General features: G+C 62.9%; 51 protein-coding genes and 3 pseudogenes. 33 read left to right on the top strand and 21 right to left on the bottom strand.

Going from position 1 to position 56,962, the window contains the following annotated elements; genetic code table 11:
- The first annotated feature begins 204 nt into the window (after positions 1-204).
- Positions 205-1,008 carry a YdcF family protein gene (locus MESS2_RS18530; RefSeq protein ID WP_008875933.1) on the top strand — a complete coding sequence of 268 codons (804 nt, stop codon included), beginning with the start codon at positions 205-207 and terminating at the stop codon, positions 1,006-1,008.
- Here the strand turns inward: MESS2_RS18530 and MESS2_RS18525 are convergent.
- Complete coding sequence (locus tag MESS2_RS18525; RefSeq protein WP_008875932.1) at positions 945-1,700, bottom strand: DUF599 domain-containing protein; 756 nt, start codon at positions 1,698-1,700, stop codon at positions 945-947. The genes MESS2_RS18530 and MESS2_RS18525 overlap by 64 nt on opposite strands.
- Positions 1,701-1,863: 163 nt before the next feature.
- Between MESS2_RS18525 and MESS2_RS18520 the strand changes: the two genes are divergently transcribed.
- The 4 genes from MESS2_RS18520 to MESS2_RS18505 all read left to right on the top strand — a co-directional run bounded on the left by MESS2_RS18520 (position 1,864) and on the right by MESS2_RS18505 (position 5,349).
- A complete protein-coding gene (locus tag MESS2_RS18520; protein WP_040593509.1) occupies positions 1,864-3,267 on the top strand; it encodes an L-serine ammonia-lyase in 1,404 nt (467 codons plus the stop codon).
- A 111-nt stretch (positions 3,268-3,378) separates the two neighbouring features.
- Positions 3,379-3,816 (top strand): DUF1489 family protein, encoded by a 438-nt coding sequence (locus MESS2_RS18515; protein ID WP_008875930.1) that lies wholly within the window; start codon positions 3,379-3,381, stop codon positions 3,814-3,816.
- Positions 3,817-3,919: 103 nt separating this feature from the next.
- Positions 3,920-4,651: a vWA domain-containing protein gene (locus MESS2_RS18510; RefSeq protein ID WP_008875929.1), complete on the top strand. Its 732-nt coding sequence runs from the start codon at positions 3,920-3,922 to the stop codon at positions 4,649-4,651.
- Positions 4,651-5,349, top strand: a complete 699-nt coding sequence (locus MESS2_RS18505) for a DnaJ domain-containing protein (protein WP_008875928.1) — start codon at positions 4,651-4,653, stop codon at positions 5,347-5,349. Before MESS2_RS18510 ends, MESS2_RS18505 begins: the two co-directional genes overlap by 1 nt.
- A gap of 45 nt (positions 5,350-5,394) precedes the next feature.
- On the opposite strand, the gene MESS2_RS18500 is transcribed toward MESS2_RS18505, so the two are convergent.
- Positions 5,395-6,780, bottom strand: coding sequence for a D-alanyl-D-alanine carboxypeptidase (locus tag MESS2_RS18500; RefSeq protein ID WP_008875927.1), 1,386 nt, complete (start codon positions 6,778-6,780; stop codon positions 5,395-5,397).
- A 307-nt stretch (positions 6,781-7,087) separates the two neighbouring features.
- Here MESS2_RS18500 and MESS2_RS18495 point away from each other — a divergent pair, with 307 nt between their 5' ends.
- The 4 genes from MESS2_RS18495 to MESS2_RS18480 all read left to right on the top strand — a co-directional run bounded on the left by MESS2_RS18495 (position 7,088) and on the right by MESS2_RS18480 (position 11,207).
- On the top strand, positions 7,088-7,417 hold the full coding sequence (locus MESS2_RS18495; protein ID WP_008875926.1) for a phasin family protein: 330 nt from the start codon (positions 7,088-7,090) through the stop codon (positions 7,415-7,417).
- A 273-nt stretch (positions 7,418-7,690) separates the two neighbouring features.
- Positions 7,691-8,017: an ATP-dependent Clp protease adapter ClpS gene (gene clpS / locus MESS2_RS18490; RefSeq protein ID WP_036241697.1), complete on the top strand. Its 327-nt coding sequence runs from the start codon at positions 7,691-7,693 to the stop codon at positions 8,015-8,017.
- 6 nt (positions 8,018-8,023) lie between these two features.
- Positions 8,024-10,492 carry an ATP-dependent Clp protease ATP-binding subunit ClpA gene (gene clpA / locus MESS2_RS18485; protein ID WP_008875924.1) on the top strand — a complete coding sequence of 823 codons (2,469 nt, stop codon included), beginning with the start codon at positions 8,024-8,026 and terminating at the stop codon, positions 10,490-10,492.
- Positions 10,493-10,550: 58 nt separating this feature from the next.
- Positions 10,551-11,207 (top strand): chloramphenicol phosphotransferase CPT family protein, encoded by a 657-nt coding sequence (locus tag MESS2_RS18480; protein WP_008875923.1) that lies wholly within the window; start codon positions 10,551-10,553, stop codon positions 11,205-11,207.
- On the opposite strand, the gene MESS2_RS18475 is transcribed toward MESS2_RS18480, so the two are convergent.
- The 4 genes from MESS2_RS18475 to MESS2_RS18460 all read right to left on the bottom strand — a co-directional run bounded on the left by MESS2_RS18475 (position 11,196) and on the right by MESS2_RS18460 (position 14,168).
- Complete coding sequence (locus MESS2_RS18475; protein ID WP_008875922.1) at positions 11,196-11,627, bottom strand: HIT family protein; 432 nt, start codon at positions 11,625-11,627, stop codon at positions 11,196-11,198. The genes MESS2_RS18480 and MESS2_RS18475 overlap by 12 nt on opposite strands.
- A gap of 84 nt (positions 11,628-11,711) precedes the next feature.
- Complete coding sequence (locus tag MESS2_RS18470) at positions 11,712-12,926, bottom strand: GNAT family N-acetyltransferase (RefSeq protein ID WP_008875921.1); 1,215 nt, start codon at positions 12,924-12,926, stop codon at positions 11,712-11,714.
- A 41-nt stretch (positions 12,927-12,967) separates the two neighbouring features.
- A complete protein-coding gene (locus MESS2_RS18465; protein ID WP_008875920.1) occupies positions 12,968-13,696 on the bottom strand; it encodes a glycerophosphodiester phosphodiesterase in 729 nt (242 codons plus the stop codon).
- Between the two features lie 7 nt (positions 13,697-13,703).
- Entirely contained in the window at positions 13,704-14,168 is a 465-nt protein-coding gene (locus MESS2_RS18460) for a RidA family protein (RefSeq protein WP_008875919.1), read from the bottom strand.
- 138 nt (positions 14,169-14,306) lie between these two features.
- Between MESS2_RS18460 and MESS2_RS18455 the strand changes: the two genes are divergently transcribed.
- The 5 genes from MESS2_RS18455 (at position 14,307) to tsf (ending at position 18,915) form a co-directional block, all read left to right on the top strand.
- Positions 14,307-15,134 (top strand): cell envelope integrity EipB family protein, encoded by an 828-nt coding sequence (locus MESS2_RS18455; RefSeq protein WP_008875918.1) that lies wholly within the window; start codon positions 14,307-14,309, stop codon positions 15,132-15,134.
- 110 nt (positions 15,135-15,244) lie between these two features.
- Positions 15,245-16,558 (top strand): lysophospholipid acyltransferase family protein, encoded by a 1,314-nt coding sequence (locus MESS2_RS18450; RefSeq protein WP_008875917.1) that lies wholly within the window; start codon positions 15,245-15,247, stop codon positions 16,556-16,558.
- 61 nt (positions 16,559-16,619) lie between these two features.
- Complete coding sequence (locus MESS2_RS18445; protein WP_008875916.1) at positions 16,620-16,895, top strand: DUF4031 domain-containing protein; 276 nt, start codon at positions 16,620-16,622, stop codon at positions 16,893-16,895.
- 199 nt (positions 16,896-17,094) lie between these two features.
- Entirely contained in the window at positions 17,095-17,880 is a 786-nt protein-coding gene (gene rpsB, locus MESS2_RS18440; protein ID WP_008875915.1) for a 30S ribosomal protein S2, read from the top strand.
- A 114-nt stretch (positions 17,881-17,994) separates the two neighbouring features.
- Positions 17,995-18,915 (top strand): translation elongation factor Ts, encoded by a 921-nt coding sequence (gene tsf / locus MESS2_RS18435; protein ID WP_008875914.1) that lies wholly within the window; start codon positions 17,995-17,997, stop codon positions 18,913-18,915.
- Positions 18,916-18,951: 36 nt separating this feature from the next.
- Here tsf and MESS2_RS18430 read toward each other — a convergent pair whose 3' ends face one another.
- Entirely contained in the window at positions 18,952-19,878 is a 927-nt protein-coding gene (locus MESS2_RS18430) for a LysR family transcriptional regulator (protein WP_008875913.1), read from the bottom strand.
- A 115-nt stretch (positions 19,879-19,993) separates the two neighbouring features.
- On the opposite strand from MESS2_RS18430, the gene MESS2_RS18425 reads away from it, so the two are divergent.
- From MESS2_RS18425 to lpxB, 12 genes and pseudogenes are all read left to right on the top strand, one after another.
- Positions 19,994-21,100: an aldo/keto reductase gene (locus MESS2_RS18425; protein ID WP_008875912.1), complete on the top strand. Its 1,107-nt coding sequence runs from the start codon at positions 19,994-19,996 to the stop codon at positions 21,098-21,100.
- Positions 21,101-21,220: 120 nt separating this feature from the next.
- The gene (gene pyrH / locus MESS2_RS18420) at positions 21,221-21,943 is read left to right on the top strand and encodes a UMP kinase (RefSeq protein ID WP_081609795.1); all 723 of its coding nucleotides are present in this window, start codon (positions 21,221-21,223) and stop codon (positions 21,941-21,943) included.
- Between the two features lie 122 nt (positions 21,944-22,065).
- Positions 22,066-22,620: a ribosome recycling factor gene (gene frr / locus MESS2_RS18415; RefSeq protein WP_006334575.1), complete on the top strand. Its 555-nt coding sequence runs from the start codon at positions 22,066-22,068 to the stop codon at positions 22,618-22,620.
- 17 nt (positions 22,621-22,637) lie between these two features.
- Positions 22,638-23,381, top strand: a pseudogene (locus tag MESS2_RS18410) (isoprenyl transferase); the annotation flags it as partial.
- Positions 23,378-24,193: a phosphatidate cytidylyltransferase gene (locus MESS2_RS18405; protein ID WP_008875910.1), complete on the top strand. Its 816-nt coding sequence runs from the start codon at positions 23,378-23,380 to the stop codon at positions 24,191-24,193. The pseudogene MESS2_RS18410 and the gene MESS2_RS18405, both read left to right, overlap by 4 nt.
- Before the next feature lie 117 nt (positions 24,194-24,310).
- Complete coding sequence (rseP, locus tag MESS2_RS18400) at positions 24,311-25,453, top strand: RIP metalloprotease RseP (RefSeq protein WP_008875909.1); 1,143 nt, start codon at positions 24,311-24,313, stop codon at positions 25,451-25,453.
- Positions 25,454-25,671: 218 nt separating this feature from the next.
- A complete protein-coding gene (bamA, locus tag MESS2_RS18395) occupies positions 25,672-28,035 on the top strand; it encodes an outer membrane protein assembly factor BamA (protein WP_008875908.1) in 2,364 nt (787 codons plus the stop codon).
- A gap of 167 nt (positions 28,036-28,202) precedes the next feature.
- Entirely contained in the window at positions 28,203-29,261 is a 1,059-nt protein-coding gene (lpxD, locus tag MESS2_RS18390; protein ID WP_008875907.1) for a UDP-3-O-(3-hydroxymyristoyl)glucosamine N-acyltransferase, read from the top strand.
- Positions 29,254-29,721, top strand: a complete 468-nt coding sequence (fabZ, locus tag MESS2_RS18385; protein ID WP_040593497.1) for a 3-hydroxyacyl-ACP dehydratase FabZ — start codon at positions 29,254-29,256, stop codon at positions 29,719-29,721. Before lpxD ends, fabZ begins: the two co-directional genes overlap by 8 nt.
- Before the next feature lie 13 nt (positions 29,722-29,734).
- A complete protein-coding gene (gene lpxA, locus MESS2_RS18380) occupies positions 29,735-30,568 on the top strand; it encodes an acyl-ACP--UDP-N-acetylglucosamine O-acyltransferase (RefSeq protein ID WP_040593505.1) in 834 nt (277 codons plus the stop codon).
- A 6-nt stretch (positions 30,569-30,574) separates the two neighbouring features.
- Positions 30,575-31,477 carry an LpxI family protein gene (locus MESS2_RS18375; RefSeq protein ID WP_008875904.1) on the top strand — a complete coding sequence of 301 codons (903 nt, stop codon included), beginning with the start codon at positions 30,575-30,577 and terminating at the stop codon, positions 31,475-31,477.
- Positions 31,467-32,660, top strand: a complete 1,194-nt coding sequence (gene lpxB, locus MESS2_RS18370; RefSeq protein WP_008875903.1) for a lipid-A-disaccharide synthase — start codon at positions 31,467-31,469, stop codon at positions 32,658-32,660. The genes MESS2_RS18375 and lpxB overlap by 11 nt, the downstream gene beginning before the upstream one ends.
- A 13-nt stretch (positions 32,661-32,673) precedes the next feature.
- Here the strand turns inward: lpxB and gltA are convergent, their stop codons facing one another.
- A complete protein-coding gene (gltA, locus tag MESS2_RS18365) occupies positions 32,674-34,002 on the bottom strand; it encodes a citrate synthase (protein WP_008875902.1) in 1,329 nt (442 codons plus the stop codon).
- Positions 34,003-34,188: 186 nt separating this feature from the next.
- Positions 34,189-35,613 carry a glutamate--tRNA ligase gene (gene gltX, locus MESS2_RS18360; protein WP_008875901.1) on the bottom strand — a complete coding sequence of 475 codons (1,425 nt, stop codon included), beginning with the start codon at positions 35,611-35,613 and terminating at the stop codon, positions 34,189-34,191.
- A gap of 104 nt (positions 35,614-35,717) precedes the next feature.
- On the opposite strand from gltX, the gene MESS2_RS18355 reads away from it, so the two are divergent.
- The gene (locus MESS2_RS18355; RefSeq protein WP_008875900.1) at positions 35,718-38,183 is read left to right on the top strand and encodes a ComEC/Rec2 family competence protein; all 2,466 of its coding nucleotides are present in this window, start codon (positions 35,718-35,720) and stop codon (positions 38,181-38,183) included.
- On the opposite strand, the gene lexA is transcribed toward MESS2_RS18355, so the two are convergent.
- The 6 genes from lexA to MESS2_RS18325 all read right to left on the bottom strand — a co-directional run bounded on the left by lexA (position 38,177) and on the right by MESS2_RS18325 (position 44,441).
- Entirely contained in the window at positions 38,177-38,929 is a 753-nt protein-coding gene (gene lexA / locus MESS2_RS18350; RefSeq protein ID WP_008875899.1) for a transcriptional repressor LexA, read from the bottom strand. The genes MESS2_RS18355 and lexA overlap by 7 nt on opposite strands.
- Before the next feature lie 105 nt (positions 38,930-39,034).
- Positions 39,035-40,240 (bottom strand): molybdopterin molybdotransferase MoeA, encoded by a 1,206-nt coding sequence (locus MESS2_RS18345; protein ID WP_008875898.1) that lies wholly within the window; start codon positions 40,238-40,240, stop codon positions 39,035-39,037.
- Positions 40,241-40,723, bottom strand: a complete 483-nt coding sequence (gene moaC / locus MESS2_RS18340; protein WP_008875897.1) for a cyclic pyranopterin monophosphate synthase MoaC — start codon at positions 40,721-40,723, stop codon at positions 40,241-40,243.
- Positions 40,724-40,725: 2 nt separating this feature from the next.
- Positions 40,726-41,538, bottom strand: a complete 813-nt coding sequence (trpC, locus tag MESS2_RS18335; protein WP_008875896.1) for an indole-3-glycerol phosphate synthase TrpC — start codon at positions 41,536-41,538, stop codon at positions 40,726-40,728.
- 3 nt (positions 41,539-41,541) lie between these two features.
- The gene (gene trpD, locus MESS2_RS18330; RefSeq protein ID WP_008875895.1) at positions 41,542-42,552 is read right to left on the bottom strand and encodes an anthranilate phosphoribosyltransferase; all 1,011 of its coding nucleotides are present in this window, start codon (positions 42,550-42,552) and stop codon (positions 41,542-41,544) included.
- Positions 42,549-44,441, bottom strand: a complete 1,893-nt coding sequence (locus tag MESS2_RS18325; RefSeq protein WP_008875894.1) for a SurA N-terminal domain-containing protein — start codon at positions 44,439-44,441, stop codon at positions 42,549-42,551. The genes trpD and MESS2_RS18325 overlap by 4 nt, the downstream gene beginning before the upstream one ends.
- Positions 44,442-44,585: 144 nt before the next feature.
- On the opposite strand from MESS2_RS18325, the gene tpiA reads away from it, so the two are divergent.
- The 5 genes from tpiA to MESS2_RS18300 all read left to right on the top strand — a co-directional run bounded on the left by tpiA (position 44,586) and on the right by MESS2_RS18300 (position 49,685).
- Complete coding sequence (tpiA, locus tag MESS2_RS18320) at positions 44,586-45,353, top strand: triose-phosphate isomerase (RefSeq protein WP_008875893.1); 768 nt, start codon at positions 44,586-44,588, stop codon at positions 45,351-45,353.
- A gap of 176 nt (positions 45,354-45,529) precedes the next feature.
- Positions 45,530-46,003 (top strand): preprotein translocase subunit SecG, encoded by a 474-nt coding sequence (secG, locus tag MESS2_RS18315; RefSeq protein ID WP_008875892.1) that lies wholly within the window; start codon positions 45,530-45,532, stop codon positions 46,001-46,003.
- Between the two features lie 215 nt (positions 46,004-46,218).
- Positions 46,219-47,358 (top strand): L,D-transpeptidase, encoded by a 1,140-nt coding sequence (locus MESS2_RS18310; protein WP_040593494.1) that lies wholly within the window; start codon positions 46,219-46,221, stop codon positions 47,356-47,358.
- A gap of 137 nt (positions 47,359-47,495) precedes the next feature.
- Positions 47,496-49,133: a CTP synthase gene (locus tag MESS2_RS18305; RefSeq protein ID WP_083918587.1), complete on the top strand. Its 1,638-nt coding sequence runs from the start codon at positions 47,496-47,498 to the stop codon at positions 49,131-49,133.
- Between the two features lie 12 nt (positions 49,134-49,145).
- Complete coding sequence (locus MESS2_RS18300) at positions 49,146-49,685, top strand: DUF1697 domain-containing protein (RefSeq protein ID WP_008875889.1); 540 nt, start codon at positions 49,146-49,148, stop codon at positions 49,683-49,685.
- A gap of 33 nt (positions 49,686-49,718) precedes the next feature.
- Here the strand turns inward: MESS2_RS18300 and MESS2_RS32395 are convergent.
- The 5 genes and pseudogenes from MESS2_RS32395 to MESS2_RS18280 form a co-directional block, all read right to left on the bottom strand.
- Positions 49,719-49,870 (bottom strand): annotated as a pseudogene (locus MESS2_RS32395) (nitrate reductase); the annotation flags it as partial.
- 5 nt (positions 49,871-49,875) lie between these two features.
- The gene (gene otsB / locus MESS2_RS18295) at positions 49,876-50,637 is read right to left on the bottom strand and encodes a trehalose-phosphatase (RefSeq protein WP_008875887.1); all 762 of its coding nucleotides are present in this window, start codon (positions 50,635-50,637) and stop codon (positions 49,876-49,878) included.
- On the bottom strand, positions 50,634-52,412 hold the full coding sequence (locus tag MESS2_RS18290; protein WP_008875886.1) for an alpha,alpha-trehalose-phosphate synthase (UDP-forming): 1,779 nt from the start codon (positions 52,410-52,412) through the stop codon (positions 50,634-50,636). Before MESS2_RS18290 ends, otsB begins: the two co-directional genes overlap by 4 nt.
- Positions 52,413-52,586: 174 nt before the next feature.
- On the bottom strand, positions 52,587-54,749 hold the full coding sequence (locus MESS2_RS18285) for an amylo-alpha-1,6-glucosidase (RefSeq protein WP_008875885.1): 2,163 nt from the start codon (positions 54,747-54,749) through the stop codon (positions 52,587-52,589).
- Between the two features lie 49 nt (positions 54,750-54,798).
- Positions 54,799-55,860 carry a glycosyltransferase family 4 protein gene (locus MESS2_RS18280; protein WP_008875884.1) on the bottom strand — a complete coding sequence of 354 codons (1,062 nt, stop codon included), beginning with the start codon at positions 55,858-55,860 and terminating at the stop codon, positions 54,799-54,801.
- A 223-nt stretch (positions 55,861-56,083) separates the two neighbouring features.
- On the opposite strand from MESS2_RS18280, the gene MESS2_RS18275 reads away from it, so the two are divergent.
- Complete coding sequence (locus MESS2_RS18275) at positions 56,084-56,380, top strand: DUF982 domain-containing protein (protein WP_008875883.1); 297 nt, start codon at positions 56,084-56,086, stop codon at positions 56,378-56,380.
- A 303-nt stretch (positions 56,381-56,683) separates the two neighbouring features.
- On the opposite strand, the pseudogene MESS2_RS18270 reads toward MESS2_RS18275, so the two are convergent.
- Positions 56,684-56,962, bottom strand: a pseudogene (locus tag MESS2_RS18270) (calcium-binding protein); the annotation flags it as partial.

Here is a 56,962-nt window from a genome sequence, read left to right as displayed (position 1 = left end):
CATCGCGTTTGAATGATGCGGGGCGCTTTAGCCCCGGTCTATGCATGCCGTTACACCAGAACCGCTAAGCGCTTTTGGGCGGCATGCATTGGAGCGACATGCATCCATCCGGATGCACAAAGTACGCTCTAACACGTTTGGTCTACGCACCGTGCTTTCCGGAAATCGATTCCGATTTTCGGGCCGTTGCGGTGGGGGTGAGGAATGTTCTTCTATCTTTCCAAATTTCTCTGGTTCTTTGTCCAGCCGCTGAATTTTGCGATCTTCCTGCTGCTGGCGGGGCTGGTCGCGGCGATGTCCGGCCGGCGAGGATTGGCAACCGCCGGCAGCGTCCTTGCCGTTCTCATTCTTGTGCTTTCGACATGGACGGAACTCGGCGCAATAATGATCAGTCCGCTGGAGGACCGCTTCCCCAGGCCGCCGCTGCCAGCAAGGGTCGACGGTATCATCGTGCTGGGCGGCGGTTTGGAGAGTGCCATCAATGCCGTGCGTGGCGGCTATGAAATTAATGGCGCCGGAGACCGGATCGTCCAGGCGGCCGTGCTGGCGCGGCGTTTTCCGACAGCGAAAATCGCCATCTCCGGTGGCACCGTTGAAATGGTGGTCAAAGGTGAGGGCGATGCAGACTCCGGGCCGCGCCTCCTCACCGCGCTTGGCGTGACGGCCGATCGGCTGATCCTAGAGAACAAATCCCGCAACACCTATGAGAATGCGGCCTTTACCAGGCAACTGGTCGCACCGAAACCCGGCGAGACCTGGCTGCTGGTGACGTCCGCCTTCCACATGCCGCGCGCCACGGCGCTGTTCGACAAGGCCGGCTTTCCGACCGTTCCGTGGCCTGTCGACTACATGACCTCCGGCACGGAAAGCATCGGCTCATTTCCCCCCTACAACGCGCTGGAGGTCACCACCACCGCGGTTCGTGAATGGATCGGGCTGATGGCCTATTGGCTGTCGGGCCGGATCGATCGGCTCTTCCCCGGACCAGCTGATAGGCCGGGCGGCTGACCGATAACCGCCTGCCGCGCGGCGGAAAAGAACTGGCGGCGCACCAGCACCGCCAGAAGCAGCAGCGTCGACAGCACGAATACCATCGGGTCGATGAACCAGCCGAGATAGCCGATCGAGAAGAACACGCCGCGCAGACCGGAATTGAAGTGCTTTCCGGCCAGCATGTTCATGCGCGCCGCCCGCCACACCGCCATTTCGGTCACCGGGTTACGCGAGGCCTCGCCATGCGGGATGGGCACGGCGCCGATCAGGATCGAGCAATAGTTGAACAGCCGGTAGGCCCAGCCGAATTTGAAGAAGGCAAAGGCCAGGATCAGCACCAGGCCGAACACCTTCATCTGGAAGGCCGCGCGCGACGCTGTCTCGCCGAGGGGCAAGTCGCTCAGCACCGCAACAACCTGGTCGGAAGCGCCAAGCAAGGCAAAACAGCCACCCAGCGCAATCAGCGAACTGGAAGCGAAGAAGGCGGTTCCCTGCTGCAGCCCGCTCATGATGGCGGTGTCGACGATGCGGATCTCACGCTCGGCCATGGTCCGCATCCAGGTTTCGCGCTGGGCGTTCATTGCCGTCGTCAGCGACACGCGGCTGAACAGCTTTCCGTCGGAGGCAAGCGTATGCAGCACCCATACGATGAGGAAGAAGGCCAGGGCCGCGAAATCGGCCGTCGACAGATGGAAGGAATCGCCCATGCATTGCCTTTTACCACAGCCGGAGGGGTCGCTTCGATGGCTGAACGCGGCCATGTCGCTGCCGGAGCAAACAAAGTCGGCAGGTGCTGCGCCGCGACCTTCAAAAGAGCAGAAACATCATGGGAATACCTATATGCAGGTTTCGGTACGGAGACAGCTGCGCGTGTTCCTTTCGGTTTTCGACCTGTTCAAGATCGGCATTGGACCATCAAGCTCGCACACGATGGGGCCGATGACGGCCGCGCGGCGGTTTCTCGACGAAGTCGCGGGAGACGACTGGCCGCGTCCGGCCGGCGCCAAGGTCGATCGCATCGCAGCCAGCCTGCATGGCTCGCTCGCCTACACCGGCATCGGCCACGGATCCGACCGCGCGGTGGTGCTTGGTCTTGCCGGTGAGACGCCGCAGAACGTCGATCCCGATCAGGCCGACGGCATTGTCGCCCGTATCGCTGCCGGGAAGCGGGTTTCGCCGCCCGGTCATCCATCCTATCGCTTTGACCCGGCCACGGACCTGGTGCTGGATCGCAAGACGCCGCTCACCGGCCACGCCAACGGCATGGCTTTCTCAGCCTATGATGCCGGCGACCGGCTGCTGCTCAAGCGCATTTACTATTCGATCGGCGGCGGCTTCGTGGTTTCCGAGGAAGAGTTGCAGCGGATGAAGGCCAAGGGCTCGGTGACGACGGAAGGCAAGAAGGTTCCCTATCCATTCAAGAACGCCGTCGAGATGCTGTCCATGGCGGCGAAAAGCGGCCTTTCCATCGCCGACATGAAGCGTATCAACGAGGAAACGCAGATGTCGCGCGAAGAGCTCGACGCCGGTCTCGACGGCATCTGGAGCGCCATGAAGGGCTGCATCGATCGCGGCCTGTCGCAGGACGGCATCATGCCGGGCGGGCTCAAGGTGCGCCGTCGCGCGCGGCAATTGCATGACAAGCTGCAGGAGCAGTGGCAGCAGAACCGGCCCAATCCCTTGCTCGCCAATGACTGGCTGTCGATCTACGCCATGGCGGTCAACGAGGAGAACGCCGCCGGCGGGCGCGTCGTCACCGCGCCGACCAATGGCGCTGCCGGAACGCTGCCCGCGGTGCTGCGCTACTGGCTGCATTTCCATCCCGAGGCCGATCAGCCGAGCATCCGCGATTTCCTGCTGACGGCTGCGGCGGTCGGCGGCATCATCAAGACCAACGCCTCGATCTCGGGCGCCGAAGTCGGCTGCCAGGGCGAGGTCGGTTCGGCCTCGGCGATGGCGGCGGCGGGTCTGTGCGCGGTCATGGGCGGCACGCCCGAGCAGGTCGAGAACGCGGCCGAGATCGCGCTCGAACATCATCTCGGCATGACCTGCGATCCGGTCGGCGGGCTGGTGCAGGTGCCGTGCATCGAGCGCAATGCGCTGGGCGCGGTCAAGGCGGTGACCGCCGCGTCGCTGGCCATCAAGGGGGACGGCACTCATTTCGTGCCGCTCGATGCCGCCATCGAGACCATGCGCCAGACCGGCCTCGACATGAACGAAAAATACAAGGAAACCAGCCTTGGCGGGCTGGCCGTCAACGTGGTGGAGTGCTGAGAGCCCGTTTTGAAACCCACTGAACGCCAGGCTGGGCGCCAGGGGACTGGCACTGTGGAGAAGTCGGGCGGGGCCGTTGACGTGTTCGCCTGCCGGACTAAACCTTAGGCGATGTCTCTCAATCTCATAAAACTCTGCGTCGGTTGCGACAGCGTCGAGGATCTCGAAGAGTGGATCGCCTTCCGTCTTGACGAGCGGCGGCGCGCCGGGGAGCCGGCCGAACATTGGCACACCACCCGCATGGTGCCGACCCGCGGCGCTGAAATCACCGATGGCGGGTCGCTCTACTGGGTGGTCAAAGGCAATGTCCAGTGCCGCCAGTTGATCACCGAAATCCGGCCCTTCACCGACGATGAAGGCATCGGCCGTTGTCATCTTATGCTCGATCCGGAAGTCGTGCGCACCGACTGGCAGCCCCGCCGCGCCTTTCAGGGCTGGCGCTACCTGAAACCTTCCGATGCGCCGGCCGATCTCGGCAAGGGCACGGCCGGGCTGTTCGAGATACCGCCGAAACTCAGGCGCGAGCTCGCCGACCTCGGCCTGCTCTAACGCGTAGGCGCCAGGTCGGAGGCCGATTGTCCTGATCGCTGGCACTGCAAGTCCCATCACGTTGGACTTGCAAGCGGCGCGGCAACGCCACATCTTGAATCGCATGAGCGACAAGAAGCAGCCCGTGCCCGCAAGGACCGATCCTGCGCCGGTCAAGCCTCAATCGAGCACCGGCGAAATAGACGCCTTTGTACGCCGAGCGAGGACGCTTGCTGCGTCCGCGACCGGTTCAGCCAGGCTGATCCTTTCCCTCGACGCCACGATGAGCCGCCAGCCGACCTGGGATCTCGCCTGTGCGCTGCAGGGCGAGATGTTCGACGCCGTCGGCAAGGCCGGGGCACTGAAGGTTCAACTGGTGTATTTTCGCGGTCTGGGCGAATGCCGTTCATCCGCGTTCGTGACCAACACAGACGCTCTGAAGCAACTGATGACGCGGATAGAATGCCGCAGCGGAAACACCCAGATCGGCAAGGTGCTTGTCCATGCCCTGAAACAGACGGCGGCATCCAAGGTCAATGCGCTGGTCTATATCGGCGACGCGATGGAAGAAAATGTCGACGACCTTGCCGCAAAAGCCGGCAGCCTCGGCCTGCATGGCGTTCCTGTCTTCGTCTTTCAGGAGGGTCATGATTCCGGCGCGGAAAAGGCGTTCAAGGAAATCGCGCGGCTGTCCAAAGGGGCATGGTTCCGATTTGATCGGCGGGCCGCCGCGACCTTGGCCAGCCTGCTTTCGGCGGTCGCCGTGTTTGCGACCGGCGGGTTGACAGCACTGGAAGCCCGAGGCAGGCCGGAAGACCGGCTGATGATCGAGCATCTGCGGGGCGGCAGGAAATAATGGGCGCGATTATTCTGTTTGTAGCACTCGTTCTGGTGCTTCTCGGCGTCGCCACAGTCTTCGTCCACGCCGACCCTAAGCAACTCGCAAGCGGGATGAGGACGGTCGGGCCTCTCTTGTTGGCGCTGGTCGGGGTTGCCGTGCTGCTGGTCGGACGCCAGGGCATTGGCGGTTTGATCCTGTCGGCGGCGCTCGCCTGGTATGGCTCCGTGCGGATGAAACGGCCGCCAGCGAAGCTGTCGCCGGGCAAGCATTCGACGGTGCGTACCGCGGCACTCGAAATGGAGCTCGATCACGATACCGGCGGCCTGGAAGGGCTCGTGCTGGCCGGTCGCCATGAAGGCAAGATGCTCGGCGCCATGGGGCTTGCGGAATTGCAGCAGCTTTACCGCGAGCTTTCCGGCGACCCGGAGAGCCGCCAATTGCTAGAGACGTATCTTGACAGCAGATTTCCCGTCTGGCGCAAAGACGCTGAGGCGAATGGTGGCGAAGGGCTGGGTGTTGCGCCAGGTTCGGGCGCCATGACTAAGGAGGAGGCCTACAAGATCCTTGGTCTTGAAGCGGGGGCCGCCGCGGCGGATGTCCGCAAGGCGCACCGCCGCCTGATGCAACGCCTGCACCCCGATATCGGTGGCACGTCTTTCCTTGCGGCGCGGATCAACGAAGCCAAGGATGTCTTGCTCTCCAATCACAACTAGTCTCCTTCGACGCAGAATTTCCCGGGAGGCGTTCTTCCACACCGCCTATTGCTGGACGGCGTAGCACTCGATCTTCTTTTTCTTCAGGGCGCTGCAGGCTTTCCAGGCGGCGTTCTTCGAACCGAAGCCGCCAAACCTGGCGCGGTAGTAGGTGACGCCGTCCTTGTCGAAAGCGACGGTGAAACCGGACGCGTCGGCGAGGACCGCGGGCGCCTGCTTCGTCGTCTTGTCGAGGAAAGCCTGGGCCTCGGACCGTTTGGGCGAAGAAGCGACCTGTATTGCCCAGCCCGACGGCACCGATGCGGTATTGACGGGGTCGATCGCCTCCGGTTCGGCATAGGCGGCTGCAACCCGGGCCGTCGCTATGTCGTCCACTGTGGCCACGGCCACCGTCTTGACCTTTCTGGTCTGAACGACGGGAGTAGTCTCCTCGACGATGGGCGCGTTTTCCTCGACAAGAGCGGCAACGGCATCATTGCCCGGCTTTTCGTCCGGCGTCGGCGCGTCGTGCTTGGGCAGGAACACCTTGGCCAGTGCTGTAATCGGGTTGCCGCCGCCGGCCTTGGCGATCAACACGCCGCCGCCGCGCGACGACGCCTTTGGCATGTAGGCGTTGATCAACCCGGCCATCTGGTTGTCGCGGCTGCCGCCCGAATTCCCGCCCATGACCACCGCCACGATGCGGCGATCGCCGTCGGAGACCGAGGAGACGAGATTGTAACCGGAGGCCCGCGTGTAACCCGTCTTGATGCCATCGACGCCCTTGATGCGCCCGAGCAGCCGGTTATGGCCGTTGATGCGCTTGCGGCCATAAAGGAACGAGCGCTGCGAGAAATAGCCGTAATACTGGGGATAATGCTCTCTCAGCGCGATGCCGAGCATCGCCATGTCGCGCGCGGTTGTGAACTGACCGGGGTCTGGCAAGCCATTGGCATTGCGGAAAACGGTCGACTTCATGCCCAGCGCCCGGGCCTTGGCGGTCATCATGCGGGCGAAATTGGCTTCATTGCCGCCGAGGAGCTCGCCGAGCGCCGTTGCCGAGTCGTTTGCCGACTTGGTCACCATAGACAGGATCGCAGTCTCGACCGTGACCGCCCCGCCGGGCCGGACGCCGAGTTTCGTCGGCGGCTCGGCAGCGGCACGTGCCGAGAATACGACCGGGGAATTCCTGGCGATCTTGCCCTTCGCCATGGCCTCGAAGGTCAGGTAAAGCGTCATCATCTTGGTCAGCGAGGCGGGATAGCGCCGGCCGTCGGCATCCGACGAATAAAGCACCTTGCCGGTCTTGGCGTCGATGACGATGGCGGCGGACCTGGCCGCATAAGATGAAGCGGCCCCGGCAACGACAAATGTCATCGCAAAAGCGAGGATCATGATCGTTTTCAGAGAGGACGCGGATTTGGAAAGAATGCCCGACAACGCCTGACGCACCGATAGTTCCTTTGAATTTTTTGTTGCGCTGGAGGCGGCAAAGGGTCCTGCCTCACTTCCGGCCACGCTAACGCGGCCAGCGTTACCAATCCGTTTATGGTAACCGCCGCGTTCACCATTTTCTTCGGGATTGAGCTTCTCTTTATTCGAATCTTAGGCACTGCCGGTGTGGCGGAGTCGCCGATGTTGGCCAAATCTTGACTTTTGTGCGGCGCACAATATATTGACGTGCATTGCACAACACGGCCGGATAGGACGCCCATCGTTCAGGGCGGCCGTCAAAGGCCGCCATCAAGGGAATGCGGAAATGACCCAGACCTACGAAGATTTCAGCAAATACGGCAAAGAGTTTGCCGACACCGGTTTGAAGAGCTTTGCGTCGCTTTCCAAGAGCGCTCAGGCCATTGCAGCCGAAGCGGGCGAATACACCAAGAAGAGCTTCGAAGCCGGCAGCGCCGCAGTCGAGAAACTCGTCTCGGCCAAGTCGCTGGAGAAGGCGATCGAGATCCAGTCCGACTACGCCAAGCAGTCCTACGAATCCTTCGTCACCGAAGCCACCAAGATCGGCGATCTCTATGCCGAACTCGCCAAGGAAGCCTACAAGCCGTTCGAATCGATCGTCGCAAAGGCGAAGTAATTTGTCTGTATGATGTGAAGACGGCCCCGAGCCTGTAAGACAGACCCGGTCGCGGAAGCGCGGCCGGGTTTTTTCATGGCAATTTCAAATCAGGGGCTCTGCTGGCTTCACGATTGCGAAAATCCGTCAAGTTTGGCCACCTAGCCATATTGTCAGCTAAACAGAAGGGCTTAAAATCGTCCATCGAACACCTACATGTCGAACTCGCATGGGGATTCGAAAAGGCAGGACTACGTGACGATCGGTTTGACTGCCACGAGAGACGTGGCGCGCATGCAAAACGGCAGCGACGGCAACGAGGCCGGTCGCGGTACGGCCGTCATCACGCGCACCAAAACCAAGACCAAGAAGCCCAGCCTTTACCGGGTCCTCATCCTCAACGACGACTACACACCCATGGAATTCGTGGTTCACGTGCTGGAGCGTTTTTTCCAGAAGGACCGTGAAGCCGCCACACGCATCATGCTTCATGTTCACAATCATGGAGTGGGCGAGTGCGGGGTCTATACATTCGAGGTGGCCGAGACCAAAGTGTCCCAGGTCATGGATTTCGCCCGACAGAATCAGCATCCGCTGCAATGCGTGATGGAGAAGAAGTGAGGTAACATGCCGGCTTTCTCCCAAGGCCTGGAAAAGGCGCTTCACCAAGCGCTGACGCTCGCCAATGAGCGGCACCATGAATACGCAACCCTTGAACATTTGCTGCTCGCGCTCATCGACGACACCGAGGCGGCCGCCGTCATGCGCGCCTGCAATGTCGATCTCGACGATCTGAAGCATACGGTGCTGACCTATATCGACACCGAGCTCGACAATCTCGTTACCGGCTACGACGAGGATTCCAAGCCGACGGCCGGTTTCCAGCGCGTCATCCAGCGTGCAGTGATCCATGTGCAGTCGTCCGGCCGCGAGGAAGTGTCGGGCGCCAATGTGCTTGTCGCCATCTTCGCCGAGCGCGAGAGCCATGCCGCCTATTTCCTGCAGGAACAGCAGATGACCCGCTACGACGCGGTCAACTACATTTCGCACGGCATCGCCAAGCGCCCCGGCGCATCCGAGACGCGGACGCCGCGCGGCGCCGACGACGAGCAGGGTGGCCAGAACGGCGCCGAGCCGCAGGAGGAAAACGGCAAGAAGAAGCAGCAGCAGGACGCGCTGACCGCCTATTGCGTCAACCTCAACAACAAGGCCAAGGCTGGCAAGATCGATCCGCTGATCGGCCGCGAGAGCGAGATCAACCGCACCATCCAGGTGCTGTGTCGCCGTTCCAAGAACAACCCGCTCTACGTCGGCGACCCCGGCGTCGGCAAGACGGCGATCGCCGAAGGCCTCGCCAAGCGCATTGTCGAGGGCGACGTGCCGGAAGTGCTGTTCAACGCCACCATCTTTGCGCTCGACATGGGCACGCTGCTCGCCGGCACTCGTTACCGCGGCGATTTCGAGGAGCGGCTGAAGCAGGTCGTCAAGGAGCTCGAGGATTATCCCGGCGCGGTGCTGTTCATCGACGAGATCCACACCGTGATCGGGGCAGGGGCAACATCGGGCGGCGCCATGGACGCGTCGAACCTGTTGAAGCCGGCGCTGTCGTCCGGCGCGATTCGTTGCATCGGCTCGACCACCTACAAGGAGTTCCGCCAGTTCTTCGAGAAGGACCGTGCCCTGGTGCGGCGCTTCCAGAAGATCGACGTCAACGAGCCGACCATCGAGGACGCCATCGAAATCATGAAGGGCCTGAAGCCCTATTTCGAGGAGTTCCACAAGGTCCGCTACACGAGCGAGGCGATCAAGGCCTCGGTCGAATTGTCGGCCCGCTACATCAACGACCGCAAGCTGCCGGACAAGGCGATCGACGTGATCGACGAGACCGGCGCCTCGCAGATGCTGGTGCCGGAGGCCAAGCGCAAGAAGACCATCGGCATCAAGGAGATCGAGGCGACGATCGCCACCATGGCCCGCATTCCGCCGAAGACGGTTTCGGCCGACGACGAGAAGGTGCTGCAGGGTCTGGACATCGAGTTGAAGCGCGTCGTCTACGGTCAGGACACCGCGATCACGGCGCTGACCTCGGCGATCAAGCTGGCGCGCGCCGGCCTGCGCGAACCGGAAAAGCCGATCGGCTCCTATTTGTTCTCGGGCCCGACCGGTGTCGGCAAGACCGAAGTGGCAAAGCAGCTCGCTGCCTCGCTTGGCGTCGAGCTGATCCGTTTCGACATGTCGGAATATATGGAGCGTCACACGGTCTCGCGGCTGATCGGCGCGCCTCCCGGCTATGTCGGCTTCGACCAGGGCGGCCTCTTGACCGACGGCGTCGACCAGCATCCGCATTGCGTGCTCTTGCTGGACGAAGTCGAGAAGGCGCATCCGGACCTGTTCAACATCCTGTTGCAGGTAATGGACCATGGCAAGCTGACCGACCACAACGGTAAGCAGATCGACTTCCGGAATGTCATCCTGATCATGACCACCAATGCGGGTGCGTCGGATGCGCAGCGCGCGGCGATCGGTTTCGGCTCGACCAAGCGCGAAGGCGACGATGTCGAGGCGATCAACCGGCTGTTCACGCCGGAATTCCGCAATCGTCTCGATGCGATCATCCCGTTCGGCTCGCTGCCGGTGCCGGTCATCCATCAGGTGGTGCAGAAGTTCGTCATGCAGCTCGAGGCCCAGCTTTCCGAGCGTGGCGTCACCTTCGACCTGTCGTCGGACGCGATCGCCTGGCTGGCTGACAAGGGCTATGACGAGCGCATGGGCGCACGGCCGCTCGGCCGGGTCATCCAGGAACACATCAAGAAGCCGCTGGCCGACGAGGTGCTGTTCGGCAAGCTCAAGAAGGGCGGCACGGTGCGTGTCACCGTCGATAAGAAGGAGACCGGCGAGACCGGCCTGAAGCTCGAATCGCTGGCCGACGAGGCGCCGGTCAAGCCGAAGAAGGAAGAGCTGGACGATGCGCCCAAGGCCAAGAAGGCAGCGGCGAAAAAGCCCGCCGCGAAAAAGGCCGTGGCACAGAAGCCGGAGTCCAAGGTCAAGGATGGCGGCAAGCGCAGCCTGGTGCCGCAACTTCCCCGCAAGGGCTGACAAGCTCTGGAGTCAAAAAAGCCCCGGCAACGGGGCTTTTTTTGTTAGGAGGGGCCGCGTGCAAGTCGGGCAAATCATCATTCTGAACGGTGCGCCGCGATCGGGAAAGTCAAGCATTGTCCAGGCGATCCAGGAGACGTTCGACGGCGTCTGGATGAACCTTGGTGTCGATACCTTCGCACAGACCACGCCGCCCAAGTTTCGTCCGGGCATTGGCCTGCGCCCCGGCGGGGAGCGCCCCGATCTCGAAATGCACGTGCCCCGATTCTATGCCGCGCTCTATGAATCGATAGCCGCCCACAGCCGGTCGGGGCTGAATGTCGTTGCCGATCTCGGTCATCACGATGCCTATTCGAAGCCGCTCAACATCCTGGCCGATTGCGCCGGTCGGCTCACCGGCCTGCCGGTTCTTTTCGTAGGGGTTCGCTGCCCGATCGAGGTGATTCTTGAACGGCGCGCGCGGAGCGCGGCGGACAAGGGCTATGTCACCGGCTCCAGCGACGATCCGATGCCGCGGCCCGTGCGTCTGTGGCAGGAAGAGGTACACCGGCCGGGCATCTATGACCTGGAGGTCGATACGTCGCTGCTAAGCCCGCAGCAGTGTGCAGAGGCGATCAGGTGGCGGCTTGACCACGGCCCGCAGCCGACCGCCTTTCGAAACCTGGCGCAATCGCAAGTCGGCTGGAGCCCGCCTGCGACCGGATCAGTTGCTTAGCGCCGTCCGGATCTTGCCGGCGTTTTCCACCAGCACCTCGGGCCTTTCCATCTGTCCCGTATGCGGCTTCAAGGGGATGCCATCGAAGCGCGGAATGACGTGGACATGGAGGTGATAGACGGTCTGCCCGGATGCCGGCTCGTTGAACTGAATGATGGTAACGCCATCGGCGTCGAAGGCCTTTTTTACAGCTAGCGCCACTTTCTGCACGATGGCAAACAGCGGGCCGAGCGTAGCCGGATCGGCGTCGAGCAGGTTTCGCGAAGGCGCCTTCGGCAGCACGAGCGTATGGCCCGGTCCTTGCGGCATCACATCCATGAAGGCGACGACCGCGTCATCTTCGTAGACGCGATGCGACGGGATTTCCCCGCGCAGTATCTTTGCGAAGATGTTGCCGGGATCGTAGGCGGTTTCGGCCATGGCGCCCTCCAGATATGTTCAGCCCCGTGTAGCGAAGCCGCCTTCGCGCGGCAAGACGTCGGGCAACGTCGACCAGGTTTCGGCCTATTCTTCGAGATCCTTGCGGAACGGGGTGTGTTCTTCAAGATAGTCCCCCATCCGTTCCACCTCGCGCCGTTCGCGCCTGAGATAGTCGGCCACCGCGTTGCGCAGGCCGGGATGCGCGATGTAATGCGCCGAATGCATGGTGACCGGCCTGTAGCCGCGCGCCAGCTTGTGTTCGCCTTGCGCACCCGCCTCGACGACCTTCAGCTTGCGCTCGATGGCGAAGTCGATCGCCTGATGGTAGCAGACCTCGAAATGCAGGAAGGGGTGGTCCTCGATGCAGCCCCAGTTGCGGCCGTAAAGCGCATCCGAGCCGATGAAATTGATGGCGCCGGCAATGTAGCGCCCGTTGCGCCTGGCCATCACCAGCAGGATGTCGTCGGCCATGCGCTCGCCGATCATCGAGAAGAATTCGCGGCTGAGATAGGGCCGGCCCCATTTCCTGCTGCCGGTGTCCATGTAGAACGCAAAAAAGTCGTCCCAGACTCTTTCGGTCAAATCCCCGCCGGTCAGCCAGTCGATCGAGATGCCGTGAGCGAGCGCCTCGCGCCGTTCCTTCTTCATCGCCTTTCGCTTGCGTGAAGCCAGCGTGGCGAGAAAGTCGTCGTAGTTCGAAAAGCCTTCATTGAAGAAGTGGAACTGCTGGTCGGTGCGGTGCAGGAAGCCTGCCGCCTCAAGCGTGTCGACGTCTTTCTCCTGGGCGAAGGTGACATGACCGGAAGACACGCCGAGCTTTTCCGTCACCGCCTTCAGGCCTGCAGCCAGCCCGGCCTTCACGGCATCGCTGTCCTCGCCCTTGCGGACCAGCAGGCGAGGGCCGGTAACGGGTGTAAACGGCACTGCACATTGCAGTTTTGGATAATAGCGTCCGCCGGCGCGTTCGAATGCATCGGACCAGCCATGGTCGAACACATATTCGCCCTGGCTGTGCGACTTGAGATAGCAGGGCACGGCGCCGAGCAACCTGCCTTGCGCCGTCTCCAGCCTGAGGTGGTGGCCTTGCCAGCCGGTGCGCCGAACGGCGCAGCCGGAGTCTTCGAGTGCGCTCAGAAAAGCGAACGAAACAAGGGGGTTGTAGCCATTTTCTGTGTCAGTGCGCGTGGTACTGCCGAAGCCATTCCATTCATCGCGGGTGAAGGCACCGATGCCGGCGGCTACGCGGATCGAATACTGCCCATTCGCCGTCTGTCCGCCGCATTCATCACCCTGATCCATCGGGCTAATTTAAGCGCCAAAGTGGGCCATGCAAGCCCGCTTCAGGCCACCTTCACGTGATCGGGTTCGAAGCCTTCGAACGTCATCTGGTCGGCATATCTAAAGGTGAGCTCCACCGCGGGCTGGTCGAGCACGGTCCAGGTGATGACAGGCATTTTGAGCTTTTCGCGCACGAAGGAGACGAACCGGTTCGGCAGGTCGCCGGCGGCATAGGAGGTGAAGGCGAGATCGTGCGCCAGCATGGCGAAATGCGCCTCGATCAACTTGACGTCCTTGCCGTAGGCGGTCAACCCGCCTGGAATGCCAGGCGCATGTTTGGGGAAGTCGCGGATCAGCCAATGGTCGAACGACATGATCGCCGCCTTGCCCTTGTAGCGCTTGAGCATCTTACCGACGCTTTCGACCAGGCCTTCATCATGGCCGGGAACACCTTTCAACTCGACGACCATGGGCACGCGGCCACCGACCAGATCGAGCGCCTGCTGCAACGTCGGCAGATGGTCCGAGGTGCCGCCAACCCTGAGCGCCGTCAGTTCGGCCGCCGTGCGCTGCCAGACGAAGCCGTCCTGGCCGGTCAGCCGCTTGAGGTCGTCGTCATGGATGATGACGGGAACGCGATCCGACGACAAATGCACATCGCATTCGATCGCATAGCCGCGCTCGGCCGCGGCGGCGAAAGCGGAAAGCGTGTTCTCCCAGCGCTTCTTGTTCATGTCGTGAAAGCCGCGATGGGCAACGGGCCGGGCGGTCAGCCAGGAAAGGTCGGTCATATCTGGCTCACTCGACTTCGAAGATCGCTTCGATTTCCACTGCGGCATTAAGCGGCAGGGAGGTGGTGCCGACGGAGGAGCGAGCATGCTTGCCGCGGTCGCCAAGCACTGCGACGAAAAAATCTGAAGCGCCGTTGGCAACCAGATGCTGCTCGACGAAATCCGGCGTCGAGGCTACGAAGACGGTGATCTTCACCAGGCGGTGGATTGTTTCGAGATCGCCGAGGGCGGCCTTGGCCTGCGCCAATAAGTTGATCGCACAATATTTTGCCGCTTCCTTGCCGGCTGCAGTGTCGACGTCGCGGCCGAGCAGACCGCTCGCATGCAGCTTGCCGTCCTTCAGCGGCAACTGCCCGGCGGTGAACAGCAGGTTGCCGGTCCTGCAATAAGTCACGTAGGTGGCGGCGGGTGTGGCGGCGACAGGCAGCGTCACGCCGAGATCGCTTAGCCGCTTTTCGATTGTTTCACTCATGGTATTTCCCTATTGCTTGATGTTGCCGCGCAGGCCGGGCCGAAATTGCTATTTTTGCCTCGCTTCCGCCATGACTTTTTTTAAGCTGGACCATCTTTCCCTGCGGCCTGCCATCGGCCGCGATGATCGGAGCCCCTCATGCGCGCAACGCGCCTCGCATTCCATGCCGTTCTGCTGCCGGCGCTTTTCGCAGTGGCTCCTGCTTTTGCCGTGCCGGCGCTGCAGGCGCATCGCGCCGTTTATGACATCACCCTGGACAAGGCGTCGGATCGTTCCGGCATCACCGGCATTTCCGGGCGCATGGTCTACGAATTCAATGGCTCGCCCTGCGAAGGCTACACGGTGAAGTTCCGCATGGTCACCCAGATCGTCACCGGCGACAACACGCGGCTGACCGACCAGCAGACGACGACCTTCGAGGACGCCGAAGGCAAGACCTTCTCGTTCGTAACGAAATCCTTCGTCGACCAGAACCTCGACAAGGAGGTCAAGGGCACCGCAACGAAGGAAACGAAGGGCCTCAAGGTCGATTTGGACAAGCCGGAGAGGAACAGCATCGAACTGGCTGCCACCCAATTCCCGACCCAGCATCTGGTCGAACTGATCGGCAAGGCCGAAAAGGGCGAGAACTTCTACGAAACCAATCTGTTCGACGGCTCGGAAGACGCCGATAAGGTGATGGCCACGACCGTCGTCGTCGGCAAGAAAGCCGATGCCGACAAGGCCGATCCGGAAGCGCCGGCGCTGGCCAAGCTCGCGACCGACAAATATTGGCCGGTCGACATCGCCTATTTCGACGACACCGACAAGTCGGGCGAGGAGGTGCCGGAATACCGGATCAGCTTCAAGCTGCTTGAGAACGGCATCACGCGCGACATGGTCATGAACTATGGCGAATTCTCTATGACCGGCAAGCTGGTCAACCTGTCGCTGTTCGATCAGTCGAAGCCCTGCCCGACGAAATAGCGCCTGTCCCCGGCCTGGTTAGCCACGACGCTGGCTAAACAGGCTTGATGACTTGAACACGCCGCAATTGCGTTTCATCCTTTCCCCGGCGTCTACCTCGGGGGATCAGGTTGAGCAGAATCGATGTGTTCGTGGCGCCGAAGCCCAGTCCGGCGCTGATCAGGATCATGACTTTCGTCAACCGGATTGTCATGCTGCACGGCGTTCCCGGCTTGCGCGACCTGTTGCCGTTCAATCTTCTGGCCGGTTTGCGTGGCGTCGCCAATGTCCGCCACATAGAATTTCCCGATGATGACAGGCAGCGGCTGAAGGCCTGCTGCGGCGGCGGCAAGGCGACATTCATCACGCCCAACCATCCGGAATTCTTCACCGATTGGATGATCGACAAGGAGATCGTCTCTCAGGTCAGCCCGCTCGCGGCATCCTGGGCCACGCATGGCGTCGTCAACGGTCTCGGCCGGATCATGCAGAAATTCTGGCTGGCCAACAATCTGATCGCGCAGATCCCCGGTAACAGCGGAGCGGCCAAGGAACATTCGGTCGCCTGGGCGCTGAAAGGGCATGGCGTGCTCCTGCATCCCGAGGGCGGCGTCGGCTGGCATGCCAATGTCGTTGCCCCGTTGCTGCCAGGGGCCGTCGAGATGGGGTTCGAAGCGCTCAAGTGCGGTCGCGCAACGGACGGGGATTTCAAGGTGTGCGTCGCGCCGGTCGTCTGGAAGCTGGCCTTCACCGGGGATGTCGAGCCGGCGTTGGCGCGGGAATGCGGCTATGTCGAGAAGAGCCTGAAAGTCGAACGTCATGCCGCCGATACGCTGTCGGGGCGGGTCCACCATATCTATGCAACGCTCTTGTCCCGCGATGAGAGCACCTGCGAGATGTTGCCTGACGCGCAGGCCTCCTATGCCGCGCGTCAGAAGCGATTGCTGACCGAATTAAGCCGGCGCCTTGGGAAACTAATTCCAGTCGAATCCGCCCCAGTCGAATCTGGAATCGATGAAATCGCCGAGCTTTTGCGCCGGTCGCGCCGTTGGCTGCGGGAAGGGGCGGGCGATGCCGAAGAGCAGAAGCAGGTCCGGACGCTGGCGGACACCATCCAGCGTATCCAGCGTGTCGGGCCGTGGGCATGGTCCAGTCCGCGCATCACGCAAGAGGAGATCGCCGAGCACCTGAAACGCATCCGCAACGATTACTGCAAGGGCACCCTGCGCGACACGATCAACCGCTTCGTGCCGCAGCCGGCAGGGCCGCGTCGCGCCCATATCCGCGCGCCGGAGCCGCTCGGATTGCATGCCTGGCAGGGCTCGGTCGACGAGGCGCTTGCCGAATTGCACCGCCGCATGCAGGACGCCATCACCGCAATCGTCGGTCAGGTTGAGGCCGGCGGCGGCTTCATTTTCTACCCGAATCCCTTCTATCATCGCTGATGCCGGAATCCTGGCATGACGACCCGGCATACGGACCGGGTGACGGAGTGCGGCAAGCCTGATGGCGGTCTATGTCGACGCGGCAATCTGGAAGTGGGTCGGCCACCGCTGGTGCCATCTTCTGGCCGACGATACAGACGAGTTGCACCGCTTTGCCGCCCAGCTTGGCATCAAGCGCTCATCCTATCAGGGACCGCCCAAGACATCGGCGCCGCATTATGACATAACCGGCTTCGAACGCGACCGCGCGGTGCGGCTTGGCGCCATCGAGTGCACCCGCGAGGAAATCGTCGCGATTTTCAGGCGTGTCAGGGTGCCGAAGGGCAAGATGCGGTGACGACACCGGTGCGCTGATCGCCGCACCCTGAACGGCAGCGCTTGCGTTTGCAGCACTTCCCCTCTATATGCGCGCTCATTCCACACACGGACTTTGGTGTCTGCCCGGGAGAAATCCGGCTGAAACCTCCGGTGGCATTCGAGGACATCCGTCCGGAAATGCCTGTGTCCGTGGAGGCTAACCGGAAAGGAACTTGAGAATGGCTCTGCCTGATTTCAGCATGCGCCAGCTTTTGGAAGCTGGCATTCACTTCGGCCACCAGACCCACCGCTGGAACCCGAAAATGGCGCCCTACATCTACGGCGCCCGCAACAATATCCACATCATCGACCTGTCGCAGACGGTGCCCTTGCTGCACCAGGCGCTGAAGCAGGTGTCCGACACCGTCGCCAAGGGTGGTCGCGTGCTGTTCGTCGGCACCAAGCGCCAGGCGTCCGACATCGTCGCCGATGCCGCGCAGCGCTCGGCCCAATACTATGTCAATTCCCGCTGGCTCGGCGGCATGCTGACCAACTGGAAGACGATCTCGAACTCCATCCAGCGCCTGCGCAAGCTCGACGAGATGCTGGCCGGTGAGGCCCAGGGCCTGACCAAGAAGGAGCGCCTCAACCTCGACCGCGAGCGCGAGAAGCTCGACAAGGCGCTGGGTGGCATCAAGGACATGGGCTCGACGCCGGACCTGATGTTCGTCATCGACACCAACAAGGAAGCGATCGCCATCCTCGAGGCCAAGCGTCTCGGCATTCCGGTCGTGGCCATCATCGATTCCAACTGCGATCCGGACAAGATCGACTTCCCGATCCCCGGCAATGACGACGCGGCCCGCGCCATCCAGCTTTATTGCGACCTGATCGCCAAGGCCGCCATCGACGGCATCGCTCGCCAGCAGGGCGCGCTCGGCGTCGATGTTGGCGCTGCGGTCGAGGCTCCGGTCGAACCGGCGCTGGATCCGACGCCCGCGGCCGAGACCCCGGAAGCACAATAGCGAAGGCCGGTTCCGGCCTTCATCTTTCCAATATGTTGGCGCGCTAAGCGCTGGTGCCGGGCGCATCATCGAATTTCGATGGTGCGTCGGCGCATTTGAAACAAAGAGGCGACAATGAGCATTTCGGCTGCACAGGTCAAAGAACTCCGCGACTTGACCGGCGCGGGCATGATGGACTGCAAGATGGCGTTGAACGAGACCAACGGCAACATGGAAGAGGCCGTCGACTGGCTGCGCAAGAAGGGCATCTCCAAGGCCGACAAGAAGGCCGGCCGCACCGCTGCCGAGGGCCTGATCGGCGTTGATTCCGGCGTCCGCGAGGCGGCTGTTGTCGAGGTCAACTCCGAGACCGATTTCGTTGCCCGCAATGCTGCCTTCCAGGAGATCGTCGCCAACGTGGCCAAGGTTGCGCTCGCCTATGGCAAGACCGAGGCGGTTGCGGCTGCCAAATATCCGGGTTCGGACAAGTCGGTAACCGACGTCATCAAGGATGCCGTCGGCACGATCGGCGAGAATCTGGGCTTCCGCCGCTCGGCCAAGCTCACCGTTCCGCACGGCGCCGTGGCGACCTATGTCCACAACGCGGTTGCCGATGGCCTCGGCAAGCTCGGTGTGCTGGTCGCCATCGAGACGACCGGCAACGAGCATGCGGCCAACGCCTTTGCCCGCCAGGTCGCCATGCATGTCGCCGCCACCAACCCGATGGCGCTGACCGCCGAGCAGATCGATCCCGCCGCGGTCGAGCGTGAGAAGGCGATCTTCTCCGACCAGGCGCGCCAGTCGGGCAAGCCGGAAGCGATTATCGAGAAGATGGTCGAGGGCCGTCTGCGCAAGTTCTACGAAGAGGTCGTGCTCCTCAAGCAGGCCTTCGTGCTCAATCCCGACATCACCGTCGAGAAGGCGCTGAAGGATGCCGAGAAGGAGATCGGTGCGCCGGCCAAGATCACGGCCTATCTGCGCTTCGCGCTCGGCGAGGGCATCGAGAAGGAAGAGACCGATTTCGCGGCGGAAGTCGCGGCAGCGGTCAAGAAATAGCCCGAAAACATATAGCCCGGAGACGGGCTTCTCAGCTCAGGCAACTCGGCCGGGCGTCCGCGAGGATGTCCGGCCGATCTCTTGTGCGGTGTCGATGAAGGCTCTGAGCTTCGGCGCCATCGCCGACCGCCTGGGAAAATAGAGGAACAGGCCTGGTTCCTCGATCGCCGACTGCGGCAGCACCTGGACAAGCCGGCCGGCGGTGATGTCAGCGCGCACCAGCGGCTCGAACACATAGGCCAGCCCCGTTCCCGATAGCGCCAGATCGATCGCGGCAAGGGAATCGGTGACGACAGCCGTGCCGCGCGTCTCCACCGCCACGTCCTTGCCGTCCTCCGCCAAATCCCAGCGATAGACCGCGCCCGATCGCACGAGACGGTAGCCGATGCAATTGTGGGCAGCGAGGTCGGCCAGGCTGCCCGGGCGGCCTCGCCGGCCGATATAGGCTGGCGAAGCGACGATGATCACTTGGAACGGCCGTGTCAGCCGGATCGCGATCATGTCCTGCGCGATCATCTCGCCAAGCCTGATACCGGCGTCAAAGCCTTCGCCGACGATATCGACCAGTCCTTCATTGGCAAAGATTTCCACCGTTATATCGGGGTAGCGCTCCGCCATGGCCGTTACGACCGGTGTCACGGCCATCGGGACGGCGACATGCGAAACATTCAGTCTGAGCAGGCCGGCCGGCCGGCCCTTGATGCCGCGAATACGCTCCATCCGCTCGGCGATATCCTGCAGCGCGGGTTCCGCCGTCGCGACAAGCGCCTGACCGGCCTCGGTCAGCGACACGCTGCGCGTGGTGCGGGCAAACAGCGGCTGGCCGATCCGCTCCTCCACCAGCCGCACCGCATGGCTGACCGCCGATGCGCTCATGCCGAGCTCGGCGGCCGCCAGCGCAAAGCCGCCGCGCCGCGCCACGGCCACGACGACTGGAAGATGGCTGAGCAGGTCGCGATCCATTCATGAACAATATCGCATAGTGCTTGTCGACAATGCAATCTTATAGGGGGCCACAGTCTCCAATATCTCTACTCGCACAAGCCGGCCCTGCCGGTGAAAGCAAAGGAGACGACCAATGACCATGAGCTATTACACTCTCGGCAACAGCGGGCTGCGTGTCACGCGGCTTGCGCTCGGCACCATGACCTTCGGCACGGAATGGGGCTGGGGCGCCGAAAAGGAGACCGCTCGCGCACTGGTCGATGCCTATGTCGAGGCGGGTGGCAATTTCTTCGACACGGCCGACGCCTATACCGGCGGCACGTCCGAAACCTGGCTCGGCGAATTCATCGCCGAGCGCGGGTTGCGCGACAAGGCCGTGATCAGCACCAAGTTCAGTTTCAACCCGCTGGCCGACAACCCGAATGCCGGCGGCAACGGCCGCAAGAACATAATACGCGCCGTCGAAGGCTCGCTGAAGCGTCTCGGTACCGACTACATCGACCTCTACATCCTCCACGCCTGGGACAGGCTGACGCCACCAGAGGAGGTGATGCGGACGCTTGACGACCTGGTGCGGGCCGGAAAGATCCGGCATGTCGGTCTCTCCGACGTGCCGGCCTGGTATGCGAGCCGGGCGCAGTCGGTCGCCGAGCATCGCGGCTATGAACCGGTTTCGGCGCTTCAGCTCGAATATTCTCTGGCCGAGCGCAACATCGAGCACGAATTCGTGCCGTTCGGAACGCGCTATGGCGCCGGGATCATGGTCTGGAGCCCGTTGGCCAGCGGCCTGCTCAGCGGAAAATACCGTTCCGATACAATCGTCAAGGATGGCGGCAGGCTGGAGACGATGCGCGGTTCGAGCAATCCCGGGTTCCAGAAATTCACCGACCGCAACTGGCAAATCGTCGCCGAACTGGAGACGGTTGCCGGCCAGCTTGGCCGCAGCATGGCCCAGGTCGCCCTGAACTGGACGGCAAACAGGCCGGGCATTGCGTCCGTGATCGTCGGCGCTACCAGGCTTGACCAGCTCAAGGACAATCTCGGCGCGCTCGATTTCGACATTCCCGAAGAGCTTCGGGCGCGGCTCGATGCGGTGAGCCGACCGGTCACGCCCTTTCCGTATTCGTTCTTCGGCCCGGAAATACAAGGCGGCCTGACAGGCGGCCAGGCGGTTGGCGACAAGCCGGCAAGCTATCTGCCGGATCTGCTCATGCAAGGCTCGTTTGCCGGCGTGAGTTGACAATTCTCTTGCCGTTTCCGGCTCGGGCGCCGCGTGACATCGCGGCGCCCTTCGTGTATCGGAGCCAGTGTTTCCGGGCGCGGCGCCCGAAGGCGTCACATGCACAATGACGAGGACCAGATGACGGTGAAGCCCCTCTACCGACGTGTCTTGCTGAAAGCATCGGGCGAAGCGTTGATGGGCGAACAGCATTTCGGCATCGACGTGTCGGTCGTCGATCGCATCGCGGCCGACATCGCGGAGGCTCGCGCGCTCGGCATCGAGGTCGGCGTCGTCATCGGCGGCGGCAACATCTTTCGCGGCGTGGCGGTGGCGTCCAAGGGCGGCGACCGCGTCACCGGCGACCATATGGGCATGCTTGCCACGGTCATCAACTCGCTGGCGCTGCGCACCTCGCTGAACAAGATCGGCGTCGACGCCGTGGTGCTGTCGGCGATTGCCATGCCCGAGCTTTGCGAGAGTTTTTCCCAGCGCCAGGCGACCGCCTACATGAACCAGGGCAAGGTCGTCATTTTCGCCGGCGGCACCGGCAATCCCTTCTTCACCACCGATTCGGCCGCGGCGCTCCGCGCCGCCGAAATCGGCGCCGATGCGCTGTTCAAGGGCACCCAGGTCGACGGCGTCTACTCGGCCGATCCCAAGAAGGATCCGAACGCGACCCGCTTCGAGCGCATCAGCCATGCCGAAGTGATAAAACGCGGGCTTTCGATCATGGATACGGCTGCGATTGCACTTGCGCGCGAAAACAACATTCCGATAATCGTCTATTCGATACACGAGAAGGGCGGCTTTGGGGATATTCTGAGGGGCGGCGGCCGCTGCACGGTCGTCGCGGACAGCTGATCGGGAGCAAGATCCCGAACCGAAGGTCCGCGTGAACAAAAAGCGGATCTTCGGAATGAGACTCATGCATGGGGTTTTCCCCTGAAACAGTGAACCCGGGCCAACGGGTCGAGGAGACGATGATGAGTGGCGAATACGACGATCTCAAGCGGCGCATGGATGGGGCGATCGCGGCCTTCAAACACGATCTGGCTTCGCTGCGGACCGGCCGCGCTTCGAGCAACCTGCTCGACGCCATACAGGTACAAGCCTATGGCACCACCATGCCGATCAACCAGGTGGCGAATGTATCGGTGCCCGAGCCACGCATGATTTCGGTTTCGGTCTGGGACAAGTCGATGGTCGGCGCGGTCGACCGCGCCATCCGTGAATCCAATCTCGGCTTCAACCCGATCGTCGACGGCACCAATCTTAGAATTCCGCTGCCCGAGCTCAACGAGCAGCGCCGCAAGGAACTGGTCAAGATCTCGCATGGTTATGCCGAGAATGCCCGCGTCGCCGTGCGCCATGTGCGCCGCGACGGCATGGACTTTCTCAAGAAGGCGGAAAAGGACGGCGATATCAGCGAGGACGACCAGCGCAAGCGCTCCGATCAGGTCCAGAAGCTCACCGACGAGATGATCAGCACGATCGACCATCTGCTTTCCGATAAGGAAGCTGAAATCATGCAGGTTTAAGGGTAGGTACCCGACCCGAAAGCGAAACTATGACAAGCCCCGCGCATGTCGCGATAATCATGGACGGAAATGGACGCTGGGCCAAGGCACGCGGCATGCCGCGGCTTGCCGGGCATCGGGCCGGCGTCGAGGCGCTGCGCAAGACGGTGCGCGCCGCCCCCGGCCTCGGCATTTCCTTCCTGACGGTCTACGCTTTTTCGTCGGAAAACTGGTCGCGGCCGAAGTCCGAAGTCAGCGACCTGATGGGCCTCCTGAAACTCTTCATCCGCCGCGATCTCGCCGAACTGCATCAGAGCGGTGTGCGCGTCAGGATCATCGGCGACAGGACAGGGCTGCAGTCCGATATCAGGACGCTGCTTGAGGAGGCCGAAACGCTGACCGTGCGCAACACCGCGCTGACCCTGATCATCGCTTTCAACTATGGCGGACGCGACGAGATCGTACGCACGGCGCGCAAGCTTGCTGCCGCGGCGGCGCGCGGCGAGCTCGACAGTGAGGCGATTACCGCCGAGTCCTTTGCCGGCGCCCTCGACACCGCAGGCATCCCGGACCCGGAACTGGTCATACGCACCAGCGGCGAGCTCAGGCTGTCGAATTTCCTGCTGTGGCAGGCGGCCTATAGCGAACTCGTCTTCCTGCCTTGCTACTGGCCCGATTTCAGCCGCAAGCATTTGGCCGACGCGTTGCGCGATTTCGCCGGCCGCGAGCGCCGTTTCGGCGGGCTTGGTGCCCAGGACGTCGCTGCGACTGCCAAGGGATGAGCAACCTCCAGCTCCGTGTCATTTCCTCGGTCGTGCTTGCCGTCGCCACGCTTGGCCTGACCTGGCTTGGCGGACTGCCGTTCCGCTTGCTGTGCGCCGCCATGGCGGCTGTGATCTTCCACGAATGGACGCGGATGTGCCGCCCGGCCGCCGGCCCAGGTCTTGGCTTTCTGCCGGAGGCGCTGCTTGTGGTCTTCGTCGGCGCCTTGATCGCCGGCCTGCCGGCCTTCTGGCTGCTGCTTCTGGTGGCAGTGCTGGTCATGGTCGTCGTGGCCGCGGCCTGGGCGCGCAAGACGGGGCAGTGGGACGCATCCGGCCTTGCCTATGCGGCCGTTTCCGGCCTGTCGCTTGCTCTTTTGCGCGACGGCGACCATCCCGGCCTCGTCGCCATTCTTTTCCTGTTCGCGGTGGTTTGGGCGACCGACATCTTTGCCTATTTCGTCGGCCGCAGCGTCGGCGGTCCGAAACTGGCGCCCTCGATCTCGCCGGGCAAGACGCAGAGCGGTGCGCTCGGCGGTGCCGTCGGCGGCGTGATCGCCGGGCTGCTGCTGGCCGCCGCGGCCGGCGCCGGCAATCTTGCCATGCTCGGCGTCGTTGCGCTGGTGCTTTCGATCGTCTCCCAGGCCGGCGACCTGTTCGAATCGTGGGTGAAGCGCCGCCACGGCCGCAAGGATTCGGGCGCGCTTATACCTGGCCATGGCGGCGTCATGGACCGGGTCGACGGGCTTGTCGCGGCCGCTTTTGCCCTATACGTCATCGGCTGGATTTCGGCGGGCGCCGACCATCCGGCACAGGGACTGTTTCCAGCTTGAACGGCATTGTTTCCTGGCATGGCGGAGTGCGTCATGGATTCGCCTGGATTGATGTGACAGTCGCAGCGCACCGCGTACGTGGAAGATTCTGGCTACGGACGAATTCGAGGGCATGAATTGAACGAGATTCTTCACGCGGTTTTCAGCACGGAGGGCTTTTTCCTCGGCACGCTGGTGCCTTTCCTGTTCGTGCTGACAGTGGTGGTGTTCGTCCACGAAATGGGCCACTACCTCGTCGGCCGCTGGTGCGGTATCGGCGTACAGGCCTTTTCGGTCGGCTTCGGGCCGGAACTCTTCGGCTTCAATGACAGCCATGGCACGCGCTGGAAACTGTGCGCCATACCGCTCGGCGGCTATGTCAAATTCGTCGGCGATATGAACGCCACCTCGAGCCAGCCCGGCTCGGAAGAGCTCGAAACGCTGACCGATGCCGAACGCAAGGTCGCCTTCCACACGCAGCCGATCTGGAAGCGCGCGGCGACGGTGGTGGCCGGTCCGCTGTTCAATTTCCTGCTGACCATCGCCGTCTTCACCGTGATGTTTTCCCTCTATGGCCGCCCGGTGATGGAGCCGATGGTGGCTCAGGTTACCGCCGGCAGTCCGGCTGAAAAGGCCGGCATCTTGCCCGGCGACCGATTCGTCAGCGTCGACGGCAGCAAGATCGAGACCTTCTCCGATGTCCAGCGCCTGGTCTCTGGCCGCTCCGGCGATACCATTACCTTCGTCATGCTGCGTGACGGCAAGGAGGTGACCGTCACCGCGACGCCGGAGCTGATGGAGCAGCTGGATGCGCTAGGCAACAAGGTCAAGGTGGCCGTGATCGGCGTCGTCAACAACAAGGAGGTCGGCCAGCCCCGGCTGATCACCTACAGTCCGGCCGGCGCGCTGACCGCCGCGGTCGAGGAAACCGGCTACATCATCCAGCGCACCGGTCAGTTCCTGCAGCGTTTCGCCGTCGGGCGCGAGGACAAATGCCAGCTTGGCGGGCCGGTGAAGATCGCCGACATGGCCGGCAAGGCGGCAAAGCTGGGCTTTGAGTGGCTCGTGCAGCTTGTTGCGCTGTTGTCGGTCGGGATCGGTATTCTCAACCTTTTGCCGATTCCCCCCCTCGACGGCGGCCATCTCTTGTTCTACGGCGTGGAGGCCGTCATCCGGCGGCCGGTTTCGGAACGGATGATGGAAATGGCCTACAGAAGCGGCCTGATTCTGGTCCTGGGCTTCATGGGCTTCGTTTTTTGGAACGATCTGTTTGGGTGCTGAAATCATGAAGAAATCTGGCTTCGGCACCACCAATGTTGAGACGCCGTTTACCATGCACGGGGGTTGGCGTGACGCGAAAGCCACGCCCCTAGGTTAAGTAATTACAAATTAACCAGAAGCCTTGCGTGTAGGGAAAATCCGGTTAATACGGTTAGGAGAAATTACCGCACGTCCGGTTTTCTCGCCGTGGGGACTACGAGAAAAGGTACAAAAGCCCGATGAAGGCAGCATCCAAGTTTCTGAGCGCCGCGTCCGCGGTGGCCTTGTCCGCCGCCCTGGTCGTACCAGGTGCGCTCGCAGTGCAGTTCGTTGCCACATCGGCGGCAGAGGCCGCTGTTGTCTCAAGAGTTGAAGTCAGCGGCAATCAGCGTGTCGATGCCGACACCATCCGCAACTACGTCTCGATCAAGCCCGGCAAGGCGTTTTCCAGCTCCGACATCGACGATGCCGTGAAGGCGCTGTTCGGCACCGGCCTGTTCTCCGACGTCCAGATCAACCAGGTCGGTTCGACGCTGGTCATCAAGGTTTCCGAGTATCAGGTCGTCAACCAGGTGCTTTTCCAGGGCAACAAGAAGCTCAAGGACAATGCCCTGGCGATGGCGGTCCAGTTGAAGCCGCGCGGAACGTTCTCGCAGGCGACGCTCGATGCCGACGTCGAGGCGGTCAAGGCCGCCTACAGGCGCATCGGCCGCGATGATGCCGCCGTGACCACCCAGATCATGGATCTCGGCGACAACCGCGTGAACGTGGTCTTCAACATCAACGAAGGCGACCGCACCCAGATCGCGGCGATCAATTTCGTTGGCAACAGCGCCTATTCGAGCCGCCGGCTGTCGGACGTGATCAACACCAAGCGCTCGACATGGCTTTCCTTCGTGTTGCGCGACGACGTCTATGACCAGGATAAGCTGAACGCCGACCAGGAGCTGCTGCGCCGCTTCTATTACAATCACGGTTATGCCGACTTCCAGGTTGTCTCGGCGGTTGGCGAACTCGACAACGCCACCAACAAATACACGGTGACCATCACCGTGCAGGAAGGCAATCGCTACACATTCGGCGACGTCAGCGTCGAGAGCACTATTCCCGAGGTGGACAGCAAGTCCCTCGAGTCGGTGGTCGAAACCCGCAAGGGCGACATCTATAACGCCAAGAATGTCGAAGACACCATCATCGCGCTGACGGAGAAGGTCGCGGGTTCAGGCTATGCCTTCGCCCAGGTGACGCCGCGCGGCGACCGCAATTTCGAAAACCGTACCATTTCGGTCGTCTACACGATCGACCAGGGCACCAAGGCCTATGTCGAGCGCATCGAGATTCGCGGCAACGATCGGACCCGCGACTACGTCATTCGCCGCGAATTCGACGTGAGCGAGGGCGATGCCTTCAATCAGGTTCTGATCCAGCGCGCGAAGAAGCGGCTGGAAGCACTCGATTATTTTGAGAAAGTCGAGGTTTCGACCGTGCCCGGTTCGCAGCCAGACCAGGTCGTGCTGGTGGTCGACGTGGTCGAGAAATCGACCGGCGAGTTCTCGGTCGGCGCCGGCTATTCTACCGGCGGCGACACGGCAGGCCCGTCCGTCGAAGGATCGATCACCGAGCGCAACTTCCTCGGCCGCGGCCAGTTCATCAAGCTGTCGGCCGGCGGTGGCAAGAACTCGCGCGACTACAGCCTCTCCTTCACCGAGCCCTATTTCCTTGGACGCCGCATCGCCGCCGGTTTCGATATCTACCAGCGGACCAGGGACTACAGCGATTACAACAGCGAGACGCTCGGGGCGACGGTTCGCTTCGGCCTGCCGATCACCGACAACATCTCGACCCAGCTTGCGTACAATATTTCTCAGGAGAAGTATGATCTCGACGACGGTTGTAAGACCGACGGGATTTACGATCCCGCCAAATGCGACGTCTCCCAGGCAATCCTGGATGGCATCGATGAGAGCCCGTGGCTCAAGTCGTCGGTCAGCCTCGGCCTGCTCTACAACACCATCGACGACATGAAGAATCCGCATGACGGCATCTACGCCAATGTCAGCACGGAATTCGCCGGTCTCGGTGGCGACGCCAAGTACGTCAAGGTCACCGCGCGCGGCAGCTATTATCAGACATTGTCGGAGCAACTCGATCTGGTCGGCCTGATTTCGGGCGGCGCCGGCCATGTCCAGGGCTACAGCAGCGGCGACCTGCGCATCTTCGATCAGTTCCAGAGCAACGACCGCATGATCCGCGGCTTTGCCTATGGCGGCATTGGCCCTGCGGACATCGCTACGGGCGACCACCTCGGCGGCACCACCTATTTCAATGCATCAGCGGAAGCGCAGTTCCCGCTGCCGGTCATTCCGGAAAGCTTCGGCTTGCGCGGCGCCGTATTCGCCGATGCTGCAACGCTTTATGGCAGCAAGATCGACACGACGGTCACGCAGGTTTCGACTGACATGGAGTGGCGCGCGTCGGTCGGCGTCGGCCTGATGTGGGCTTCGCCCTTCGGTCCGATCCGCATCGACTACGCGGTCCCGGTCAAGAAGGAAGATACCGACGACACGCAGGAATTCAATTTCGGCATATCGACCCGCTTCTGATCCGCGGGGACGATGCTTCCGGGCCGTTGGGGTCCGGAAGAGAGTGATCCGACACTACAGCGCCGCGCGCGCAAGGGACGCTGTAGCACTTTGATTTTGCGCATGATCCTTTCCGACAATCGATTCCGGTTTTCGGGGTCATGCGCTAGCTGGATATTGCTTCTGGAATGACCGATCCGGTGTTCTTCGCGCCCTCACGCCGGTATACGGCCGGCGAAGTCGCGAATCTGACCGGCGCGGTGCTTGCCGATTCCAGTCAGTCCCATATATCGATCGAAGCCTTGGCACCGGCAAACGAGGGCGGCGAGCACGCGCTCGTTTTCGTCGACGGCAGGCGCAACTTCGCGCTGATGCAATCGCTGAAGGCTGCCGCGGTTCTCTGTCCCACCGAGTTCGCGAGCAAGGCGCCGGTTGGCGTTGCGGTCCTGGTCCATCCGCGCCCGCAGCAGGCTTTCGCGATGGTCGGACGCCTGCTTTTCCCGACAGCCGCGACACCGGGGCCGATGACCGGCGAGACCGGCATATCGCCGCACGCCCATGTCGATGCGACCGCGCATATCGAGGCTGGCGCCGTCATCGAGGCCGGCGCGGTGATCGGGCCGCGTGTCTCGATCGGCGGCGGAACGGTCATCGCTCCGCATGCCGTCATCGGCTACTCCTGCCAGATCGGCCGCGACGGCTATGTCGGCCCCGGCGCCAGCATCCAGTATGCGTTGATCGGCAACCGCGTCATCATCCATGGCGGCGCCCGCATCGGCCAGGACGGTTTTGGCTTTGTGGCCGGCGCCAAAGGGCCGGAGCGCGTCCCGCAAATCGGCCGCGTCGTCATCCAGGACGACGTCGAGATCGGCTCGAACACCACGGTCGACCGTGGCGCCATGTCCGATACGATCATCGGCCAAGGCACCAAGATCGACAATCTGGTGCAGATCGCTCATAACGTCCGCATCGGCCGCAATTGCATAATAGCCGGACTTTCCGGTATTTCCGGCTCCGTAACGGTGGGCGACAACGTCACCATGGGTGGCGGCGTCGGCCTCGCGGACCACCTGACCATCGGGACAGGAGCCAAGCTTGCTGCAAGAAGTGGGTTCATGAGCAACGTCCCGGCGGGAGAGATCTGGGGGGGATACCCGGCACAGCCAATGGCGGAAGCCATGCGGGAGATCGCGGCCCTGCGAAAACTGGCAAGGTCGCGCAAACCGGGCGATGGGGGAAATGGCTGAGATGGACGCGGCGACGACGCTCGAAGCGGTCGACATATTGGGGCTGATGAAGCTCCTGCCGCATCGCTATCCGTTCCTGATGATCGACCGCATCATCGACATCGATGGCGACGAGTCCGCTGTCGGCATCAAGAACGTGACCATAAACGAGCCGCATTTCCAGGGTCATTTCCCGGACCAGCCGGTCATGCCCGGCGTGCTGATCGTCGAGGCAATGGCGCAGACGGCCGGCGCCATCTGCATCCGCAGCCTTGCCGCCGAAAAGCCGTCGCTGGTCTATTTCCTGACCATCGACAATGCCAAATTCCGCAAGCCGGTCGTTCCCGGCGACCAGTTGAAAATCCATGTCAAGAAAATCAAGAAACGCGGCAACCTGCTCAAATTCGCCTGCGAGGCTCTGGTCGACGGCGTCAAGGCCGCGGAAGCCGAGATATCGGCGATGATGGTCACCAGCGATTGACGATCGAATGCTTATGAAAATCCCGACAGTCATCCATCCATCTTCGGTCATCGAGGCGGGCGCCAAAATCGGCGAAGGTGTCCGCATCGGCCCCTTCTGCCATGTCAGCGCCGACGCGGTGATCGGCGACCGTGTCGAACTGGTCAGCCACGTCTCGGTGATGGGGGCGACCATGATCGGCGCCTCGACCAAGGTCTATCCGATGGCGACACTGGGCGGGCCGCCGCAGAACACCAAGCACAAGGGCGGCCGCACCACGCTGGTCATCGGCGAGAACTGCACGATCCGCGAAGGCGTGACCATGCATCTCGGCACCGATTCCAGCCGCGGCGAGACTGTTATCGGCGACAATGGCAACTTCCTTGCCTATGCCCATATCGCCCACGACTGCATTGTCGGCAAGAACGCCACCTTCGCCAATCAGGCGACGCTGGGCGGCCATTGCGAGATCGGCGACAATGTCTATATCGGCGGCCTCACCGCCGTTCATCAATTTGTCCGCGTCGGCGACAACGCCTTCCTCGGCGGCTGCTCGGCAATCGTTGGCGACGTCATTCCCTACGCCATAGCGGTCGGCAACCGCGCCAGCCTTCGCGGCCTCAACATCATCGGTTTGAAACGCGCCGGCCTGCCGCGCTCCGAGATCCACACGCTGCGCAAGGCCTACAGGACGATCTTCGATCGTTCCAGAACCGTCGGCGAGAACATCGAATTCGCCAAGGCGGAGTTTGTTTCGTCGCCGACCGCAATGAAGATCATCGATTTCATCGCCAGTCGCGGCAAGAGGCACTACGCCGTCCCGTCTCTCAAGGCTGGCGACGGCGACGATTTCGATGACGAAGATTAAAGGCCGATGACGAAGACTGAGGCCTCGCCGTCGAGCCTTGATCTCGCGCCGGGCGCCAGGGTCGGCATCATCGCTGGCGGCGGCAGTCTTCCGGTGGAAGTCGCGGTCAGCCTGGCAGGGCAAGGCTATCCGCCCGTCATCATTCAGATCGAGGGCGAAGTCGACCGCAAGGCCGACCTCGACGGCTACGAGCATGAGAGCCTCGCCCTGGAAGACATCGGTTCGCTGGCTTCGTTGCTGCGGCGTCGGCGGATCAGCCATCTGGTCCTTGCCGGCGAGATCAGGCGCCGGCCAAGACTGATCGACATGCGCCCGAGCCTTGGCTTGCTGGCCGTGGTGCCTACGGTGATCATGGCGCTTGCCCGTGGCGACGACGGCCTGCTGAAGGTTTTGACACGGGCCCTGGAGGCGCGTGGCGTCAAGGTCGTCGGCGCCCATGAGATCGTGCCGGAACTGGTTGCGGCCGAAGGCCCGCTGACCAGGGCGGCGCCGCGAAAATCCGACTGGCGCGACATCGAGGCGGCTCGTGCGGCAGCATATGCCATCGGTGCGCTGGATATCGGCCAGGCGGCTGTCGCGATCGGTGGCCGCGCCATTGCGCTGGAAGGCATCGAAGGCACCAACGGGCTGCTCGAGCGGACAAGAGAGCTGCGCGGCCATGGCAGGCTGGCCGGCAAGGCGCGCGGCGTGCTGGTCAAATGCGCCAAGCCCGGCCAGGAGTTGCGCGCCGACCTGCCCTCCATCGGCCCGCAGACGGTCGAGGCGGCGCATGCCGCCGGCCTTGCCGGCATTGCGGTCGAGGCCGGCCGCTCGCTGGTTCTGGAGGGGCCTGTCGTCGTCGCGCGCGCCGATGCACTCGGCCTGTTCGTGATCGGCCTGCCTACGGCGGAGCCAGTGCATGGCGAATGACCGGCCGCTGAAGCTCGCCATCGTCGCCGGCGAGGAATCCGGCGACCTGCTCGGCGCCGACCTCGTCGAAGCGCTCAAGCGCGCGACCGGCCGCGATATCAGGCTTGTCGGCATTGGCGGACGCCATCTGCAGGGGCTCGGTCTCACTCCGCTGTTCGAGGGCAGCGAGATCGCGCTGACGGGGCTGAGCGCCGTCCTGCGCGACCTGCCGCGCCTGATGCGACGGATCAGCCAGACGGCCAATACGATTGCCGGCGAAAAGCCCGACTGCCTGATCACCATTGACAGTCCGGATTTCTCGCTGCGCGTGGCAAGGAAAGTGCGTGCCGCCGATCCGGCGATCCCGATCGTCCACTATGTCTGCCCGAGCGTGTGGGCATGGCGGCCGGGCAGAGCGGTGGCGATGAGGCCGTATGTCGATCACATCCTTTGCATCCTGCCTTTCGAGGTGAAGGAACTCGCGCGCCTTGGCGGTCCGTCCGGCACCTATGTCGGTCATCGTCTCGCGCATGATCCAGGCGTGCATGCCGCCGCCAAGGCGCAAGGATTGCCGCGAGACCTGTCGGGGGATCGCGTGAAAACGCTGCTTGTGCTGCCCGGCTCGCGCCGCGGCGAGGTGCGACGGCTGGCTGGCCCGTTCGGCAAGACGGTCTCGATCCTGCGCGCCCGCGGGCACCGTCTGCGCCTGCTGCTGCCGACGGTGCCGCATGTCGCCGATCTGGTCAGGACTTCGGTCGCAAGCTGGGACGAGAAGCCGGAGATCATCCTTGATCCCGATCGCAAATGGCAGGCTTTCGGCAAGGCCGATGCGGCGCTGATCGCGTCGGGAACGGTGTCGCTGGAGCTGGCGCTGTCAGGGGTGCCGATGATCTCGTGCTACCGGCTCGATCCGGTCATGCGGCTGGCCCAGCGTCTGATCACCGTGTGGAGCGCTGCCTTGCCCAACCTCATCGCGGACCAGCCGGTGGTGACCGAGCACTATAACGAATATGTGCGGCCGCCCTATCTGGCGCGACAGCTGGAAGCGCTGTTTTCCGACACCGCCTATCGCGCCTGGCAGAAGGACGGTTTTGCCGAGGTGGCCAGACGCATGGTCACCGACAGGCCGTCCGGCGATATCGCGGCGGATGTTGTTCTCAACCACATCAAACAAAAAAGCGCCGCAAAGGGCGCTTTTTCCTAGAATTTCAGACCGATCAGCGCTTGGCGATCGGCACGTAGTCGCGTTCCGGCGCGCCGGTATAGAGCTGGCGCGGACGGCCGATCTTCTGGTGCGGATCCTCGATCATCTCCTTCCACTGCGCGATCCAGCCGACAGTGCGGGCGACCGCGAACAGCACGGTGAACATGGTGGTGGGGAAGCCCAGCGCCTTCAGCGTGATGCCGGAATAGAAGTCGACGTTCGGATAAAGCTTCTTCTCGATGAAATAGGAATCGGTCAGCGCGATCTTTTCCAGTTCCATGGCGATGTCGAGCAGCGGATCGTCCTTGATGCCGAGTTCGCCCAGCACCTCATGCGCGGTCTTCTGCATGATCTTGGCGCGCGGATCGTAGTTCTTGTAGACGCGGTGGCCAAAGCCCATCAGCCGGAAAGGATCGTTCTTGTCCTTGGCGCGGGCGATGAATTCCGGGATGTGGTCGACATGGCCGATTTCGCCCAGCATGTTCAAAGCGGCCTCGTTGGCGCCGCCGTGCGCCGGACCCCATAGGCAAGCGATGCCGGCAGCGATACAGGCGAACGGGTTGGCGCCTGACGAGCCGGCGAGGCGGACGGTCGAGGTCGAGGCATTCTGCTCGTGATCGGCGTGCAGGATGAAGATGCGCTCCATGGCGCGCGCCAGCACCGGGTTGATCTTGTATTCCTCGCACGGCACGGCAAAGCACATATGCAGGAAGTTGGCGGCGAAATTCAGCTCGTTCTTCGGGTAAATGAAGGGCTGACCGATATGGTATTTGTAGGCCATCGCCGCGATCGTCGGCATTTTGGCGATCAGCCGCATCGAGGCAACCATGCGCTGGTACGGGTCCGAGATGTCGGTGGAGTCGTGATAGAAGGCCGACAGCGCGCCGACCACGCCGCACATCACCGCCATCGGGTGCGCGTCGCGGCGAAAGCCGGTGAAAAAGCGCGACATCTGCTCATGCACCATGGTGTGCCGCGTCACCCGGTAGTCGAAATCGTCCTTCTGCGCCTTGGTCGGCAATTCGCCGTAGAGCAGGAGGTAGCAGACTTCGAGGAAGTCGCCATGTTCGGCCAGCTGGTCGATCGGGTAGCCACGATGCAACAGGATGCCGGCATCGCCATCGATGAAGGTGATTTCCGACTCGCAGCTTGCCGTCGAGGTGAAACCGGGATCGTAGGTGAAGGCGCCGGTGGTGCTGTAGAGCGCGCCGATGTCGATGACATCAGGACCGACCGAGCCGCTTCGCACCTTGAACTCATGAGTCTTGCCGCCGAGCTCCAGCTTTGCCGACGACGGGTGGTCTCTGCCACCAAATTCCAGTTTTGTCGCAGCTTCGGTCATTGCAAACTCCTTTTTGTTTCCTCATGCCGGCAAAGGCAAAATTCTGCAAAGCGACACGTCGAAATCACCGGAAATGCGCGTATTCGCCACCGCATTGTGGAGGGGTGCGTGCCAGATTGGGCCAAGTCCTAATGTTGCACTGCGAAACGCGCCTTTCAATGCCAATCTTCTTGGGCCAGTTTTCTCCTAATCGATTTGATCCGCTATGCGCGCCAGGCTTTCCTCGCGGCCGAGCACGGCAAGTACGTCAAAAACGCCGGGCGAGGTGCTTTTGCCGGTCAGTGCTGCCCGCAAGGGTTGAGCGACCGCGCCCAGCTTATAGCCGCCGGCCAGCGCATAGTCGCGGATCGCCGCTTCGGCCGTTGCGGCCGTCCAGTCGCCTGAAACCGCCTTCAGCGCGCCGTGGGCGCCCCGGAGGATCGCGCGCGCGTCACCGCTGAGCAATGCCGCTGCCTTCTCGTCGATCGGCAACGGTCGCTCGGTGAACAGGAAGGCAGCACCGTCGACAAGTTCCACCAAGGTCTTGGCACGCTCCTTCAAGCCCGGCAGCGCGGCAAGCAGCTGCGCCTTGCGCCTGTCGTCGAGGCGGGCAGCGATCGCCGGGCCACCTTCGAGATAGGGCAGGGTGGCGATGAAGATGTCGAGCAGGTCGGCGTCGTTCATGCGACGGATATGCACGCCGTTCAGGGCCTCGAGCTTGGCGAAGTCGAAACGGGCCGCCCCCTTGTTGACGTCACCGATATCGAACCAGGCAATCATGTCGGCGATCGACATTACCTCGTCGTCACCATGGCTCCAGCCCAGCCGCGCCAGATAGTTGAGCAGCGCCTCGGGCAGATAGCCCAGGGCGCGATAAGCCTCGACGCCGAGCGCGCCATGCCGCTTCGACAGCTTGGCGCCGTCAGCGCCATGGATCAGCGGGATATGCGACATCGACGGCACGTCCCAGCCCATGGCGCGGTAGATCACGGTCTGGCGGGCGGCGTTGGTCAGATGGTCGTCGCCGCGGATGATGTGGGTGACGCCCATGTCATGGTCGTCGACGACGACGGCATGCATGTAGGTCGGATTGCCGTCCGAGCGCAGGATGATGAAATCGTCGAGATCCTTGTTGGGGAAGCGCACCTCGCCCTGCACGCGGTCATGCACCACCGTCTCGCCCTCGGTCGGCGCCTTGATGCGAATGGCACCCTTGGCATCGGCCGGCGCCTCCGACGGATCGCGGTCGCGCCAGCGGCCGTCATAGCGGGGAGGCAGCCCCTTGGCCCGCGCCGTCTCGCGCATCGCCTCGAGCTCCGCCGGTGTCGCGTAGCAGTAGTAGGCCTTGCCCATGCGCACCAGCTCCTCGGCCACCTCGCGATGGCGCGGCGCGCGCTCGAACTGCGATACAGGCTCGCCGTCCCAGGTCAGGCCGAGCCACGAAAGACCGTCGAGAATGGCAGAAGTCGCTGCATCGGTCGAACGCTCGCGGTCGGTGTCCTCGATGCGCAGCAGCATCGTGCCGCCGGTGTGCTTCGAATACAGCCAGTTGAACAGCGCCGTCCGCGCCCCGCCAATGTGCAGATAGCCGGTGGGCGAGGGGGCAAAACGGGTGACGACCTTGTCGGGCATGGAACTCTCGGGGCGCAGGCGCAGCAGTGGATGTGGTTGCACGGACTTTCGCGCGTTGCGCGTTCATGTAGCATAGGAGGTCAAGGGCGCAAGGGGCAGACCCGATGGCTGGACGAGGCCGGGGTGCGGACGAGAGCGAGGGCGCAGTCGGCGGCGTCAGCGAACGGTTGCTGTTTGCCGCATCCGTTCCCGTCCTGCCGGCGCCGGTTTCGCTGCCGGGCCTCGATGTCCCGCCTTTGCCACAGGATCGCACGCCAACGCCGACGGTCCCGACTATCAGCCCCGCCGATCGCGTTGGCGGGCAGCTTCGCCGCCTTTCGCCGTCCAGTATCCGCGACAGCATGGTCTCGGCGGCTAGCCTGGAAATCGACAGGGGCATCGCCTTCCTGCTGGTGCCGGTATTCCTCGCATCCGGGGTGATCTTCTATTTTTCGCTTGCCGTGGAGCCGGACTTTGCGCAGCCCATTGCCGTCGTGGTCCTGATGGCCTTGTGCGCTGCGGTCTCGCGGTCATGGCGCAAAACGCATCTGTGCTTCATGGCGGCGCTGCTGTGCGCTCTCGGCATTCTCGCCGCCAAGGTCGAGACCTGGCGCGTCGCAACGCCGGTGCTCGGTTCGGAAATCCCGACGCGGCTGACCGGCCGTCTCGTCAGCCTCGACCAGATGGCGAATGGCCGCGTCCGGCTGACCATCGATGTGATCTCGACCGCCCGGCCGACGCTGCGCTATGCCCCGGAGCGGGTTCGCGTTTCGGCTTCAAAAATACCGCCCGGCATGACCGCAGGATCCGTGGTGACCGGCTATGCCAGGCTGCTGCCGCCGACCGGCCCGGTGCGGCCTGACAGCTATGATTTCTCCTTCGACAGCTATTTCGCCGGCATCGGCGCCAGCGGTTTTTTCCTCGGTACGCCGAAACTTGTCGGCGCGGATGCCGAGCCGCCAGATGGCGCGCCGCTTGCCGCGCGTCTTTCTTCGGCGGTCGAGAACGCACGGGAGAGCATCGCTGACCATATTCGCAGTCAAGTTGGCGGCGCCGAGGGCGAGATCGCCGCAGCCCTGATCGTCGGCGTGCGCGCCGGCATCCCGGAAAAGATCAACGAGGCGATGCGGCGCACCGGCATCTACCACATCATCTCCATCTCCGGCCTGCATATGGCACTGGTCGCAGGCACGGTCATGGCGCTGCTGCGCGGCGCCTTCGCGCTGTTTCCCGACTTTTCGTCGCGCCGGCCGATCAAGAAATATGCGGCCGCAGCCGCGCTCTTTTCGATCGCGGCCTACCTCGTCATTTCTGGCGTCGTGGTCGCCGCCGAGCGCAGCTTCATCATGCTGGCGGTGATGCTGATCGCCGTGCTATTCGACCGGGCGGCACTCACCATGCGCAATCTGGCGATCTCGGCGATTGCCGTCATTCTGGTGTCGCCACACGAGGTGGTCGGCCCGAGCTTCCAGATGTCCTTCGCCGCGACCGCGGCGCTCGTCGGCGCCTATGCCGGTTGGTCCGATTACCGCGCAGGCAGGGCAACCACGCTACCGCCGCAACGATCGCTGCCCAGTTTCGTCACGCGAAAATTCTTGGCTGCAATGGGTGGTCTCGCCATGACCTCCATCATCGCCGGCGGCGCTACCGCGCTTTTCGCCATATGGCACTTCCAGCGCGTATCGCCGCTCAGCCTGTTCGCCAACCTGGCCATCATGCCGATCGTCTCGCTAGTGGTCATGCCTTCCGCGGTTCTCAGCGCGCTGGCGATGCCGTTCGGCGCCGACGGCCCGTTTCTGTATGTAATGGGCAAGGGGCTGACGGCGATGATTGCCCTGTCCGGCTGGATATCGGAGCGCTCGCCAATCGATGCAGTCGGGCTGATTTCTCGCCAGTCGGTGCTGCTGGTGACGATCGCCCTTGTCATTGCGACCATGGCGACGACCCGGCTACGGCTCGCGGCAGTTCCTTTTGCCATCGCCGGGCTGCTGACGATTTCTGACACACGCACGCCCGACGTCCTGATCTCGGAGGACGGGCATCTGGTGGCGCTGTCGATCGGGAACGGCGAACTTGCCATCAACCGGGTGCGTTCGAACGTATTCACCACCGACAACTGGAAGCATGCGCTGGTGTCCGAAACCATCGTCGAGCCGGAGACGTTCGACAAGGGAGACGCTCAGTTTGACATAGCCGATCCGGCCGAACTGCCAACGGGCGCGCCGTTCTACTGCACAGAGGGCTTGTGCGTCGCCCGGCATCCATCGGGCGCTATCGTCGCGCTTGCCGACGACCGCAAGACCGCCCGGCCAGCCTGCGGCTTTGCGGATCTGATCGTCATCAACGACGCCACCGCCTACGATCCCTGCCGCAATCCGCTGGTTCTTGTCGTCACCAAACGGCAACTCGCCCGCGCCGGCAGTGCCGCCATCTTCTTCAATCGGCAATCGGCGACGACGCGCGCGCAAATCCGCTTCGCCGTCAAAGCGCCATATCGGCCGTGGCATACCCAGCGAAAGTTCTCGCGCGAGGCGAGGGGCCTGCCGCCATACCGCAAGCCCGAAAAACCCAAGCAGCCCGTGGCTCAGTAACGCCGGATCAAACCGACGAGCTTGCCTTGCACCTTGACCCGGTCCGGTCCGAAGATGCGCGTCTCATAGGCCGGATTGGCGGCTTCGAGCGCAATCGAGGCGCCCTTGCGGCGGAACCGTTTCAGCGTCGCTTCCTCTTCGTCGACCAGCGCCACGACGATCTCGCCAGGGCTGGCGGTGTCGGCGTTGCGGATGATGACCGTGTCGCCGTCGAAAATGCCGGCCTCGATCATCGAATCGCCCTTGACCTCAAGCGCGTAATGTTCGCCGCCCATGATCATGTCGGGCGGCACCGAGATGGAGTGCGTCTGGTGCTGGATGGCGTCGATCGGCACACCGGCGGCGATGCGGCCCATCACCGGAATGGACACAGCGGCGACGGCGTCGTCATCATTGCCGGCCGAAGGCATGCGGGACGGCGCCGGCTTGATCTGCCGTCCGAGGTTGCCCTGCCCGGAATTGTTCTGGCCAAGGCTGCCCTGAATGACGCTCGGCGAGAATTTGCGCGCCGCATTGAGGCCGGGGGCAATCGAGTCGGGAAGACGCAGCACCTCCAGCGCACGAGCGCGGTTCGGTAGCCGGCGAATGAAGCCGCGCTCCTCCAGCGCCGTGATCAGCCGATGAATTCCGGATTTGGAGGCGAGATCGAGCGCTTCCTTCATCTCGTCGAACGAGGGGGGAATGCCGCTTTCCTTCAGCCTTTCGTGGATGAACATCAGCAGTTCATGTTGTTTGCGTGTCAGCATCGCGGCCCCCAAACAGAATCAGAAAAACAAACCCAGAACAAACACTATCTGTTCCAGTTGTGTTCCGCAACCGTTTAAAGTTTAATGAATGTGTTGACGTTTTGTTCAGCGTAGCATCAGCACGCTGCAGGCAGCGCCCGCGGCGGCAGAGGGAGCGAAGGGCTCACGCACGATCAGCGCATTGGCGTCGGCCAACATTCTGAGCATCGAGGAATCCTGGATGCCGAACGGCGTCGCCAGTAGTGTGCCGGCCTCTTCCGTCACCACGGCGCGCACATAATCCTGCCTGAGATCGTTCGCCGGCATTGCAGTGCCGAGCCGCGCCTCGCGCATGTCCTGCCGATGGACGCGGCCGCCGAGCCGCGCCAGCAGCGGCTTCAGGAAGAGCTGCGTACAGACCAGGCTCGCCACCGGGTTGCCGGGCAGGCCGATGCATCTGACATCGCCCAGCCGCCCGAACATCAACGGCTTGCCGGGACGCATGGCGATCTTCCAGAAATCGAGCGTCATGCCTTCGCCGGTCAGCACGTCATGGACGAGGTCGTGATCGCCGACCGAAGCGCCGCCGAGCGTGACGATGACATCCGCGCCGGCCGCGACCGCCCTTTTTACCAGAGTGGCGATCGCTTCATGGTGGTCCGCGGCGATGCCGAGGTCGAGGGCATCTGCGCCCACCGACGCGGCGGCGGCGGCAACGCCATAGGCATTGGACGAGATGATCTGGTCGGGCCCGAGGTCGCTGCCGGGCGGCAGCAATTCGTCGCCAGTGGCGATGATGGCGACCAGCGGCCGCTTTACCACGCTGACGCGCGGATGATTGGCCGACGCCGCGAGTGACAGCGCCGCTGGATCGAGCACGCGGCCTTTTTCCAACAACACATCGCCTTTGGAGAAATCGAGCCCAAGGCCACGGATATTGCGCCATTCCGGCGTCGGCTCGATCACTTCGATGCCGCCGCCGCCGAGATCCCTGGCGTTCTCCTGAATGACGATGGTGTCGGCGCCGGCGGGAAGCGGCGCGCCGGTAAAAATGCGCACGGCCTGCGCCGGACCGATAATGCCTTCGAAGCCACGGCCGGCCGGTGCCATGCCGATCACCGAAAGCCTGGCGGGTATGGATGCGACATCGGCGGCCCGCGCGGCATAGCCGTCCATGGCCGAAGCATTGAAGGGCGGCTGGGTGCGCAGCGCCACCACGGGCTCGGCCAGAACCCGGTCAGGCGCGTCCATCAGCGCAATGCTCTCGCCCGGCAGCGCCGTCGCACCGTCAAGGAGGCGTTCGAGCGCCTCGGCGACCGGAACCAATGCCATTTAAGAACCTGCCTTGTAGTCGCCGGACTTGCCGCCGGTCTTTTCCACCAGCCGGATGCCGGAGATCACCATTGCGCGGTCGACAGCCTTGGCCATGTCGTAGATCGTCAGGCAAGCGACCGAGGCCGCGGTCAGTGCTTCCATCTCGACGCCGGTCTTGCCGGTGACGCGAGCCAGCGCCGTGACCTTCAGGCCGGGCAGCGACGGGTCCGGCTCGATGTCGACGGAGACTTTCGTCAGCAGCAGCGGGTGGCAGAGTGGAACCAGCTCATGCGTCTTCTTGGCGGCCATGATGCCGGCGATACGCGCCGCGCCGAGCACGTCGCCTTTCTTGGCATCGCCCGCCAGGATCATTTCCAGTGTTTCGGGCCGCATCGAGACAAAGCCTTCGGCGATCGCCGAGCGCGTCGTCTCCGCCTTGTCACCGACATCGACCATATTGGCTTCGCCTTGCGCGCCAAGATGGGTGAGGGCGGTTGTCATCTTCAGATCGCCTCGGCGGGAGCCTTGCCGGTCAACAGCGAGCGCGTCGCGGCGGCCACGTCCTGTTGCCGCATCAGGCTCTCGCCGACAAGGAAAGTGCCGATGCCGCTCTTTTCCAGCCGGCGGCAGTCGTCATGTGAAAAGATACCGCTCTCGCTGACCAGCAGCAGGTCGGCCGGCACCATCGCGGCCAGCCGCTCCGAGGTCTCGATGCTGGTTTCGAACGTCCTGAGATTGCGGTTGTTGATGCCGATCAGGCGGGACGACAGTTTCAATGCCCGCTCCATCTCGGCTTCGTCATGCACTTCGACCAGCGCATCCATGCCAAGCGCGAAGGCCGTCGATTCGAGTTCACTGGCCATGGCGTCATCGACGCTGGCCATGATGATGAGGATAGCGTCCGCACCCCAGGCGCGCGCCTCGTAAACCTGGTACGGATCGAACAGGAAATCCTTGCGCAGTGCTGGCAAAGCCACGGCGCTGCGTGCCGTGGTGAGAAATTCGGGCGCGCCGTGGAAGGACGGCGCGTCGGTCAGCACGGAAAGGCAGGCAGCGCCGCCTTTCGCATAGGCGCTGGCCAGTGCCGGCGGGTCGAAGTCGGCGCGGATCAGGCCCTTGGAAGGGCTCGCCTTCTTGATCTCGGCAATCAGCGCGAAACCACCGGCTATGCGTCTGGCCTCAAGCGCCGCGAGAAAGCCGCGCGGCGCATCGGCGTCCTTCGCCCGCGCCTTGATATCGGCCAGCGGCACACGCGCCTTCGCCGCGGCGATCTCGTCGCGCTTGTAGGCCTCGATCTTGCGCAGGATATCAGCCATTCCCTATCCGTTCGAAATCGCGACCAGCCTGTCGAGCACCTTTAGCGCCCGGCCGCTGTCGATGGCTTGCGCAGCACTCGCCATGCCGTCGGCCAGCGTGGTTGCCTTGCCCGCCACCACCAGCCCGGCGCCGGCATTCATCAGCACCGTGTCGCGATAGGCGCCGGCAGCGCCTGCCAGCATGTCGCGCATGGCCTTGGCGTTGTAGGCGGCGTCGCCGCCGCGCAGCTCGTCCTTGGTGTGGCGCTTCAGCCCGACGGCTTCCGGGGTCAGCGTAAAGCTGCGGATCTCGCCGCCGACCAGCTCGGCCACTTGGGTCTCGCCGGTGGTGGTGATCTCGTCATAGCCGTCGCCATGGGCGACCCAGGCATGGTCGGCGCCCAGTGCTTTCAATGTCTCGGCCACCGGCATGATCCATTCCGGCAGGAACACGCCGACCATCTGCCTGCTGACGCCGGCCGGGTTGGACAGCGGGCCAAGCAGGTTGAAGATGGTGCGCGTGCCGAGTTCGACCCGGATCGGGCCGACATGCTTCATGGCAGGATGATGCGCCGGCGCGAACATGAAGCCGACGCCGGCCTCATGGATGCAGCGGCCGATCGTTTCCGGCGGGATGTCGATCTTGACGCCGAGAGCGATCAGCACGTCGGCGGCCCCGGTCTGCGAGGACAGGCCGCGATTGCCGTGCTTGGCCACCGGGACGCCGCTGGCGGCGATGACGAAGGCGGATGCAGTCGAAATGTTGACCGAATGCGAGTTGTCGCCGCCGGTGCCGACGATGTCGATGGCGCCGGCGGGCGCATCGACGCGCAGCATCTTGGCGCGCATCGTGGCGACGGCGCCGGAAATCTCGCTCACCGTTTCGCCGCGCACGCGCAGCGCCATCAGGAAGCCGCCGATCTGGCCGGGCGTAGCGTCGCCCGACATGATGATGTCGAAAGCCTCGAGCGCTTCCTCAAAGGAAAGCGCGGTTCCCGTGGCGATCTTGGCAATATGGGTCTTCAGCGCGCTCATCTGGTCAGGGCTTGGGCAACGGCGGTCTGGTCGATGCGAACGTCGTATTGCGTCTGCAACTGCGCCACCAGCTGGTCGAGCAGGTCGTCGGACATGCCTGACGTGAAGGATTTCTGCACATCGTCCGGCAAGGAGCTGGCATCGGCGCCGGCAGGCTCGAAGACCTCGGCGACCTTGTACAGGATCTGTCCGTCACCGGTAGGCGAGGGGATCAGGCCGGTCCCGCTTTCGCCGACGCCGAACATGGCAGCCGCCCCTTCCTTGCCGAAATCGACGTCGTCGGCCTCGCGCTTGACGCCGCGCTTGGTCTGCTTCTCAAGCTTGAGCTCGCCGGCGATCACATCGAGCGTGGCGCCGGCCTTGAGACGCTTTTCGAGTTCGCCCGCCTTTGCGGTGAGCCGCTTGGTCGTTTCCGCCGCCGTCCAGTCGGCCACCACCTTCTGGCGGACTTCATCCAGCGTACGGTCGCGGGCCGGCGTGATGTCGTCCACCTCGTAGAACACGAAGCCGTTGTCGGCCGTGGTGATGGCGTCGTTTTCGGTGCCCGGCTCGGCGCTGAAGACGCCCTTGATGAGCTCAGGGGATTCCGGCAGGTCCTTGACGATGGTGGCGTCCGGCGTCTGGCCGGTGCGATCGATCGCGTCGATGGTGACGAGCTTGAGCTTCAGTTTGGCGGCCGCTTCCGCAAGCGTGCTACCCGAGGCGCGGGTGTCGTCGTAACTGTCACGTACATCCAGCAGGATACGGCTTGCCTCGCCCAGCGCCAGATCCTTGCGGATCTCGGCGGACACCTCGGCCAGCGGCTTTACCACTTCGGGTTTGATATCGGTGACGCGCAGCAGCACCGGACCGAAGGCGCCTTGCACGACCGGGCTGACTTCATTGACGTTGAGCGCGAACGCCGCATCCGCCACTGCCTTGTCCGCGATCTTGTCCCGGGCCAGCGTACCAAGCAGCGTATCGGCCGGCGCCTTGCCCTCGGCGGCGACGATTTTGTCGAAGGTTGCGCCGGTCTGGAGCGAATCGAGCGCGGCCTTGGCGGCTTCAGGCGTCTTGAAGACGAGCTGTTCGATGGTGCGCAGTTCCTGCGTGGTGTAACGCGCCTTGTTCTTGTTGTAATCGTCGCTGACCTGTTGGTCGCTCACGGCGCTCAAATCCATGATGTCTTGCGGTTCGAGCCGGACGTAGGAGAATTTGCGGTATTCCGGCGCCGCATAGGTCTTCTTGTTTTCCTCGAAATAGGCCGAAAGTGCTGTGTCGGACGGCGCTTCGATCGGCCCGACCAACGATTTCGACAGGGTCACGTAGTCGATGGTGCGGTCTTCGCCGCGATAGAGCGCGACCGCCTTGAAGAAGGCGTCCGGGGCTTTGAGACCGTCGGACACCGCCTCGACGATCTGCTGGCGCACCGCCACCTGGGCGCGGTTCCTGAGATAGTCTTCAGGCCGCATGCCGGCCTGTTGCAGCATATAGTCGAAAGTCCGCCTGTCGAACTTGCCCCCAGGCCCCTTGAACGCCGGGTCATCGCGCGCGAGTTCGGCCAGCCGGTCCTTGGAGAGGCCGAGCCCGAGCTTGCGGGCCTGCTCGTCGAGGACGGCGCCCGAAACGAGCTGCGCCAGCACCTGGTTGTCGATGCCGAGCGCCGTCGCCTGCTCGCGGGTGATGCGCTGGCCGAATTGCTGCGACATCAGGCTGATCTGACGATCATAGGCGAGGCGATACTCGTTGATCGACACTTTCGTGCCTCCGGCCGTGATCACGGCGTCCTTGCCTCCGAGACCGCCCATAAGCCGTCCGGAGATGCCCCAGACGAGGAAACTCAACACCAGCAAAGACAGCAACAGTTTCGCGACCCAGGTTCCCGCCGCGCTTCTCAACGTACCAAGCATGTTTACTTCCGATTTTTGCGCATTTTCGCATGCGCCGTTCCTGAAACAAGCGCAATAGCGTCCTTCCGGCCCACTGTCGATTGCTTTGTGGCCTGATTTTGGTAGTGAGGGCTTGGGCTGAATGTCGCCCGGAGAAGCAAAACAATGACGCCAGGAATCCGCCCGCTTGTCGCCGGCAACTGGAAAATGAACGGCACCAGCGCCTCGCTCAACGAGCTCAGGATGATCGGCAACGGCTTCATGAGCGGGCTCGATGCGGAGACCGAAGCGCTGGTCTGCGTTCCGGCGACTCTGCTTGCGCATGCCGCGGAGATTTTGTCGCGCACGCCGGTCAGGGCCGGGGGTGAGGATTGCCACACCAAGGAAAGCGGCGCCTACACCGGCTGTATTTCGGCCGAGATGCTGAAGGATGCCGGCGCCAGCCACGTCATTGTCGGTCATTCCGAATGCCGTGAGCAAAGCGGCGAGGACGACGCGACAGTTCAGGCCAAGGCGTCGGCGGCATGGCGCGCCGGGCTGGTGGCCGTCGTCTGCATCGGCGAGACGAGGGCCGAACGCGAAGCCGGTAACACGCTCGACGTGCTGTCGCGCCAGATCGCCGGCTCGGTGCCGCCGGACGCCACGGCGTCGAACACCATCATCGCCTACGAGCCGGTATGGGCGATCGGCACCGGACTGACGCCCACTGCCGCCGATGTCGCCGAAGCGCATGCGCATATCCGCGAAAAACTGTCGGAAAAGCTTGGCAGTGCCGCGGCGAAGATGCGCATCCTCTATGGCGGCTCGGTCAAGCCGTCCAACGCGGTCGAACTGCTCGGCGTCAGGAATGTCGATGGCGCGCTGGTCGGCGGCGCCAGTTTGAAGGCGGCGGACTTTCTCGGCATCGCCGAAGCCTATCGGAATATCTCGTAATATCCGGCCTATCATTGACTTCCTGCGGGCCGCGCGGCGGCTGAAATCGTTGCAAAGGGCGCATTGCTACCCATATTCCGGCCACGGGCTTGGAAATGCCGTCAAAGCATTGTATTGAGCCGCCTCCAAATCACCGGCCGTATCCGCGGCCGCGCAGGGCTTTGCCAGGATAAACTATGGAAACCGTACTGATCGTCGTCCACCTCATGGTCGTGCTCGCTCTTGTCGGCGTGGTGCTCTTGCAGCGCTCCGAAGGCGGCGGCCTCGGCATCGGCGGCGGATCCGGCTTCATGACCGCGCGCGGCGCCGCCAACGCGCTGACGCGGGCGACGGCGATCCTGGCGGCGGCTTTCTTCGCCACCTCGCTGACGTTGTCGATCGTCGCCCGTTACGGCGAGAAGCCGATCGACATTCTAGACCGCGTGCCGGCAACGGATGGCGCGGGCAAGGGCGTGCTCGATCAGTTGCCCGGCACCACGGCGCCAACGCCGCCCTCCGGCACCACGGCACCGGCACCGCCCTCCGGCAATGACGCCGCGGCGACGCCCCCGGCAACCGCTCCGGCTTCGCCGCCCGCGGCGGGTTCGACCACACCGCCGGCAACGAACGGCGTCACCTTGCCGGTCACACCGCAGGTCCCAAATCAATAACAATTGGTAAACGTCCGGCGCCGCGATCTGTTGTTGTTTGAACACAGTCGCGGCAAATGCCGCACGATCACGAAGATTCGACCGGGCGCGGCACGACGGCGCGCTTGAGGCGACTCCGGCTAATCGATTATAGATTGCGCGCGGCACTTTCGGCGTCCTTGGGGGACGCCGGGCGACGCCGTGGGCAACAAGCATTGAACGATCGGATCTTCGCCATGCAGCTTCGCAGCTTCATTTTAGCCGGCCTTTGTGCCGTGCTCGGCCTGAGTGCACCCGCTTACGCGGCCATGCCGGCGGGCAGTTCGGCTCCCAAAGCCGCAGTAACAACCGATGTGATCAACGCCGCGGCAAAAAGCGACGCGGCGCAACTGAGACTTCTCAAGAAGAAGAAAAATCCGACCTCTGACGACCTTGCCCAGATCGGCAAGATCGAAGCCAAGATCGCGGCCGACAGGGACGCCGCCAAGGCCAAGGCGCTCGAGGCCAGAAAGCTGGCGATGCGCGCCGCGGCCAAAGCCAAGGCGGATGCGGACCGGCAGGCGTTCCTCGCCAAGAAGAATCTGGGCAAGAAGGAGCAGCCCGCCGCCGAGGCCAGGGTGGCTGACGCCAAGCCGGCCAAGAAGAAGACCGTCAAGCTCATCGAGCCGGTTCAGCCGATCGCGCCGATCCAGTCGGCGGAACCACTTCCGGCCGAGGCCATGAATGTCGCGCTGACCGGCAATAACGGCGAATTGCGCAGCGAGGCGGTCGGGCAGAAACCGCGGAGCATCGGGCTCTTCGCCGGCCTGTTCGGCGGCACGTCCTCGTCATCGTCGATGTCGCTGCTTCCCGAGACGCGCGCGCTCGACGCCGCACTCGAAACGAAGGAAGCCAAGCGGCAGTTCAAGGTCAAGCCGGAATTCGTGCCTCAGGAGGTCGAGTTCTCCGGCTACGATCCGGGCACCATCGTCATCGACACCAGCGCACGCCGCCTCTATCTCGTCGAATCCTCTTCGACTGCCCGCCGCTACGCGATCGCTGTCGGCCGTGAAGGCCTGCAGTTCAAGGGCACGGTTGCCGTCGGCGACAAGCAGGAGTGGCCGCGCTGGATTCCGACGCTGGACATGCAGAAGCGCGAACCCCGGCTCTACGGCAAGTACAAGGATGGCATGCCCGGCGGCGGCGAAAATCCGCTCGGCGCGCGCGCCATCTATCTCTATGACGGCAAGAAGGACACCTACCTGCGCATTCACGGCACCATCGCGCCGCAGTCGATCGGAACCAGCGCCTCCAACGGCTGCTACCGCATGGTCAACGAGCACGTCATGGACCTTTACCGCCGGGTGAAAATAGGCACCAAGGTCGTCATCATCTGACGTTCTGACCGATACTGCCGAAAGGGCCGGCCTCGCCGGCCCTTTTGTTTTGCTCATCCATCACCAGAGCGCCTTCTTGGGAAAAAGCCTTCGCGGCGGTTTTTTCTCTGGCGGAATCAATTCGGCCGCGTTAAGCGATGACTCCCATGGCGCGATATGTATTCATCACAGGCGGCGTGGTTTCCTCACTCGGAAAAGGCATCGCCGCAGCGGCCCTTGGGGCTCTCTTGCAGGCGCGAGGCTATCGCGCGCGCATCAAGAAGCTCGATCCCTATCTCAATGTTGACCCCGGCACGATGTCGCCATACCAGCACGGCGAGGTCTTCGTGACCGACGATGGCGCCGAGACCGATCTCGACCTTGGCCACTATGAGCGCTTCACCGGGCGCTCGGCCAACCAGCAGGACAACATCACCACCGGCCGCATCTACAAGAACATCATCGAGCGCGAGCGGCGCGGCGACTATCTCGGCGCCACCGTGCAGGTCATTCCGCACGTCACCGACGAGATCAAGCATTTCGTCCTCGACGGCAATGACGACTATGACTTCGTGCTCTGCGAGATCGGCGGCACCGTCGGTGACATCGAGGCAATGCCGTTCCTGGAGGCGATCCGTCAGCTCGGCAACGACCTGCCACGCAACAACGCCGTCTATGTGCATCTGACGCTGATGCCCTACATTCCGACAGCGGGCGAACTAAAGACCAAGCCTACCCAGCATTCGGTCAAGGAACTGCGCGGCATCGGCATTGCGCCCGACATCCTTCTGGTCCGCGCCGACCGTCCCATCCCGAAGGAAGAGCGCCGCAAACTCTCGCTGTTCTGTAACGTGCGCGAGAGCGCGGTCATCCAGGCGCTCGACGTGCCGCATATCTACGATGTGCCGATTGCCTATCACAATGAAGGGCTGGATTCGGAAGTGCTGGCTGCGTTCGGCATCGATCCGGCGCCGAAGCCGCGCATGGAGCCGTGGCAGGCGGTGTCCAGCCGCATCCACAACCCGGAAGGCGAAGTGACCATCGCCGTCGTCGGCAAGTACACCGGCCTCAAGGATGCCTATAAATCGCTGATCGAGGCGCTGTCGCATGGTGGTTTGGCCAACCGCGTCAAGGTCAGGCTCGACTGGATCGAAAGCGAGATCTTCGAGAAGGAAGATCCGGCGCCCTGGCTGGAAAAGGTGCATGGCATCCTTGTGCCCGGTGGCTTCGGCGAACGCGGCTCGGAAGGCAAGATCCTGGCGGCCAAGTTCGCCCGCGAGCGAAAGGTGCCGTATTTCGGCATCTGCTTCGGCATGCAGATGGCCTGCATCGAGGCCGCGCGTTCCCTGGCCGGCGTCGAGCACGCTTCGTCGACGGAGTTCGGTCCCACCAATGAGCCGGTCGTCGGCCTGATGACCGAATGGCTGAAGGGCAACATGCTGGAGAAGCGCAAGGAAACCGGCGATCTCGGCGGAACCATGCGGCTCGGGGCCTATCAAGCCGAGCTTGCCAAGGGTTCGAAGATCGCCGACATCTATGGCGACACGCAGATTTCCGAGCGCCACCGCCATCGCTACGAGGTCAATGTCGATTACAAGGAGCGGCTCGAGGATTGCGGCCTGGTGTTTGCCGGCATGTCGCCGGACGGCGTGCTGCCGGAAACGGTCGAATATCCGGACCATCCCTGGTTCATCGGCGTGCAGTATCATCCCGAGCTGAAAAGCCGGCCGCTCGATCCGCATCCGCTGTTCGCCAGCTTCATCGGGGCGGCGGTGGAGCAGAGCCGCCTGGTCTAGCGTCGGGCGCTCATGCGAACCTATGTTGCGCTGCTCTACAGCATCCTCCTGAGCGAGGGGCGACGGGTCGTCATGGCCGATTTAAAAGCGATGGCGGAAGGTCTGAGGCTGAAGAACCCGCGCACGCTGGTGGCGACCGGCAATCTGGTATTCGAAGCGAAAGAGACAGAAATTGCAGCGCTGGAAGGCCGGCTGGAGACGGCGTTCGAGAAAACCTTCGACCGCCATGTCGATATCATCGTGCGGAGCGCGGACGACTGGCTGAGGCTTGCGGCCGGCAATCCGTTTCCGGCCGAATCGGCCGCCGCCGCCGACCAGGTGGCGGTGCGTGTGATGCGGGCGCCTGTTTCCCCCGACGCGGTCGCTGCGCTGCAGGCCTATATCGGCAGGAATGAAAAACTGCAGGCGGTCGGCGGCGATCTCTGGATCGTCTTTTCACGCGAAACGCCGAGCTCGCGGCTGCTTGCGGCGGTGAGCCACAAACGTCTCGGTATCGGCACCTCGCGCAACTGGAACACGGTGCGCAAACTGGCCGAGATGGTCGCCAAATAAATGGGGCGGTGCCGCGCCGCCCAATTATTCTTCTCAGGCCTTCGCCATCCTGGCTCCGGCGCCCAGCACCATCGTGCGCAGTACGCAATAGATAGCGCCGGCGATGGCCACGCCGAAGAACCAGCCATAGATGCCCATCAGGACAGCAGCCAGTTGGTGAAGTTCGGCAGGATCAAGGAGAAGATCGCGGTCAAGACACGCGCGAGACCTCGAAATTGGTCTCAAGCCAAGCTATTGTCTCGGCAACATTCTCAAGTGCGTAGGTTGCAGCCGTCGGTCCGCGCGGCTTGACGCGGACGGAGATGCCCCTGGCTTCGTTTATCGCCTCGAAGCCGTTTTCGTCGGACGTGTCGTCCCCGAGAAATACGGGCCGCCGGCCGGCAAAGGGCGGAATTGCCATGAAACGCCGGATGGCGCCGCCTTTGACCGCTTCCAGCGGCATGAGTTCAACGCCGGCATTTCCCGGAATCACCCGGTAGCCCTGCGGAAGCTGGGCCAATGCCCGTTCGACAAGATCGGTTGCACGGGCAAGCAGATGCGGTGCCGCACGGGTATGGATGGCGAGGATCGGGCCCTTGCGCTCGATGTAAACCTGGCCGTCATCCAGTTCGGCTTCGATCGCATCGGCAAGGGCGGCGATGTCGGCCGGAGTGTCCGCGACGCCAACCGGGCCGTCGGGCGTCAGCCGGTGCTCCAATCCGTACAGTCCGGCGGCGCGCAGCTTCAGGGGCTGAAACAGCCTGTCCACGGCCAAGACCGAACGTCCGGTGATGAAGGCGAGGGCGCCGCCCAGCCTCTGCTCGATATTGCCGAGAAGCCCACGCAGTTCCTCACTGACGAAAACGGCGTTGGGATGGGATGCGTGTTCGAGCAAGGTGCCGTCGATATCGAGGAAGAGCGCCCATTGCCCTTCCGGCAGATCCAGCGCCGGCGGCTTCCGAACGCCGCTCACGATGCAGCCTTCCGCATCCGCTCGAACATGGAGATGACGTTGTTGGCGTTTGAGGGCGATCGCTCGCCGGTACCCGTCACCCGGTCGAGGTCGCCGCGTTTGCGCAGCCGCGCCGCGTCGAGAAGCATGCTGCCGGCCCAGCGATAGACATTGTTGTTGCGGACCATCTCGCGCATGGGCCGCATGCGCTCGCGCTGCTCGTCCGGCGACATGATCAGCGCCTGCTGCAACGCCTCGCTCATCATGGCCGCATCGTAGGGATTGACGATCAGCGCCTCCAGAAGTTCGCGTGAAGCGCCAGCGAAGGTGCTGAGCAGAAGCACGCCCTGTTCGTCGTCGCGCGCCGCGACGAATTCCTTGGCGACCAGATTCATGCCGTCATGCAGGCTGGTGACCATGCCGATATCGGCGGCGCGGTAGATTTCGTAGACCTGCTCCTGCGAATGATGTTCGGCAACCATGATGACCGGCTTGTAGCCCTCGCTGCCGAAGCGCTGGTTGAGTTCTTCCGCGTAGCGATGGCATTCATCGTGCAGTTGCCTGTAGGCCGGGAGCGTACCGCGGCTGGGTGCTGCTATTTGCAGGAAGACCAGTTTTCCGATCCATTCGGGATGCCGCGTGAACAATTCATCCAGTGCATGGAAGCGGTCGAGGATGCCCTTTGTGTAGTCGAGACGCTCGACGCCGACACAGAGTTTGACATCCGCCGGCAGTTCGAACCTGTCGCGGACACGGCCACGGCATTGGTCGACATCGGGCAGTTTCGCCAGGAGTTCGGCCGGCCATTCGATGGAGATGGGATAGGCGTGAACCAGTGTCGTCTGCCCGCCATAGGAAATGGCCGCATCCGCTCGTTCTATCCGGCTTTCGAGGAAGCGGTCGACGCTTTCGGTGAAATTGTTGGCATGGAACTGGGTGTGGAAGCCGATGATCGAACTGCCGAGCAGCCCCTCCAGGATCCGCTCACGCCATGGGCAGATGCTGTAAACTTCGGAGTTGGGCCATGGGATATGCCAGAAGGTGATGACGATCGCCTCGGGCAGGCGCTCGCGGATCATGCGCGGCAAGAGCGCGAAATGGTAATCCTGAACCAGCACGATCGGTCGCTCGTTGCGCGCTTCGGCGACCACGGTATCGGCGAACTTCCTGTTGACGGCCTCATAGGCCTCCCAGTCAGAGGCGCGAAAGACCGGCCGGGTGAAGGCGATATGGCAAAGCGGCCACAAGCCTTCATTGGCGAAACCCAGATAATAACCCTGGTGTTCCTCCTCCGTTAGCCAGACCCTGCGCAGCGCGTAGGAAGGATTGCCCGGCGGCACCTGCACGCGGTCGTTTTCGTCGACCATGAGACGGTCGGCAGTGCCGCCGCCATAGGCGATCCAGGTGCCGGAGCACGCGCGCGTGATCGGCTCGAGCGCTGAAACCAGCCCGCTGGCAGGCACCAGGAGTTCGACGCCATTGCCCTTGATATTGTGGATATAGGGTTCGCGGTTGGACACAACGATAACCTGTGCGTCCGGCAGATCGTCGGCCAGGATCTTGCGCAAGGTATCGGGCGACCACGTGACCAATGCGGCATCGACGGACTGCCCGTTTTTCTCGAACTCGCGCAGCACTTTGCGCGCTGCTTCCGAAGCCACGTCCTCGCCGGGACTGTATGCAATGGCCGTTGTCTGGTGGCGCCGACGGGATATCGAAAATACGACCGCTATGGCGGAAAGGCCGAAGCTTGCGAGGATGAGAACCCAGAGCACCTCTGTACCGTAGTCTGTCATTGGAAAGCCGCTTGCCCTCCGGTCGGTTGATGACCGTTTTTCTTTTTGGTTTTTCGAATTCGCAGCCGGCCCCTGGCGACACGCCGCCATACCGGCATGATTTTGCAACGCACAAACGGGCCATCGGTTCCGACGATTTGAACACTGACTGCGCAATTTGGAAAAAGACTTGAGCTAGGTTCGGACAATCAGCGGAACCAGGCCTTCGTGCCGGTCGGCGAGGAAGGCTACGACCCGATCGCCGACACGCTGGAATGTCAGATCGACCGTCGTGGCGCCAACGCCCAGGTGCCTCAGGGTGAGCGTGTCGATACCAATCGGCAACCTGGGGCGGGTGACGCGGATTTCGCCGTCCCAGCCGTCGATTTCCAGACCGAGGCAGGCCTGCATCAGCATGAAGGCGGAGCCGGCCGACCACGCCTGCGGCAGGCAGGCGACGGGATAGGCGATCGGTGCTTCGCCCGGTGCACGGGTGAAACCGCAGAAGAGTTCTGGCAGTCGCATGTTGAAATGCACCGCCGATTCGAAAGTGCCGCTCATCAGCCGAACCACGCTTTCGCGCTTGCCATAACGCGCCAGGCCGGCGCCACAAATGGCGGTATCATGCGGCCAGATCGAACCGTTGTGGTAGGACATCGGATTGAAAAGCACGGCGTCGTCGGCAAGCGTCCTCACCCCCCAGCCCGAGTGGAAGGATGCCGACAAGAGCTGATCGGCAACCATTTGTGCCCGCGCCGGCTCGGGAAGGCCGACATAAAGAAGATGCCCGGTATTCGAGGTCCGCACCTTGCAGGGCTCGCCGGCCCCGTCGATCGCCAAGGCATAGAACTCGAGATCATCGAGCCAGAAATGGCGTTCCACGGCAGCGCGCATGGCCTCGGCACGGCCGTCCCAGTGATCGGCCTTCTCATCCTCGCCACGGCGACGGGCAAGTGCCGCCAGCCCCCGGAACGCGGCAAAGACATAGCCTTGCACCTCCACCAGGGCGATCGGTCCCTTGGGGATGCGGCCATCGGCATGGAAGACGGAATCGAAACTGTCTTTCCAGCCCTGATTGGCCAGACCGGACTCGGCGGCGCGCTGATAGGTCAGGAACCCGGTCGCCCGGCTCGCCTCTTCCGTCCAATCGGCGGCGGCGCAGAGCGACGGCCACAGGCTTTCGATGAATGCCATGTCGCCGGTGCGGTCCGCATAGGTGCAGGCCAGGTGAATATAGAGAGGGGTGGTGTCGACGCCGCCATAATAGCGGCCGAAGGGAAGCTCGCGCAACGCCGCCATTTCGCCCTTGCGGGTCTCATGCATGATCTTGCCGGGCTGGGAATCGCTGAAGGGCGATGTCTCGGTCGCCTGGTGTTGGGCAAGGAAGGCCAGAACGCCCCGCGCCAGGCCGGGGTTCAGCCAGAGCATCTGCAGCGCGGAGATAACGCCATCGCGGCCAAAGGCCGTCGAGAACCAGGGTATGCCCGCATAGGGATAGGGTCCGGTCACAAGCTCGGTGGTCAGCAGCGCCACATCGGCGCGGGCGCGTTCGACCCAATCATTGAAGACACGGCCTGAACTGTGCACCGTGGCGCCATGGCGGCGCTTGGCTCGCATGCCGAAGCGGGCCCGGGCGGCGGCGGCGCGGAAACGATCGCGGTCCGGCGCCGCCGCCGCCTCCGGACCGACTTCGATATAGAGCACCTTGCTGCTGCGCTTGGTCACGGCAATGAGAAAATCCGCACGGTCGGCGGACAGATGGTCAGGCGCCTGCGAGAACGATATCGCCGAAATCCGTGCCAGCCCGTCCAGCCCGTCATAGCGAAGCAGAACGGAGGTTGCATCGATCTCGGCCGCATGGGCCATGCCGCGCTTCAGCCTCGTCGAGCCGCGCACTTCGAACATGTCGCGAAAGTCGGCGGCAAAATGCAGCGACACGCGGATGGCCGAATGTTCCTGGCTGTAGTTGGAAAGCGTGATGCGCTCGAACAGCCGGTCCTGCCAGATCAACCTGACGCGTTCGATATGGATCGCACCCTGCGGAATGTCACGGCCACCGACGCTCTGCATCGGCAGGTTGGTCAGGTTGGAGGTGAAGAGCACATTGTCCTGGCTGAGCGACGCGCCGAGCAGCGACGTCTGCCGGCCGCCTACCGTCAGCCGGAATTCGGAAAGCACCCTCGTGTCGTCACGGAAGAAACCGTCGCCGGCGCCGCGGATATCGCCATAGGCGTCGGCGACGGCGAAACAATCGCCCTGCTTGAGGGCGAACAGCCGGTGCGGCTCGCGAGGCGCGGTCGCGTCCAGTGAGGCAAGGGCCACCGCGGGATCAAGCTTGCGCTCATCGAGCTGGTTCATTCGTCACGCTTCTCTCTCGTTTCGCTTCGCCCCCACGCTGGTCGCGATTTCATGAAGCTCGTGCTTCAGCCGGGGCTCCGGCAAGGTGCGCATAGGCGGCCACATAGTCGCGGGCCATTCTACCGGCGGAAAACCGATTTTCGAAGACGGTTCTCACCTTTCGTCGGTCGAGCCGCAGCAAGGCCGGCACCGACGCGACCGCGTCCTCTATCGAATCGACAATGAAGCCGGTCACGCCCTGGTCGACGATCTCCGGCATGGCGCCGCAATTCCAGACGATCACCGGCGTGCCGCAGGCCATCGCCTCGATGACGGCAAGGCCAAACGGCTCGGGCCAGTCGATTGGAAATACGAGGCCGGCCGCCTTGCCGAGGAACTCCGCCTTTTCGTCCTCCACGATCTCGCCGACATAGTCTATGCGGTCGCCGTCTATCAACGGCTCGACCACCTCATGGAAATAGGCGCGGTCGTCATCGCCGATCTTGGCGGCAAGCTTCAGTTTCAGCCCCGAGCGCAACGCGATCTCGATGGCGCGGTCCGGCCGCTTGTCGCGCGACATCCGGCCGAGGAAAGCAAGGTATGGTTCTCCTTGGTTCGTCTCGAATGCAGGTTCGTAGATACCGGTCGGCAGCCCGTGATGGATCGTCGCCAGCCAGTTGGCGTTGGCCAGCCCCGCCCTTTGGCTGCGGGAGATGGAGATCATCGGAAAGCGCGGGAAATGCTCATAGGCCGGTGCCAGATCGACATAGTCCAGCCTGCCATGCGGCGTCGTTATGGTCCGCTCCGGCATATGCTCGAAGAACGAGAAATGCAGGAAATGGCTGAGATGGAAGTGAATGATATCAAAGTCTTGAGAACGCTTCCTCACCTCAGCGAGCATTGTCAGATGCGCGGCGGTCTCGGATTTTAACGGACGCGGGTCAAGACGCAGCGCACGCTCGCGACAAGCCACCAGTTTCGCCGATGTCGTTGTGTCACCGCTGGCGAACAAGGTGACGTCGTGGCCAAGCTCGACCAAACCTTCGGTCAGATAGGAGACGATGCGCTCGGTTCCCCCATAGAGCAGGGGCGGCACGGATTCATGCAGCGGCGCCACATGGGCTATTCTCATTTTTGGCATTTCCCTCAAGATCATCGCTGAGGTCGAAATGCATCAGTTGCCCGAACGTTCCCCGCCACGGCAAAAAGCCGCGCAGCGGCGCGGCCTTTCGAACACCTGTCCGCTCATCGGGCACACTTTTTTTGAGAGCCAGGCTTTTTGTGTGGAACCAAATGCCTGGCCATGAATTTAGTAGGGTTCGATCGAAAACAGCGCGATCGACGGGGAGGAAACAATGAATCGCTTGCAATTCCTTTCGCCAGTGCGAATTACGCACGGGCAGGGGCAACCTGTGGAAGAAATCGATAGCGTTAGCGAGGCAATGGTTTTTTTGCGGAAATGGCCAACAGGGCGGCGCGGGCCGGTGTATCAATGCGCGTTGAACTGCTGTGCGGCCGCTCTTGCGGGCCAGATGTCGGCCGAGGAAGCCAGGAAGGCTTTTACCGGCTTTGCCAGGATCACCCGGTTGCTGGACGACGATGTAGCGATGCCGATGGAAACCGTCGATCGCTTATACGCGCTGAGGCGATAGACGCCGGCTCATGTCGAAATGGCCAAGAATGATTTTGGGAACGGCCGGTGCCATAGCCGTCGCTCTCGTTTGGGGAATTGTCGCCACCTTGATGGGAGCTCCATCCATTTTGATACGATAGGAGCTGTCGCCATCGGTGCGGGCGTCTATAGCTATCTCAATCAAAACTCGAACTGAGCCAATTTTCCGTTGGCACCCGCGGGTGCCAACGGTTATCCACTGTCGCCAGAAGAGACACGCGTCCAATTCAGTTTGTCTGCCTGTCCCTATCTGGCGATTGGGGCGATGTCGTTCCCCGCTTTTTCAAGTCACAAAGAATGAGTTTGCCGTAAGCGAGAGACCCGGGGAAAGAGTGGCGAACTGTATCTGAGCCGCGCCGCCGATGCCGTCGCTGTCGAAAGAGAGCGCCCCGGTTGAACTGTTGTAGATGATATGGTCGGTGCTGTCGTGCGCGGCCGCACCCTCAGAGAAAGCGGCGGATGTGAGCGCGCCCGCGCCCAGACCGGCAAAAATGGCATTGTCGAGCTGGATCTTGTCCTGGGACGCGTTGAAGTCGGTAATCGTGTCGACATTGCCGTTGCC

It is taken from the genome of Mesorhizobium metallidurans STM 2683 (genome assembly GCF_000350085.1).
In the GTDB taxonomy this organism is placed as follows: Bacteria; Pseudomonadota; Alphaproteobacteria; order Rhizobiales; family Rhizobiaceae; genus Mesorhizobium; species Mesorhizobium metallidurans.
Note: the sequence above shows the minus strand (reverse complement) of the source record. Positions and strands in the feature narration are given on the sequence as shown.

Coding starts and splice junctions, on each gene's coding strand:
- MESS2_RS18530 (WP_008875933.1), top strand. CDS start 205: ATGTTCTTCTATCTTTCCAAATTTCTCTGGTTCTTTGTCCAGCCGCTG.
- MESS2_RS18525 (WP_008875932.1), bottom strand. CDS start 1,700: ATGGGCGATTCCTTCCATCTGTCGACGGCCGATTTCGCGGCCCTGGCC.
- MESS2_RS18515 (WP_008875930.1), top strand. CDS start 3,379: ATGTCTCTCAATCTCATAAAACTCTGCGTCGGTTGCGACAGCGTCGAG.
- MESS2_RS18510 (WP_008875929.1), top strand. CDS start 3,920: ATGAGCGACAAGAAGCAGCCCGTGCCCGCAAGGACCGATCCTGCGCCG.
- MESS2_RS18505 (WP_008875928.1), top strand. CDS start 4,651: ATGGGCGCGATTATTCTGTTTGTAGCACTCGTTCTGGTGCTTCTCGGC.
- MESS2_RS18495 (WP_008875926.1), top strand. CDS start 7,088: ATGACCCAGACCTACGAAGATTTCAGCAAATACGGCAAAGAGTTTGCC.
- clpS (WP_036241697.1), top strand. CDS start 7,691: ATGCAAAACGGCAGCGACGGCAACGAGGCCGGTCGCGGTACGGCCGTC.
- clpA (WP_008875924.1), top strand. CDS start 8,024: ATGCCGGCTTTCTCCCAAGGCCTGGAAAAGGCGCTTCACCAAGCGCTG.
- MESS2_RS18475 (WP_008875922.1), bottom strand. CDS start 11,627: ATGGCCGAAACCGCCTACGATCCCGGCAACATCTTCGCAAAGATACTG.
- MESS2_RS18470 (WP_008875921.1), bottom strand. CDS start 12,926: ATGGATCAGGGTGATGAATGCGGCGGACAGACGGCGAATGGGCAGTAT.
- MESS2_RS18465 (WP_008875920.1), bottom strand. CDS start 13,696: ATGACCGACCTTTCCTGGCTGACCGCCCGGCCCGTTGCCCATCGCGGC.
- MESS2_RS18460 (WP_008875919.1), bottom strand. CDS start 14,168: ATGAGTGAAACAATCGAAAAGCGGCTAAGCGATCTCGGCGTGACGCTG.
- MESS2_RS18455 (WP_008875918.1), top strand. CDS start 14,307: ATGCGCGCAACGCGCCTCGCATTCCATGCCGTTCTGCTGCCGGCGCTT.
- MESS2_RS18445 (WP_008875916.1), top strand. CDS start 16,620: ATGGCGGTCTATGTCGACGCGGCAATCTGGAAGTGGGTCGGCCACCGC.
- rpsB (WP_008875915.1), top strand. CDS start 17,095: ATGGCTCTGCCTGATTTCAGCATGCGCCAGCTTTTGGAAGCTGGCATT.
- tsf (WP_008875914.1), top strand. CDS start 17,995: ATGAGCATTTCGGCTGCACAGGTCAAAGAACTCCGCGACTTGACCGGC.
- MESS2_RS18430 (WP_008875913.1), bottom strand. CDS start 19,878: ATGGATCGCGACCTGCTCAGCCATCTTCCAGTCGTCGTGGCCGTGGCG.
- MESS2_RS18425 (WP_008875912.1), top strand. CDS start 19,994: ATGACCATGAGCTATTACACTCTCGGCAACAGCGGGCTGCGTGTCACG.
- pyrH (WP_081609795.1), top strand. CDS start 21,221: ATGACGGTGAAGCCCCTCTACCGACGTGTCTTGCTGAAAGCATCGGGC.
- frr (WP_006334575.1), top strand. CDS start 22,066: ATGAGTGGCGAATACGACGATCTCAAGCGGCGCATGGATGGGGCGATC.
- MESS2_RS18405 (WP_008875910.1), top strand. CDS start 23,378: ATGAGCAACCTCCAGCTCCGTGTCATTTCCTCGGTCGTGCTTGCCGTC.
- bamA (WP_008875908.1), top strand. CDS start 25,672: ATGAAGGCAGCATCCAAGTTTCTGAGCGCCGCGTCCGCGGTGGCCTTG.
- lpxD (WP_008875907.1), top strand. CDS start 28,203: ATGACCGATCCGGTGTTCTTCGCGCCCTCACGCCGGTATACGGCCGGC.
- fabZ (WP_040593497.1), top strand. CDS start 29,254: ATGGCTGAGATGGACGCGGCGACGACGCTCGAAGCGGTCGACATATTG.
- lpxA (WP_040593505.1), top strand. CDS start 29,735: ATGAAAATCCCGACAGTCATCCATCCATCTTCGGTCATCGAGGCGGGC.
- MESS2_RS18375 (WP_008875904.1), top strand. CDS start 30,575: ATGACGAAGACTGAGGCCTCGCCGTCGAGCCTTGATCTCGCGCCGGGC.
- lpxB (WP_008875903.1), top strand. CDS start 31,467: ATGGCGAATGACCGGCCGCTGAAGCTCGCCATCGTCGCCGGCGAGGAA.
- gltA (WP_008875902.1), bottom strand. CDS start 34,002: ATGACCGAAGCTGCGACAAAACTGGAATTTGGTGGCAGAGACCACCCG.
- gltX (WP_008875901.1), bottom strand. CDS start 35,613: ATGCCCGACAAGGTCGTCACCCGTTTTGCCCCCTCGCCCACCGGCTAT.
- MESS2_RS18355 (WP_008875900.1), top strand. CDS start 35,718: ATGGCTGGACGAGGCCGGGGTGCGGACGAGAGCGAGGGCGCAGTCGGC.
- lexA (WP_008875899.1), bottom strand. CDS start 38,929: ATGCTGACACGCAAACAACATGAACTGCTGATGTTCATCCACGAAAGG.
- MESS2_RS18345 (WP_008875898.1), bottom strand. CDS start 40,240: ATGGCATTGGTTCCGGTCGCCGAGGCGCTCGAACGCCTCCTTGACGGT.
- moaC (WP_008875897.1), bottom strand. CDS start 40,723: ATGACAACCGCCCTCACCCATCTTGGCGCGCAAGGCGAAGCCAATATG.
- trpC (WP_008875896.1), bottom strand. CDS start 41,538: ATGGCTGATATCCTGCGCAAGATCGAGGCCTACAAGCGCGACGAGATC.
- trpD (WP_008875895.1), bottom strand. CDS start 42,552: ATGAGCGCGCTGAAGACCCATATTGCCAAGATCGCCACGGGAACCGCG.
- MESS2_RS18325 (WP_008875894.1), bottom strand. CDS start 44,441: ATGCTTGGTACGTTGAGAAGCGCGGCGGGAACCTGGGTCGCGAAACTG.
- tpiA (WP_008875893.1), top strand. CDS start 44,586: ATGACGCCAGGAATCCGCCCGCTTGTCGCCGGCAACTGGAAAATGAAC.
- secG (WP_008875892.1), top strand. CDS start 45,530: ATGGAAACCGTACTGATCGTCGTCCACCTCATGGTCGTGCTCGCTCTT.
- MESS2_RS18310 (WP_040593494.1), top strand. CDS start 46,219: ATGCAGCTTCGCAGCTTCATTTTAGCCGGCCTTTGTGCCGTGCTCGGC.
- MESS2_RS18305 (WP_083918587.1), top strand. CDS start 47,496: ATGACTCCCATGGCGCGATATGTATTCATCACAGGCGGCGTGGTTTCC.
- MESS2_RS18300 (WP_008875889.1), top strand. CDS start 49,146: ATGCGAACCTATGTTGCGCTGCTCTACAGCATCCTCCTGAGCGAGGGG.
- MESS2_RS18290 (WP_008875886.1), bottom strand. CDS start 52,412: ATGACAGACTACGGTACAGAGGTGCTCTGGGTTCTCATCCTCGCAAGC.
- MESS2_RS18285 (WP_008875885.1), bottom strand. CDS start 54,749: ATGAACCAGCTCGATGAGCGCAAGCTTGATCCCGCGGTGGCCCTTGCC.
- MESS2_RS18280 (WP_008875884.1), bottom strand. CDS start 55,860: ATGAGAATAGCCCATGTGGCGCCGCTGCATGAATCCGTGCCGCCCCTG.
- MESS2_RS18275 (WP_008875883.1), top strand. CDS start 56,084: ATGAATCGCTTGCAATTCCTTTCGCCAGTGCGAATTACGCACGGGCAG.